General features: G+C 72.1%; 51 protein-coding genes and 1 riboswitch (2 of these 52 running past the window's edge). Of the genes, 28 read left to right on the top strand and 23 right to left on the bottom strand.

Annotation, left to right across the window (positions count from 1 at the left end; all coding sequences use genetic code 11):
* Positions 1-697, bottom strand: partial view of a CynX/NimT family MFS transporter gene (locus ACSMXX_RS26660; RefSeq protein ID WP_473181223.1) — the 5' portion only. 653 nt of this gene lie to the left of the window's left edge; the window shows 697 of its 1,350 coding nt (coding positions 1-697); the start codon lies at positions 695-697; its stop codon lies off the left edge, out of view.
* 114 nt (positions 698-811) lie between these two features.
* Here ACSMXX_RS26660 and ACSMXX_RS26655 point away from each other — a divergent pair, with 114 nt between their 5' ends.
* Positions 812-1,537 carry a FadR/GntR family transcriptional regulator gene (locus tag ACSMXX_RS26655; RefSeq protein WP_473181222.1) on the top strand — a complete coding sequence of 242 codons (726 nt, stop codon included), beginning with the start codon at positions 812-814 and terminating at the stop codon, positions 1,535-1,537.
* Between the two features lie 69 nt (positions 1,538-1,606).
* On the opposite strand, the gene fabI is transcribed toward ACSMXX_RS26655, so the two are convergent.
* Positions 1,607-2,377 (bottom strand): enoyl-ACP reductase FabI, encoded by a 771-nt coding sequence (gene fabI, locus ACSMXX_RS26650; RefSeq protein WP_473181221.1) that lies wholly within the window; start codon positions 2,375-2,377, stop codon positions 1,607-1,609.
* A gap of 1 nt (position 2,378) precedes the next feature.
* Positions 2,379-3,098, bottom strand: coding sequence for a 3-oxoacyl-[acyl-carrier-protein] reductase (fabG, locus tag ACSMXX_RS26645; RefSeq protein ID WP_473181220.1), 720 nt, complete (start codon positions 3,096-3,098; stop codon positions 2,379-2,381).
* A 284-nt stretch (positions 3,099-3,382) separates the two neighbouring features.
* Between fabG and tyrS the strand changes: the two genes are divergently transcribed.
* Entirely contained in the window at positions 3,383-4,798 is a 1,416-nt protein-coding gene (gene tyrS, locus ACSMXX_RS26640; protein WP_473181219.1) for a tyrosine--tRNA ligase, read from the top strand.
* Positions 4,799-4,971: 173 nt separating this feature from the next.
* On the opposite strand, the gene ACSMXX_RS26635 is transcribed toward tyrS, so the two are convergent.
* Positions 4,972-5,262, bottom strand: coding sequence for a GlsB/YeaQ/YmgE family stress response membrane protein (locus ACSMXX_RS26635; RefSeq protein WP_473181218.1), 291 nt, complete (start codon positions 5,260-5,262; stop codon positions 4,972-4,974).
* A 272-nt stretch (positions 5,263-5,534) separates the two neighbouring features.
* On the opposite strand from ACSMXX_RS26635, the gene ACSMXX_RS26630 reads away from it, so the two are divergent.
* Together ACSMXX_RS26630 and ACSMXX_RS26625 are read left to right on the top strand one after the other, a co-directional pair.
* Positions 5,535-5,891, top strand: coding sequence for a DUF3099 domain-containing protein (locus ACSMXX_RS26630; RefSeq protein ID WP_473181217.1), 357 nt, complete (start codon positions 5,535-5,537; stop codon positions 5,889-5,891).
* Between the two features lie 227 nt (positions 5,892-6,118).
* Positions 6,119-6,415, top strand: coding sequence for a hypothetical protein (locus tag ACSMXX_RS26625; protein WP_473181216.1), 297 nt, complete (start codon positions 6,119-6,121; stop codon positions 6,413-6,415).
* On the opposite strand, the gene moaA is transcribed toward ACSMXX_RS26625, so the two are convergent.
* The 3 genes from moaA to ACSMXX_RS26610 form a co-directional block, all read right to left on the bottom strand.
* Positions 6,398-7,387: a GTP 3',8-cyclase MoaA gene (gene moaA / locus ACSMXX_RS26620; protein ID WP_473181215.1), complete on the bottom strand. Its 990-nt coding sequence runs from the start codon at positions 7,385-7,387 to the stop codon at positions 6,398-6,400. The genes ACSMXX_RS26625 and moaA overlap by 18 nt on opposite strands.
* A 103-nt stretch (positions 7,388-7,490) precedes the next feature.
* Positions 7,491-9,140, bottom strand: a complete 1,650-nt coding sequence (locus ACSMXX_RS26615) for a solute symporter family protein (RefSeq protein WP_473181214.1) — start codon at positions 9,138-9,140, stop codon at positions 7,491-7,493.
* Positions 9,137-9,484 carry a DUF485 domain-containing protein gene (locus ACSMXX_RS26610; protein WP_473181213.1) on the bottom strand — a complete coding sequence of 116 codons (348 nt, stop codon included), beginning with the start codon at positions 9,482-9,484 and terminating at the stop codon, positions 9,137-9,139. The genes ACSMXX_RS26615 and ACSMXX_RS26610 overlap by 4 nt, the downstream gene beginning before the upstream one ends.
* A 240-nt stretch (positions 9,485-9,724) precedes the next feature.
* Between ACSMXX_RS26610 and ACSMXX_RS26605 the strand changes: the two genes are divergently transcribed.
* Complete coding sequence (locus ACSMXX_RS26605) at positions 9,725-11,263, top strand: S8 family peptidase (RefSeq protein WP_473181212.1); 1,539 nt, start codon at positions 9,725-9,727, stop codon at positions 11,261-11,263.
* Between the two features lie 55 nt (positions 11,264-11,318).
* Here ACSMXX_RS26605 and ACSMXX_RS26600 read toward each other — a convergent pair whose 3' ends face one another.
* Positions 11,319-12,290: a sterol desaturase family protein gene (locus ACSMXX_RS26600; RefSeq protein ID WP_473181211.1), complete on the bottom strand. Its 972-nt coding sequence runs from the start codon at positions 12,288-12,290 to the stop codon at positions 11,319-11,321.
* A gap of 352 nt (positions 12,291-12,642) precedes the next feature.
* Here ACSMXX_RS26600 and ACSMXX_RS26595 point away from each other — a divergent pair, with 352 nt between their 5' ends.
* The 3 genes from ACSMXX_RS26595 to ACSMXX_RS26585 are packed head-to-tail and all read left to right on the top strand — an operon-like array spanning position 12,643 to position 15,495.
* Positions 12,643-13,731 (top strand): DEDDh family exonuclease, encoded by a 1,089-nt coding sequence (locus tag ACSMXX_RS26595; protein ID WP_473181210.1) that lies wholly within the window; start codon positions 12,643-12,645, stop codon positions 13,729-13,731.
* Positions 13,732-13,756: 25 nt separating this feature from the next.
* Positions 13,757-14,689 (top strand): SURF1 family cytochrome oxidase biogenesis protein, encoded by a 933-nt coding sequence (locus ACSMXX_RS26590; RefSeq protein WP_473181209.1) that lies wholly within the window; start codon positions 13,757-13,759, stop codon positions 14,687-14,689.
* A gap of 44 nt (positions 14,690-14,733) precedes the next feature.
* Positions 14,734-15,495, top strand: a complete 762-nt coding sequence (locus tag ACSMXX_RS26585) for an SDR family oxidoreductase (RefSeq protein WP_473181208.1) — start codon at positions 14,734-14,736, stop codon at positions 15,493-15,495.
* Between the two features lie 86 nt (positions 15,496-15,581).
* On the opposite strand, the gene amaP is transcribed toward ACSMXX_RS26585, so the two are convergent.
* The 5 genes from amaP to ACSMXX_RS26560 are packed head-to-tail and all read right to left on the bottom strand — an operon-like array spanning position 15,582 to position 18,053.
* Positions 15,582-16,187 (bottom strand): alkaline shock response membrane anchor protein AmaP, encoded by a 606-nt coding sequence (amaP, locus tag ACSMXX_RS26580; RefSeq protein ID WP_473184986.1) that lies wholly within the window; start codon positions 16,185-16,187, stop codon positions 15,582-15,584.
* 5 nt (positions 16,188-16,192) lie between these two features.
* Positions 16,193-16,870, bottom strand: a complete 678-nt coding sequence (locus tag ACSMXX_RS26575) for a DUF6286 domain-containing protein (protein ID WP_473181207.1) — start codon at positions 16,868-16,870, stop codon at positions 16,193-16,195.
* Positions 16,867-17,283 (bottom strand): Asp23/Gls24 family envelope stress response protein, encoded by a 417-nt coding sequence (locus ACSMXX_RS26570; protein WP_473181206.1) that lies wholly within the window; start codon positions 17,281-17,283, stop codon positions 16,867-16,869. Before ACSMXX_RS26570 ends, ACSMXX_RS26575 begins: the two co-directional genes overlap by 4 nt.
* A 13-nt stretch (positions 17,284-17,296) precedes the next feature.
* Positions 17,297-17,485, bottom strand: coding sequence for a hypothetical protein (locus ACSMXX_RS26565; RefSeq protein ID WP_473181205.1), 189 nt, complete (start codon positions 17,483-17,485; stop codon positions 17,297-17,299).
* 55 nt (positions 17,486-17,540) lie between these two features.
* The gene (locus tag ACSMXX_RS26560) at positions 17,541-18,053 is read right to left on the bottom strand and encodes an Asp23/Gls24 family envelope stress response protein (RefSeq protein ID WP_473181204.1); all 513 of its coding nucleotides are present in this window, start codon (positions 18,051-18,053) and stop codon (positions 17,541-17,543) included.
* 191 nt (positions 18,054-18,244) lie between these two features.
* On the opposite strand from ACSMXX_RS26560, the gene ACSMXX_RS26555 reads away from it, so the two are divergent.
* Complete coding sequence (locus tag ACSMXX_RS26555; RefSeq protein WP_473184985.1) at positions 18,245-19,102, top strand: hypothetical protein; 858 nt, start codon at positions 18,245-18,247, stop codon at positions 19,100-19,102.
* Positions 19,103-19,254: 152 nt separating this feature from the next.
* Here ACSMXX_RS26555 and ACSMXX_RS26550 read toward each other — a convergent pair whose 3' ends face one another.
* The 3 genes from ACSMXX_RS26550 to ACSMXX_RS26540 all read right to left on the bottom strand — a co-directional run bounded on the left by ACSMXX_RS26550 (position 19,255) and on the right by ACSMXX_RS26540 (position 22,282).
* Positions 19,255-20,034 carry an enoyl-CoA hydratase/isomerase family protein gene (locus ACSMXX_RS26550; RefSeq protein ID WP_473184984.1) on the bottom strand — a complete coding sequence of 260 codons (780 nt, stop codon included), beginning with the start codon at positions 20,032-20,034 and terminating at the stop codon, positions 19,255-19,257.
* Between the two features lie 74 nt (positions 20,035-20,108).
* Positions 20,109-20,330, bottom strand: coding sequence for a helix-turn-helix domain-containing protein (locus tag ACSMXX_RS26545; protein WP_028435537.1), 222 nt, complete (start codon positions 20,328-20,330; stop codon positions 20,109-20,111).
* A 353-nt stretch (positions 20,331-20,683) separates the two neighbouring features.
* The gene (locus tag ACSMXX_RS26540) at positions 20,684-22,282 is read right to left on the bottom strand and encodes an ABC-F family ATP-binding cassette domain-containing protein (protein ID WP_473181203.1); all 1,599 of its coding nucleotides are present in this window, start codon (positions 22,280-22,282) and stop codon (positions 20,684-20,686) included.
* A 215-nt stretch (positions 22,283-22,497) separates the two neighbouring features.
* On the opposite strand from ACSMXX_RS26540, the gene ACSMXX_RS26535 reads away from it, so the two are divergent.
* Complete coding sequence (locus ACSMXX_RS26535; protein WP_473181202.1) at positions 22,498-22,893, top strand: VOC family protein; 396 nt, start codon at positions 22,498-22,500, stop codon at positions 22,891-22,893.
* A 429-nt stretch (positions 22,894-23,322) separates the two neighbouring features.
* Here the strand turns inward: ACSMXX_RS26535 and ACSMXX_RS26530 are convergent, their stop codons facing one another.
* The 3 genes from ACSMXX_RS26530 to ACSMXX_RS26520 form a co-directional block, all read right to left on the bottom strand.
* On the bottom strand, positions 23,323-24,855 hold the full coding sequence (locus ACSMXX_RS26530) for a hypothetical protein (RefSeq protein ID WP_473181201.1): 1,533 nt from the start codon (positions 24,853-24,855) through the stop codon (positions 23,323-23,325).
* Between the two features lie 259 nt (positions 24,856-25,114).
* Entirely contained in the window at positions 25,115-26,389 is a 1,275-nt protein-coding gene (locus tag ACSMXX_RS26525; protein ID WP_473181200.1) for an alpha/beta hydrolase, read from the bottom strand.
* A gap of 138 nt (positions 26,390-26,527) precedes the next feature.
* Positions 26,528-27,172: a class II aldolase/adducin family protein gene (locus ACSMXX_RS26520; protein WP_473184983.1), complete on the bottom strand. Its 645-nt coding sequence runs from the start codon at positions 27,170-27,172 to the stop codon at positions 26,528-26,530.
* 234 nt (positions 27,173-27,406) lie between these two features.
* Here ACSMXX_RS26520 and ACSMXX_RS26515 point away from each other — a divergent pair, with 234 nt between their 5' ends.
* The 17 genes from ACSMXX_RS26515 to cobC all read left to right on the top strand — a co-directional run bounded on the left by ACSMXX_RS26515 (position 27,407) and on the right by cobC (position 49,863).
* Positions 27,407-28,726: an anion permease gene (locus ACSMXX_RS26515; protein ID WP_473181199.1), complete on the top strand. Its 1,320-nt coding sequence runs from the start codon at positions 27,407-27,409 to the stop codon at positions 28,724-28,726.
* 60 nt (positions 28,727-28,786) lie between these two features.
* Positions 28,787-29,014 (top strand): hypothetical protein, encoded by a 228-nt coding sequence (locus ACSMXX_RS26510; RefSeq protein ID WP_473181198.1) that lies wholly within the window; start codon positions 28,787-28,789, stop codon positions 29,012-29,014.
* 352 nt (positions 29,015-29,366) lie between these two features.
* Positions 29,367-29,565, top strand: a riboswitch (cobalamin riboswitch).
* Positions 29,566-29,752: 187 nt separating this feature from the next.
* A complete protein-coding gene (locus ACSMXX_RS26505) occupies positions 29,753-30,715 on the top strand; it encodes a cobalamin biosynthesis protein (RefSeq protein WP_473181197.1) in 963 nt (320 codons plus the stop codon).
* A 71-nt stretch (positions 30,716-30,786) separates the two neighbouring features.
* Entirely contained in the window at positions 30,787-32,331 is a 1,545-nt protein-coding gene (locus ACSMXX_RS26500; RefSeq protein ID WP_473184982.1) for a cobyric acid synthase, read from the top strand.
* Positions 32,331-36,005 (top strand): cobaltochelatase subunit CobN, encoded by a 3,675-nt coding sequence (cobN, locus tag ACSMXX_RS26495; protein ID WP_473181196.1) that lies wholly within the window; start codon positions 32,331-32,333, stop codon positions 36,003-36,005. The genes ACSMXX_RS26500 and cobN overlap by 1 nt, the downstream gene beginning before the upstream one ends.
* Positions 36,006-36,093: 88 nt before the next feature.
* Positions 36,094-38,424, top strand: coding sequence for a putative cobaltochelatase (locus ACSMXX_RS26490; protein ID WP_473181195.1), 2,331 nt, complete (start codon positions 36,094-36,096; stop codon positions 38,422-38,424).
* Entirely contained in the window at positions 38,424-39,023 is a 600-nt protein-coding gene (gene cobO, locus ACSMXX_RS26485) for a cob(I)yrinic acid a,c-diamide adenosyltransferase (RefSeq protein ID WP_473181194.1), read from the top strand. Before ACSMXX_RS26490 ends, cobO begins: the two co-directional genes overlap by 1 nt.
* 4 nt (positions 39,024-39,027) lie before the next feature.
* Complete coding sequence (locus ACSMXX_RS26480) at positions 39,028-40,464, top strand: cobyrinate a,c-diamide synthase (protein ID WP_473181193.1); 1,437 nt, start codon at positions 39,028-39,030, stop codon at positions 40,462-40,464.
* A complete protein-coding gene (gene cobI / locus ACSMXX_RS26475) occupies positions 40,452-41,201 on the top strand; it encodes a precorrin-2 C(20)-methyltransferase (RefSeq protein WP_473181192.1) in 750 nt (249 codons plus the stop codon). The genes ACSMXX_RS26480 and cobI overlap by 13 nt, the downstream gene beginning before the upstream one ends.
* Positions 41,198-42,106 (top strand): precorrin-4 C(11)-methyltransferase, encoded by a 909-nt coding sequence (gene cobM / locus ACSMXX_RS26470; RefSeq protein WP_473181191.1) that lies wholly within the window; start codon positions 41,198-41,200, stop codon positions 42,104-42,106. Before cobI ends, cobM begins: the two co-directional genes overlap by 4 nt.
* Positions 42,107-42,109: 3 nt before the next feature.
* Positions 42,110-43,471, top strand: a complete 1,362-nt coding sequence (locus ACSMXX_RS26465; RefSeq protein ID WP_473181190.1) for a cobalt-precorrin-5B (C(1))-methyltransferase — start codon at positions 42,110-42,112, stop codon at positions 43,469-43,471.
* A complete protein-coding gene (gene cbiE / locus ACSMXX_RS26460; protein WP_473181189.1) occupies positions 43,468-44,838 on the top strand; it encodes a precorrin-6y C5,15-methyltransferase (decarboxylating) subunit CbiE in 1,371 nt (456 codons plus the stop codon). The genes ACSMXX_RS26465 and cbiE overlap by 4 nt, the downstream gene beginning before the upstream one ends.
* On the top strand, positions 44,835-46,580 hold the full coding sequence (cobJ, locus tag ACSMXX_RS26455) for a precorrin-3B C(17)-methyltransferase (RefSeq protein ID WP_473181188.1): 1,746 nt from the start codon (positions 44,835-44,837) through the stop codon (positions 46,578-46,580). Before cbiE ends, cobJ begins: the two co-directional genes overlap by 4 nt.
* Positions 46,581-46,705: 125 nt before the next feature.
* Positions 46,706-46,969, top strand: coding sequence for an ATP-binding protein (locus ACSMXX_RS26450; RefSeq protein WP_473181187.1), 264 nt, complete (start codon positions 46,706-46,708; stop codon positions 46,967-46,969).
* A complete protein-coding gene (locus tag ACSMXX_RS26445; RefSeq protein WP_473181186.1) occupies positions 46,966-47,697 on the top strand; it encodes a precorrin-8X methylmutase in 732 nt (243 codons plus the stop codon). The genes ACSMXX_RS26450 and ACSMXX_RS26445 overlap by 4 nt, the downstream gene beginning before the upstream one ends.
* Positions 47,694-48,740, top strand: coding sequence for a sirohydrochlorin chelatase (locus ACSMXX_RS26440; RefSeq protein WP_473181185.1), 1,047 nt, complete (start codon positions 47,694-47,696; stop codon positions 48,738-48,740). The genes ACSMXX_RS26445 and ACSMXX_RS26440 overlap by 4 nt, the downstream gene beginning before the upstream one ends.
* Positions 48,724-49,863: an Rv2231c family pyridoxal phosphate-dependent protein CobC gene (gene cobC / locus ACSMXX_RS26435; RefSeq protein ID WP_473181184.1), complete on the top strand. Its 1,140-nt coding sequence runs from the start codon at positions 48,724-48,726 to the stop codon at positions 49,861-49,863. Before ACSMXX_RS26440 ends, cobC begins: the two co-directional genes overlap by 17 nt.
* A 46-nt stretch (positions 49,864-49,909) precedes the next feature.
* Here the strand turns inward: cobC and ACSMXX_RS26430 are convergent, their stop codons facing one another.
* Both ACSMXX_RS26430 and ACSMXX_RS26425 read right to left on the bottom strand, forming a co-directional pair.
* Positions 49,910-51,526 carry a carboxyl transferase domain-containing protein gene (locus ACSMXX_RS26430; protein ID WP_473181183.1) on the bottom strand — a complete coding sequence of 539 codons (1,617 nt, stop codon included), beginning with the start codon at positions 51,524-51,526 and terminating at the stop codon, positions 49,910-49,912.
* Positions 51,519-52,958, bottom strand: a complete 1,440-nt coding sequence (locus ACSMXX_RS26425) for an acyl-CoA synthetase (protein WP_473181182.1) — start codon at positions 52,956-52,958, stop codon at positions 51,519-51,521. The genes ACSMXX_RS26430 and ACSMXX_RS26425 overlap by 8 nt, the downstream gene beginning before the upstream one ends.
* 524 nt (positions 52,959-53,482) lie before the next feature.
* Here ACSMXX_RS26425 and ACSMXX_RS26420 point away from each other — a divergent pair.
* The gene (locus ACSMXX_RS26420; protein WP_473181181.1) at positions 53,483-54,250 is read left to right on the top strand and encodes a FadR/GntR family transcriptional regulator; all 768 of its coding nucleotides are present in this window, start codon (positions 53,483-53,485) and stop codon (positions 54,248-54,250) included.
* Positions 54,251-54,268: 18 nt separating this feature from the next.
* Here ACSMXX_RS26420 and ACSMXX_RS26415 read toward each other — a convergent pair whose 3' ends face one another.
* Together ACSMXX_RS26415 and ACSMXX_RS26410 are read right to left on the bottom strand one after the other, a co-directional pair.
* Positions 54,269-55,717, bottom strand: coding sequence for an amidase (locus tag ACSMXX_RS26415; protein ID WP_473181180.1), 1,449 nt, complete (start codon positions 55,715-55,717; stop codon positions 54,269-54,271).
* A gap of 101 nt (positions 55,718-55,818) precedes the next feature.
* Positions 55,819-56,866, bottom strand: the 3' portion of a protein-coding gene (locus ACSMXX_RS26410; protein ID WP_473181179.1) for an amidohydrolase family protein. Its footprint extends 44 nt past the window's final position; 1,048 of the gene's 1,092 nt are visible here — the last part of the coding sequence; the start codon falls outside the window, past its right edge; the stop codon is at positions 55,819-55,821.

The following is a 56,866-nucleotide window of genomic DNA, read 5'->3' as shown; positions in this document are numbered from 1 at the left end:
CCGGGTCCTTGAGCACCACCGCCCACGGCAGGATCGCGAGCACCCCGAGCAGCGCCCACGCCCCGAGCCCGGCGCGCCAACTGCCGCCCAGCGCACCGGTCATGGGGACGGTGACGGCCGCGGCGCAGGCCGTGCCGAGCGCCAGCCCCATCGAGTACAGGCCCGTCATCGAACCGATCCGGGAGGGGAACCAGCGCTTGACGACCACCGGCATCAGTACGTTGCTGACCGCGATGCCGGCGAGGGCGAGTGCGCTCGCGGCGAGAAACGCGGCCGTACCGCCGGCCAGGGGCCGCAGCACCAGACCGACGGTGATCGCGACCATGCCCGCGAACACCACCGGGGCGGGCCCGCGGCGGCGCGCGAGCCGCGGAGCGAGGCTGCCGAAGGCGGCGAAGCACAGGGCGGGCACGGAGGTCAGCAGTCCCGCCACGGCGCCGCTCATGCCCAGGTCGCCGCGTACTTCCTTCAGCAGCGGGCCGAGCGCGGAGATCGCGGGACGGAGATTGAGCGCGGCCAGTACGAGACCCACCGCGACCACACGCACCGCCCAGCGAGGGGCGGGGCCGGCTGCCCCGTGGCGTACGGGCGGGCGGCCGGAGCCGCGGGAGCGGGCCGAACCGCGTGAAGAGGCCGCGGAGGCCCGGGGCTTCCCGTTGCCGTCGGTACGCTTCAGGCCGTCTTCCGTCATCACCATGCGCCCATCATAGAATCATGGGATGAATAGACACTAACGCGTTCCCCCGTACCGGAGAACCCGCCGTGACGAACCGGCTCGACCGGGAGCCGGCTCCGCCCCTGGGAGTTTCAGATGACCCTGTCCTCGCCGCAGCGTTCCGCCCTGGCCGACCAGGTGATCGCCGCGCTGCGCACACAGATCACCTCGGGAGAGTGGCCGGTGGGCAGCCGGATCCCCACGGAGCCGGAGTTGGTGGAGGAGCTGGGGGTGGCTCGCAACACCGTCCGTGAGGCGGTGCGTGCGCTCGCTCACAACGGTCTGCTGGACATCCGTCAGGGCTCGGGGACGTACGTCGTCGCGACGAGCGAGCTGGCAGGGGTCATGCAGCGCCGCTTCGCAGACGCCGATCCGCATCATGTCGCCGAGATGCGCGCCGCATTGGAGACCTCGGGGGCGCGGCTGGCGGCGCTGCGGCGCACCGAGCAGGACCTGGTGCAGCTGGACGCGCTGCTGGCCAGGCGCGAGGCGGCATGGGAATCGGGCGACGCGGAGCGCTTCGTCGAGGCGGACGCCTCACTCCACCTGGGTGTCCTCGCCGCGTCGCACAACGACGTACTGACGGCGGTCTACGCCGACCTCGGCGAGGTGATGCGCGACTTCCTGCGGCTGGACATCGGCGAGGAGCTGCGCCCCGAGGCGCACATGGACCATGCACGTCTGATCGCGGCGGTCCAGGCGGGCGACGAGGAGGCGGCGGCGCGGGAGGCCGCCTCCCACACGCAGGAGTGGCGCTGCGGTTCGGGGCGCAAGGGCACCAAGAGCCCCCGGGCTGCCGGGAGTTCGGCCGAGCGCCACTGAACCGAGCGCCCCTGAACCGAGCGCCCCTGAACCGCAGCGGCGCGTGTACGTACGGAGTACGGAGCCGGGTCAGGCGCCCATCATGTGCACACCGCCGTCGACGTGCACGATCTCCCCCGTCGTCTTCGGGAAGAAGTCCGAGAGCAGGCCCACGACGCCGCGCCCGGCCGGGTCCGGGTCGGTCAACTCCCAGCCGATCGGCGCCCGGTGGTTCCACACGTCCGCCAACTCCTCGAAGCCCGGGATGGACTTGGCCGCCATCGACTTGATGGGGCCTGCCGAGACGAGGTTGCAGCGCACGTTCCGCGCGCCCAGATCACGTGCGAGGTAGCGGCTGGTCGACTCCAGCGCCGCCTTGGCCACGCCCATCCAGTCGTACTTCGGCCAGGCGATCTTCGCGTCGAAGGTGAGGCCGACGACCGAACCGCCGCGCGGCATCAGCGGAAGACAGGCCATGGTGAGGGACTTGAGCGAGTACGCCGAGACCTGCACGGCCGTGCCGACGTCCTCCCAGCTCGCCTCCAGGAAGTTGAACGCGCCCTGCGGACCGAAGGCGATGGAGTGCACGATCCCGTCGAGCCCGGCACCCTCGCCGAGGTGTTCGCTCACCTTCTCCGCGAGGGAATCCAGATGCTCCTGGTTCGTCACGTCCAGTTCGATGACGGGGGCCTCCTTCGGGAGGCGCTTGGCGATCCGCTGCACCAGGGACAGCCGGCCGTAGCCCGTGAGCACGACTTCGGCACCCTCCTCCTGCGCGATCTTCGCCGCGTGGAAGGCGATCGACCCGTCGGTCAGGACACCCGTGACGAGGATGCGCTTGCCTGCGAGGATTCCGCTCATCTCAGTGCCCCATGCCCAATCCGCCGTCGACAGGAATGACGGCTCCGGTGATGTACGCGGCCTCCTCGGAGGCGAGGAAACGGACGGAGGCGGCGACCTCCGCCGGCTGGGCGTAGCGCCCCAGCGGAACCTGCTCGACGATGTTCGCGCGCTGCTCGTCGCTGAGCGCCTTCGTCATGTCGGTGTCGACGAAGCCCGGCGCGATCACGTTGCAGGTGATGTTACGGGAGCCCAGCTCACGGGCGAGCGACCGGGCGAAGCCGACGAGACCGGCCTTGGAGGCGGCGTAGTTGGACTGCCCCGCCGAACCGAGCAGCCCGACCACCGAGGAGATCAGGACGATACGGCCGGTGCGCGCGCGGAGCATCCGCTTGGCCGCTCGCTTCGCGACCCGGAAGGTGCCGGTGAGGTTGGTCTCCAGCACCGTGCTGAAGTCCTCTTCGGACATGCGCAGCAGCAACTGGTCGCGGGTCACACCGGCGTTGGCGACGAGCACCTCGACCGGTCCGTGCTTCTCCTCGATCTCCTTGTAGGCCCCCTCCACCTGTTCGGGATCGGTGATGTCGCACCTGACCGCGAGGCAGCCCAGGTCCGTGAGTTCCTTGGGGGGCTCGCCCGTACGGTAGGTGACGGCGACGTCGTCCCCCGCGTCGGCGAAGGCCCGCGCGATGGCGAGGCCGATGCCGCGGTTTCCTCCCGTGACGAGTACCGAGCGGCTCAAGGTGGGACCACCCTTTCTGCGATGTGGGGCGCTGAACTCTGGCGCTGAACTCCCCGCTGCCGCGTGCGTGACGAGGAGGTGGCGGGTTTCTGTCACTGCGAAAGCTATATGCGCACAGCTCGATTCAGGGAATCGGGCGGAGACAGGGGGACGTACGGTCTCCTGTGGAGTCCCCACAGATACCCGCGGAAGTCGGCGCAGCAGCGGACGGCGGCGGCCGGGAGGCGCACGGGCACGAATAGACTCTGCGGCGACCCGATCCGTACCTAGCTCCAGGACAGAACGTGACACGCCTCGGCGACTCCGTACAGCGCGCCAGCGGCCTGCTGGCCCAGGACCTCTCCTCCGACACCACCGTCGAGCAGCTGCTCGCCGAGACGGGGTCGCGGCGCTATCTGGATCTGAGCGATCTCCCGGCGAAGGAGCAGGCCGCACTGATCGGTGCGCGCGCGGTGGAGGTCCTGCCGTCGGTGGAGAAGCTCGCCGAGGCGATCGAGGGGAAGCAGGCGCAGGGCAAGGGCCTGCATGTGAAGCTCGGCATCGACCCGACCGCCGCGGACGTTCATCTGGGCCACGCGGTGCAGATGATCATCCTCAGCCGCTTCCAGCGGATGGGCCACGATGTCACGCTGATCATCGGCGACTTCACGGCGAAGATCGGCGACCCGTCGGGGCGTACAGCCGAGCGGCCCGCCCTGACCGACGAGGACATCGCGAAGAACCTCTCCGGCTACCAGGACCAGGTCAGCCCGTTCTTCGACTTCGAGAACGTCAGCTTCCGCAACAACAGCGACTGGCTCGGTGAGATCGGCTTCGCCCAGCTGATCACCCTGCTCGCGCAGGTGCCCGCCTCGGCGCTGCTCCAGCGGGAGGACTTCCGCAACCGGCTCGCGCAGGGCTCCGGCCTGACGATGTCGGAGCTGATCTACCCCGTGGCGATGGCGCTGGACTCCGTCGAACTGGACTGCGACATCGAACTGGGCGGCGTCGACCAGCTGTTGAACATGCAGATGGGACGGCGGCTCATGGAACTGCACGCGCAGCGGCCGCAGATGATCGCCGCCATGCCGCTCATCGAGGGCACGGACGGCTCGGGTGCCAAGATGTCGAAGTCCAAGGACAACTACATCGGCCTGACCGCCGGCGCGGACGACGTGTACGGCAAGATCATGTCGATTCCGGACCGGCTGATGGTGCCGTACCTGCGCGCCTGGACCGAGTGGACGGACGCGGAGATCGACCAGGCGGTCGCCCGTATCGAGGCGAAGACGCTGCACCCGATGGACCTGAAGAAGGTACTGGCGGGCGATGTCGTCACGGCGCTGCACGGGGCGGAGGCGGCGAAGGCGGCGCGGGCGCACTTCACGGCGCAGTTCTCGAAGAAGTCCTTCGCGGACGTGGAGACGCTGCCGAGTGTGGACGCGGGCGAGCACGGCGGCGAAGGAATCGCCGCGATCCTCACGCGCGTCCTTGAGTTCACGCCCAGCGCTTCGGCCGCACGGCGCATCGCCAAGCAGAACGGGCTGCGGCTGGTGGTCGAGGCGGAGGGTGACGGCGAACAGCACACGATCGTGCTGCCGGAGGCGGACGCGCTGCGTCCGCTCGCCGAGGTGGTGCCCGAGAAGCTGGCCGAGGCCGGCGTCGGCGGGACGGTGTATCTCAAGGCCGGCCGGCGGATCGCGCAGATCGAAGGTCTCTGAGAGCGTCCGCGGGTGCGCCGTCGGGAGCGAGATCGCGTCCGAGAGCATGTCGCCTTCGGGGCGGGCGCGCCTTCCTGAACGAGCGCGCCGTCGTCGGCGAGGCGCTGCCGGCCCGGTGGCCCTCGCCCTCCGGAAGGGCGGAAGGGCGGAAGAGCGGGAGCGGCCTGCGCGCCTCACATGCGCTGCCGCTGCCCCCTCCTGTTCTTTCCCCTGATGCTCGCCCACAGCGGCGAGCCGAGCGCCACCAGCAGTACGGCGCCGCCCAGTTGGAGCCCGTGACGGATCCAGTCGAAGCCTCGGGTCACGCCCACGCCGGCCCATGTGGCGACCGCGTTTCCGAGGACGGCTCCCAGGAGGCCGAAGACCGCCGTCAGCCAGAGCGGGATGGCCTGCCTGCCCGGGATGATCGCCCGGGCGATGACGCCCAGCACCAGTCCCACGATGATCGCCCACAACCAGTTCATCGCACCTCCATAGGGGCACCGGCGCCTCCGTGGTGGGCCCTTGCGCCCTTGCCGGGGCCCGCTTGCGCCACGCGCCGTGCGCCGCCAGCTTGGCGCCGTACGGGATACGGCGCATTGCGGAGTAGCCCGTACGGACCCGGCCGCAGACCACCCGGTCCGCACTGCCGGTCCGCCCGGTCTCGAACCCGTCCGACCCGAGGCGTACGGTGAGAGGGGTTGCGGCACCCTGGCGGTGGGCCAGGCCGCCGGGCCCGGGTGAGGTGGTGAGAGTGATGCGGAAGCAGCGCGGAGCCGAGGTCTTCCAGATCACCGGAGCCCGCCAGTCGCTCGCCGACGACGTACGGGGCAGGCAGCGGCGCTATGTGATCTCGATGCTGATCCGGACGCTCTCGGTACTGCTGACCGTCATCCTGTGGAACGTGCAACGGCCGTTGGCCGTTGTGACTCTTGTGGTGGGCGCACTGCTGCCGTACGTGGCGGTGGTGATCGCCAACGCGGGCCGGGAGAACCCGACTTCGATGCCGTCGTCATTCGTGCCGACGCACACGCGGCCGGCGCTCACCGCGTCCGACGCCGTACCGGAAGGAAGCCGGGAGACGGCCGACGGGCCTGCCGGCGACCGCAGTTGAGTCTGCACGCGGCCTGCACGAGGTCTTCACGCGGCGCTCGCTCCGCATAAAAGCTCAAGAAAAGCTCAGATCAATCATGTTGTTCCGCTGCACCTCGCAGGGGTCCCCGTGCCATACTTCATAGGCGCTCCGCATCCCCCGTCGGAGCGACAGACCGACGCCGGGCGGCTCCCCCCGTGGCTGCCCGGCGTCGCTTGTCTCCGGACCCCGGGTGTTGGATAGGGGCCGTGTTTTCTTCGTCTTCGTCCTCACCGTTCCCCCCTTCCGGCACCGGTGAAGGCCCCGAGAGCCCGATCTGCTCCGCCAAGGGCTGCCGCGCGCCCGCCGTGTGGGTGCTGGCCTGGAACAACCCCAAGCTGCACACTCCCGAGCGCCGCAAGACATGGCTCGCGTGCGACGAGCACCGCGAGCACCTGTCGTCGTTCCTGGGTATGCGCGGTTTCCTCAAGGACGTGGTCCGCCTGGCGGACTGGGAGGAAGGCGGGGGCCGCCCAGGCCCCGGAGCGTCACCCGCCGATGGCTGACATCGGACGGTCGGGCTGCACGAAGGACGGGTCGTCGATGCCGGCGCCCGCCTTCTTGCCCCACATCGCCAGCCTCCAGCGCGAGGCGACCTCCCCGTCCTCCGCGCCGGAGCGCAGCGCGCCGCGCAGATCGGACTCCTCCGTGGCGAACAGGCAGGTGCGGACCTGGCCGTCGGCGGTCAGGCGCGTACGGTCGCACGCGCGGCAGAACGGCCGGGTGACCGAGGCGATGACGCCGACGCGGTGCGGACCGCCGTCGACGACCCAGCGCTCGGCGGGGGCTGCGCCGCGCTTCTCCTCGCCCTCGGGAGTGAGCGTGAAGTGCTCGTTCAGCGACTCCAGGATGTCCCCTGCTGTGATCATGCCGTCGCGCTGCCAGCCGTGCTGGGCGTCGAGCGGCATCTGCTCGATGAAGCGCAGCTCATAGCCCTGTTCCATGGCCCAGGCGAGCAGTGCGGGCGCCTCCGCCTCGTTGAGCCCCGGCATGAGGACGGAGTTGACCTTGACCGGGGTGAGGCCCGCTTCTTGCGCCGCGGCCAGACCGCGCAGCACGTCCGCGTGCCGCTTGCGGCGGGTCATGCGCTGGAAGACCTCCGGATCGAGCGTGTCCAGCGAGACGTTGACCCTGTCGAGGCCGGCGTCGCGAAGCGCGGCCGCCGTGCGTTCCAGCCCGATCCCGTTCGTCGTCAGGGAGAGCTTCGGGCGCCGCGGCAGTGCGGCGCAGCGCTCGACGATGCCAGTCAGCCCCGGCCGCAGCAGGGGCTCGCCGCCGGTGAACCGGACTTCCTCGACACCCAGTTCGGTCACGGCGATGCGGACCAGCCGGACGATCTCGTCGTCGGTGAGCAACTCCGGCTTCGCCAGCCACTGCAGGCCTTCCTCGGGCATGCAGTACGTGCAGCGCAGATTGCAGCGGTCGGTCAGCGAGACACGCAAGTCGGTGGCGACCCGGCCGAAAGTGTCGAGCAGCATTGCTGGCGGCCTTCCCACGGTTGTGCCGATGCTTCGCAGCGTACGGGACGCCACCGACATTCAACAGATCGTTGAAGCCGGTGGCGTCCCGCAACTGTGGCGCTCAGAGCGCTCCGTGGCCCGTCAGCGAGCGCACCTCCAGTTCCGCGTGCTTCTTGACCGCCTCGTCCTCCTTGCCGAGGACGGATCCGAGCCAGCCCATCAGGAAGCCGAACGGAATCGAGATGAGGCCGGGGTTGGCCAGCGGGAAGTAGGCGATGTCGGCGTCGGGGAACATCGCGGTCGGTGCGCCGGTGACGACCGGCGAGAACAGCACCAGCACCACGGACGAGGTGAGTCCGCCGTAGATCGACCACAGCGCGCCCTGCGTGGTGAACCGCTTCCAGAAGAGGCTGTAGAGGATCGTCGGCAGGTTCGCCGACGCGGCGACCGCGAAGGCGAGTGCCACGAGCCCGGCCACGTTCAGGCCGCCGGCGAAGATGCCGAGGCCGATCGCGACGCCGCCGATGATCACCGAGGAGACACGCGCGGCGCTGACCTCCTCCTTCTCGGTCGCCTTCCCCTTCCGGATCACGTTCGCGTACAGGTCGTGCGCGAACGACGAGGACGAGGCGAGCGTGAGCCCCGCGACCACCGCCAGGATCGTGGCGAAGGCGACGGCCGAGATCATCGCGAGAAGGATCGCCCCTCCGGTCGAGTCGGCACCGCCGCCGATCTCCTGTGCGAGCAGTGGAGCCGCGGTGTTGCCCGCCGGGTCCGACTCGGTGATCGTCTTCTGGGAGAGCAGCGCCGCGGCGCCGAAGCCCAGCGCGATGGTCATCAGGTAGAAGCCGCCGATGATGCCGATCGCCCAGTTCACCGACCTACGGGCGGCATTCGCCGTCGGGACGGTGTAGAAGCGGATCAGGATGTGCGGCAGGCCCGCGGTGCCCAGGACGAGCGCGAGGCCCAGCGAGATGAAGTCGATCTTCGAGGTGGTGCTCACCCCGTACTTCAGGCCCGGCTCCAGGAAGGCGGCCCCCTTGCCGCTGTTCTCGGCGGCGGCGCCCAGCAGGCTGGAGAGGTTGTAGTTGAACTTGTGGAAGACCAGCACCGTGACGACGAGCGTGCCGCCGATGAGTAGGACGGCCTTGATCATCTGCACCCAGGTGGTGCCCTTCATGCCGCCGATGGTCACGTAAAGGATCATGACGACACCGACGAGCACCACGATCAGGTTCTTGCCCGTCTCACCGGAGATGCCCAGCAGCAGTGCGACGAGGGCGCCCGCGCCGACCATCTGGGCCAGCAGGTAGAAGATCGAGACGATGATCGTCGAGATGCCGGCCGCCGTACGGACGGGGCGCTGCCGCATCCGGAAGGCCAGGACGTCGCCCATCGTGTAGCGGCCGGAGTTGCGCAGCGGCTCGGCGACGAGCACGAGGGCGACCAGCCAGGCCACGAGGAACCCGATGGAGTAGAGGAAGCCGTCGTATCCGGACAGCGCGATCGCACCGGCGATGCCGAGGAACGAGGCGGCCGACATGTAGTCGCCGGAGATCGCCAGACCGTTCTGGAAACCGCTGAACTCGCGGCCGCCGGCGTAGAAGTCCGTGGCGTCCTTCGTCCTGCGGCCGGCCCACACCGTGATGCCCAGGGTGAGCAGGACAAAGATCGTGAAGAGTGTGACGATCAGAGTGCGGTGCTGGCTCGCACCCTCGGCCGCGAGCTGCAGCTGCCCCGATGACGAGGCCAGCGAGTGCGTGAGGCTCATGCTTCACCGTCCAGACGGTCCTTGATGGCCTTGCCCTTGGGGTCGAACTTGGCCGCAGCGTGACGGGAGTACCACCAGGCGATGAGGAAGGTGGTCAGGAACTGGGCGAGCCCAAGGACGAAGGCGATGTTGATGGTGCCGACGACCTTGGTCGCCATGAACCCGCCGGCGTAGTTCGACAGCAGCACGTACAGCAGGTACCAGGCGATGAAGCCCACGGTGAGGGGAAACGCGAATGACCGGAAAGCGCTTCGCAGCTCTCCGAACTCGGCGCTCTGCTGCACCTGCGCGTAGTCCGTGCCACCCGGTGGCGCGGACCTCTCGTTCTCTGGTGCTGAGTCCACGGCAACTCCAGTCGATGTGAGTCTTCAGTGAGGAAAAGAGCAGGTCGGGGTGTAGATGCCAGCAGTGCAGTGCGGCGCATCGTAGATCTTCACAAGGGTTCGGCAACAGGGGGAGGTCTTTGAATCACGGAAGAGTTATCGAAGACAAACCTGCCCATCTTCGGGATTCCGTTGCTGAGCGGCACCGACCGGCGCTAAGTTCCCATCTCTGTGGTCAACTTCGGACAACATGGAGATCCCATGGATTCTCAACCTTCCAGGCGGTGGCGAAGACTCGCGATGCCGCTGGGACTGGTTCTCACTGCTTCGCTCGGACTGGCGGGAGCCGCCGTGGCCAGCGGACAGGACGCGCCCGCATCCTCGAAGAAGGACGGCGAGAAACTGAGCTACGTCGTCAACACCGAGGCAGACGCCGGCACGGTCAAGCGCGTGAAGAAGGAGATAGCGAAAGCGGACGGCAAGGTCGTCACCGCGTACGAGATGATCGGCGTCATCGTCGCGCACTCGTCGAATGCGAAGTTCGGCGCCACCATGCGCTCGGTGAAGGGTGTGGAGACGGCAGGCGCGACCCGCACCGCTCCCCTCAAGGCCGCCGCCACCACGGATGTGGGGAAGCCGAAGTATCTGGAGGTGCCGAAGTCGGCGACCGGCGCCGAGGCCAAGGCCAGGGCCGAGGCGGAGGGCAAGGAGCCCCTTGAGTCCCTGCAGTGGGACAAGCGGGCCATCAGGGCCGACAAGGCGAGCAAGATCAGCGAGGGCAGCAAGGACGTCACCGTCGGTGTGATCGACACCGGTGTCGACGACACCCACCCGGATCTTCAGCCCAACTTCGCGGCCGACCAGTCCGCGAGCTGCGTGGGCGGCAAGGCCGACACCAAGGACGGCGCCTGGCGCCCCTTCGACCCGGCCAACGACTACCACGGCACGCACGTGGCGGGCATCGTCGCCTCCCCGCGCAACGGGGTCGGCATCGCAGGTGCCGCACCGGGCGTGAAGGTCGCCTCACTGAAGGTGTCCGAGCCGGAGACCTCGCTCTTCTACAGCGAAGCGGTGGTCTGCGCGATGGTCTTCGCCGCCGATCACGGCGTCGAGGTCACCAACAACAGCTACTACACGGACCCCTGGCTCTACGCCTGCCCCGACGACCCGGACCAGAAGGCGATCGCCGACGCCGTCGGCAGGGCCGTGAAGTACGCGACCGACAAGGGCGTCGCGCACGTCTCGTCCGCGGGCAACTCCTCGCACGACCTCGCCGCGAGCGAGATCAAGGACGACAGCAGCCCCAACGACACCAAGCCCGTCGAGCGCACCATCGACCCGGCGGAGTGCCCGGACCTCCCGAGCATGCTGCCCGGAGTGACCTCGGTCTCCTCCACCGGCGGTGAGGACGGCAAGTCCTACTTCTCCAACTACGGGCTGGACGAGGTCGACATCTCGGCTCCGGGCGGCGACCGCCGATACCAGACGCCGAAGGATCCGGCCAAGGACGGCGGCGTGCTCTCGACCATGCCGGAGGGCGACTACGCCTACCTGCAGGGCACTTCGATGGCCGGACCGCAGGTCGCCGGCGTAGCGGCGCTCATCAAGAGCAAGCACCCGGAGGCCTCCCCGAAGGAGATCGCCTGGATGCTGAAGGCGCAGGCGAAGAGCGTTGCCTGCCCGGACGAGTACGACCCGGACGGCAAGGGCACGTACAAGGCCGACTGCACCGGCCTGAAGGGCAACAACAGCTTCTACGGCCACGGCATCGTCGATGCCCTCGCGGCGGTCAAGAAGTGAGAACACCTGCGGCACGGTGAACGGCGGTGCCCGCGCCGCCTCTTGACCTCTCCGGTCAGGAAGTGACGCGCGGCGCCGGCGCATCGGCCGGTGAGGGGCCGGGCTGCTCAGGCGGCCCGGCCTCTTGCGTGCCACGGGCGCCCTCCGTGTGCGTGCCGCCGGCGCTCTCCGTGCCCGTACCGCCTGCGGGCTGCTCGGCGGGAGCCCAGCCGGGCCCGCGGAAGAGCCTTCCGGCACGCTCGTTCCAGCTGCGCGCCGCGCGCAGGTCGCGTCCGATCGCTGCGTACTCGTGCGTGGCCACACGCAGCGGGTTGAACGTCGAGATGTTCTTCGTGAGCCCGAAGACACAGGGCTCGGTCTCCGGTGTGAAGGAGCCGAAGAGCCGGTCCCAGACGATCAGGATCCCGCCGAAGTTCCGGTCCAGATAACCGCCTTGGGAAGCGTGATGGACGCGGTGGTGCGAGGGCGTGTTGAAGACGAACTCGAAGGGACGCGGCAGCTTGTCGATCCGCTCCGTGTGGATCCAGAACTGGTAGACGAGGTTCACCGACGAGCAGAAGGCGAGCGCCGCCGGATGCACGCCGAGCGCGATCATCGGCACGTAGAAGGGCCAGACAGTCCAGGTGGTCCAGGGCTGGCGCAGTGCGGTGCTGAGGTTGAACTTCCGGCTCGAGTGGTGCACCACATGGCAGGCCCACAGGATGCGGATGACGTGGTGCCCGCGGTGCGACCAGTAGTAGAAGAAGTCCTGCGCGAGCAGCATCAGCGGCAGCGTCCACCACTCGATCGGCACGCGCAGCGGCGTCAGCTCGTAGATGCCCACGTAGATCGCCACGATCGGGATCTTCCACAGGGCGTCGAAGACGAGGCTGCCGAGCCCCATGCTGATGCTCGTAGTGGCGTCCTTGGCCTCGTATCCGGCGGAGTCCTCGTCCGGATGGAGGCGGTAGCTCACGATTTCGACCACCGTGAGCAGAATGAAGGCCGGTATCGACCAGAGAACGACGTCAGGCAACTGAGACGGCATGTCAGCAAGGTAAGCGCGGACGGCGTCCCCCGCCAGGGGTTGTTACCGACTAGTACAAACTGAGTGGCCGTCAGCTCTGCCGCAAGAACCCACCGCTCCCCCGGCGCGCGACGCGCTCCGGCGCGCTGCACACGGCTCCGATGTTCGCGTCCGCGCGTGCTTCCACGAGCGCCTCCGCGTGCTTCCGCCTTCGCTGCCGCGTTTGCTCACGCGTTTGATCCCGGCCCGAACGCCCCGTGTGTGCACGAACGTTGACGCACGGTCGGAACTTCTCCCTGATGATCCGCTTGCGGGACACCCGCTCGGCAGGCCCCGCGGGAAGTGTCAGTGCCGCCCCGTATTCTCTGTGACCATGCTCGAAGACCAGACGGCATTCCCGGGCGAGCCCGAGGACGAGCCGGCGGCAGCCGGCCGTATCCCCGCTCAGTGGCCGGCCGTCGGCGCCGGAGCCGGGCCCGTCTGGCCCGACGGCTACCCGCACGGCTACGCGGTGGTGGATGTGGAGACCACGGGCCTGGCCCGCGACGACCGCATCGTCTCCGCCGCCGTCTACCGTCTGGACGCCCGGGGCGAGGTCGAGGACCACTGGTATTCGACGGTCAATCCGCAGCGCGATCCGGGCCCCACCTGGATCCACGGCCTCACCTCCGAAGTCCTCGCCGACGCACCGCTGTTCACGGAGATCGCCGACGATCTGGCCACCCGTCTCGACGGCCGCGTCCTCGTCGCGCACAACGCCGTCTTCGACTGGTCGATGATCGCGCGGGAGTACGCACGTGCGCGGCGCACCCCGCCCGTCCGCCAGCGGCTGTGCACCATCGCCCTCGCCAAGCAGCTCTCGCTCCCGCTTCCCAACCACAAGCTGGAGTCGCTCGCCGCGCACTACGGCGTATCCCAGCACCGCGCGCACCACGCCCTCGACGATGCACGCGTGCTGGCCGAGGCGTTCCGGCCGAGCCTCCATCTCGCCGTCCAGCAGGAGGTGCGGCTGCCGCTGCACGCCTGCCGGCCGCTGTCGGAGTGGCCGGAGCGGCCGGGGCCACGTCCGGAGGGCACCGGCGGCTTCTTCGGGGGCCGGCGCAGCTGGGGCGTGACGGGTCCGCATCCGTACGGGTACGGCTGGCGCCGCTCACGGAAGCGGCCCGCGTGCCCGTATCCGAACCCGGGGCGGTTCGAGCAGGGCGGCCGGCTCGTGCAGGGGATGCGGGTGGCCGTCTCGGGTGACACCTCGGTCGACCGCGAGCTGCTGGAGGACCGGGCGACGGAGGCTGGGCTGCACATCTCCTCCCATGTGTCGCGCCTGACCAGCCTGCTGGTCACCAACGACCCGGAGGCCCTCACCTCGAAGGTCGTCAAGGCGCAGGCGTACGGCACGCCCGTGCTGGACGAGGCGGAGTTCCACCGGCTCCTGCAGGACGTGGCCCCAGCATCGGAGCTGTGAGCACCGGGGAGTACCGTCGTCAGACGTGTACCGCTTCCTGTTGTCCAGGCAGTGGGTGACTCTCACCCTTCTCGGCCTCGCACTCATCCCCGCGATGATCAAGCTGGGCTTCTGGCAGCTGCACAGGCACGAGTCGCGGGTGGCGCACAACGAGCTGATCTCCTCAAGCCTCGCGGCCGGGCCCGTGCCGTTCGACCGGCTCAGTGGCCTCCGGCACGGCCCCGCGGAGGACGACCAGTTCCGTACGGCGAAGGCCACGGGGCGCTACGACACCGGCCACGAGGTCGTGGTGCGGCAGCGTACGGGAGCCGACGAGAAGTCGATCGGATACTTCGTCGTGACTCCGCTGATCCGTGACGACGGCAGTGCGGTCCTGGTCAACCGCGGCTGGATCGAGGCGGGCGGCGACCTCACCCGCTTCCCTGAGGTGCCCGCTCCGCCCCGCGGCGAGGTCACCGTCACCGGCCGCGTCATGACGGACGAGACGAGCGAGGCCAGCGGCATCAAGGACAAGCCCGGGCTGCCGCCCCGCCAGGTGATGCTGATCAACAGCCGGCAGCAGGCGAAGACGCTCGACCGTCCCGTGCTGCACGGATACCTCCAACTCACGTCCACTTCGCCGAAGCCGGAAGCAGGGCAGCCGCAGCGGATCCCCGAGCCGGACCACAGCAGCATCGGCGCGCACATGGCATACGCCGTCCAGTGGTGGCTCTTCGCCGCGGGGGTGCCGGTCGGCTGGGTGGTCCTGGTACGCCGCGAACGCCGGGACCGTCAGGCCGCGAACGCGGCTGGACCCTCGCCGGAGGCGGGCACCGCGGGCACCGCGGGCGTGGGGAACGCCGCGGACGTGGGCAGCGCCGCGGACATGGCGGACGGTACCGCCCCGGCGCGGCCCGGCGGCGAGCCGGAGACCGCCCCCTCCGCGGCCCCGGCAGGAGGCCGTACGGGCGCGGACTGACCCCCCGTGCGCGCACCGGGGTGCGGTGCAGCACACTGTGAGCCATGGATCTCGGGCTGAAGGACCGCGTCTACGTCATCACCGGAGCCACCCGCGGACTCGGTTACGCGACGGCGGAAGCGCTCGTCGCCGACGGAGCCAAGGTGGTCGTCTCCGGCCGTACCGATGAGGCCGCCACCGAGGCCGCCGCGCAGCTCGGCGCGGGATCGGCCGTCGGGATCGGCGCCGACAACGCCTCACCGGACACCGCCGAGCGCCTCATCGAGACGGCCAAGAGCCGCTTCGGGCGCTTCGACGGCGTGCTGATCAGCGTCGGGGGCCCGCCCGCCGGCGTACCGGCCGACTCGCTCTCCGACGAGCAGTGGCAGTCCGCGTTCGAGACGGTCTTCCTCGGGGCGGTGCGGCTGGCCCGTACGGCCGCCGGCGAGCTGGGCGAGGGCGGCGTCATCGCCTTCGTCCTCTCCGGTTCGGTGCACGAGCCGATTCCGGGGCTCACCCTCTCCAACGGCCTGCGCCCGGGGCTGGCCGGCTTCGCCAAGACCCTCGCCAACGAGGCGGGGCCGCTGGGCATCCGCGTGCTCGGCCTGCTGCCGGGCCGCATCGACACCGAGCGGCTGCAGTACCTGGACTCGCTCTCCGGCGACGGCAACGCCGCGCGCGAGCGCAACGAGGCCACGATTCCGCTGCGCCGCTACGGAACTCCGGCGGAGTTCGGGCGTACGACGGCGTTCGTGCTGTCACCGGCGGCGTCCTATCTCACGGGCGTCATGCTGCCCGTCGACGGGGGCGCCCGGCGCGGGTTCTGAGCCGCGCAACGACGACCGCACGCACTCCGCAGCACAACGAAGGGCCGGAGAGGGCCGGGGCAGCCGCCGTCGAAGACGGCGAGCCGTCAGACCACCCGCTCCGGGCGGTGCTTGGCGGCGCTCAACCGGACCTCTGCCGGCAGTCCGTCCAGCGACGCCGAGGTCCGTGCGTGTTCGAGCGCCTCGCCGGTGACGCGGCCCAGTACCGGCCCCGGCTCGGCGTGTGCCGAGAGCAGCAGTTCCACCGACGCGCGCGGAGAGGTGCGCCCACCGGTCAGGCGCACCGCCGCCTTGTCGACTCCGGGCAGGGAGGCGGCCTCGGCCTCCAGCACGTTGGAGAGCGCCCTTCCGCGCAGCAACGCGCCCTCGCCGTCGCCGCTTTCGACGAGGACCTCGCCGAGCCTGCGCCGGCGCAGCGCGGCGAGCAGCCACCACAGGAGCAGGATCACCAGCAGGGCCAGACCGCCGATCACGGCGGACCACCACCAGCTCTCCGAGCGCCATTGCCTGCGGTCGGCGCCGGACAGCAGGACGTCGTCCGGTTCCGTCCACGGCCAGCCCGAGGGCATGGCGAGGTTCCATTGCCGCGGCAGGTCGAACCCACCGGCGAGCAGCGCGAGTCCGAGAGCGAGCAGCAGCAGACCCGCCAGCGCCAGCAGCACCCGGTTGAAGCTCCGCAGGGCCCGGTCCATTCCGCTCACCGCTTCTTCGGACGCTGTACGTGCACGGACAGCCCCGGCTGGCGGGCCAGTCCGAGTTGCCGGATGCCCTCCCCCAGCGCGGAGTCGAGGTCTCCGCGTACCTCGTGCAGATCCCTGAAGTGCGCCTGGGCGTTCGCCCGTACCTTGCGCCGCCCCACTGCGACCCGCACGGACTGCACGCCGGACACCCGCAGGGCGCGGTCCCGCAGCACCAGCGAGGCGGCGCCGCGCTCCAACCCGGCCCGTACGCCGGCGACTTCGCGGCGCATGGGAAGCAGCCCGCGGCGCCCGGGCGTGACGGCGAGGGCGATCAGCCATACGCCGAGCAGCGCCACGACGGCGGCGGCCGCACGGACCTTGACATCGTCCACGGGCGTCGCCGCCATCTCGTCGGCGAGCGTACGTCGCCAGGCCATGGCGGAGTTGCCGATCCGTACGGACACCACGTCGTAGAGCAGCAGCCCCGCGACGGCGAGCGCCAGCAGCGCGACGATGCCGGCGGGCAGACGCCGCACCGACCAGAACCGCCTTGCGCGGCCCGCCTGTCCGGGCCGGCTGCCCGGGTCGTAGCCCGCGGCGGAGGTGGACTGCTCCAGGTCTCCCCCGCCCGCTCCCGGAGCCGCAGGCGGCTCCTTCTCCAGCGTCGGCAGCCGCTGGGTGCGCTCGTCGCTCACCGGACCCTCCCGGACCTCTCGCCGTCCAGCTGCTCGGAGTGCAGCCGTCCCACGCCCACGGCCACGTCCGGCACATCCATGCCGACCAATTCCTTTACCCGTGAAACGACTTGTCGACGCACCGCAGCACACTGCGCGCCGATGTCGGAAGGGTAGCCCAGCTCTACGAGGACCCGGACCCGGGCGGTCCGGTCCCGCACCCGGGCCGAGGCGCGGGGCCAATAACGGGGCCCGGGCGGCACTTTGGAGGCCGCCGGTGCGGTGCGGAGTGCCTCCCTCGCGGCCTGCACCGCGACCTTCACGACCACCCTCTCGACGACGGTGGTCGCGCCGCGTTCCGCTCCGTCCGTCTCCTCGCGTTCTGCGGGCTCGGTCCCGGGGGGTTCCGGCTCTTCCGCTTCCGCTCCGGTCACCGTCCTGGTCCCGTCATCTGCGCCGGCTCTCGTCACGCATGCGGAAGAAGTCGTCCGCTCGCAGATCACCGTCGAGGAAGCGGCCCACGACGAAGCCGAAACCGCCCAGCGCCGCCACGAGCAGGAAGGCACCGAACCCGCCGAAGTATCCGGCGAAGCCCAGCGCCATCCCTGCGATCAAGCCGATCACGGCCATGCTCATCGTGCGCCCCTTCGTTCAGTTCACCTGTGTGCGCGGCAGGTCGTCCGCCGCGCTGCTATTGCAGCCTCGTACGGCCGCCCGAGCCGCCCGACTCCTCTGATTCCTCGTCCTGTTCGTCGGGCAGCTTGACGTCGCTGACGGCGATGTTGACCTCGACGACCTCCAGGCCCGCCATCCGCTCGACCGCCGAGATGACGTTCTCCCGCACGGAACGGGCGAGATCGGCGATGGCGACCCCGTACTCGACCACGATCTCCAGGTCGAGAGCCGTCTGGAGTTCACCGACCTCGGCGCTCACGCCGCGCGCGGCGGACCTGCCGCCGCCGGGGACGCGGTCGCGCATGGCCCCGAACGTCCGGGCCATGCCGCTGCCCAGCGCGTGGACACCGGGCACGTCACGCGCCGCGAGGCCCGCGATCTTCTCGACGACTCCGTCGGAGATGGTGGTACGCCCGCGGCTCCCCGGCTCGGCCTTGGGGCGGCGGGTCTCCCCCGCGCCGTCGCGTGAAGCCGTACGCGATCCCTGACCCGGAGACTCGAACCGGTTTCCGGCCTTGGTGTCGGCCATTGCCTTCACCCCTTTCCGAGAAGGAAGCGGCCCTGAATCAGGGCTCTCGTGCCACATTAGGTCTGATTCATCCCGTTCGCCGTGTATGTACGCCCTTGCAGGACGCCCCGGGTTCCACCGGGTGGTGTACGGGAAGCCGTTGCCGGCACGCCGGCCGCACAGGATTCACAAGAGGACGGAGCGTGACCCGCATGGACGCCGAAGGGCTGTCACGGGCGGTACGGCAGCAGACCGGAATCGGACGGCTGCTGCCCCTCGGGGACGCGGCCGACGGATCGTGGCTGGCGGAGACCGCAGCGGTGACCACTCTGCGTACGGCCGCCTCGCGGGATCTGCCGGACGTACGGGTGGGCGCGCTGCGGCTCTCCGCGACGGACCCGGCGCGGGCGGTTTCTCCGGTCGTCACACCGCCTCCCTCGGCGCTGCCGCCGGGTCCGCTGCGCGTATACGCCGAGTTCGAATCGACGCCGCACGCACCGCTGACGACGATGGCGGAGCTGCTGCGCGCCACTCTGCTGACGGCGGCCGACCGGGAGTTGGGGCTGCGCGTGACCACCGTGGATCTGCGGATCACGGACCTGCTGGAGAACGGGGACGGACACAACGGCCACGGCTCCCCTGACACCTCCGCGCAGACCGCGGCCGGGAAGGGCGCGGGAAGGCGGCAGTACGGGCGGAGGGGGCACAGTCCCGGCGACGGAGAGCATCCGCCCGCCCCGGCGGACGACCCGCGCGGCACGGCGACGGCACAGGCCGTCATCGCCGTGCCGGGCGTCGCGCGTCTCGCGCCGGTGCTGGGATCGCCGCTCGGCGGCCTCCCCGCCGACGCCGTCGGCGTCACGGACGCAGTGGACCCGGACGGCCGTGCGGCAGGGAGGCATCTGCGCATTCAGCTGGCGATCACCGAGGGCTCACGGGCTCTCGACGTGGCCCGGACCGTACGGCGGGCCGCGGAGAAGGCGGCCGCCTGGGACGCGGAAGAGCCGGGGGTGCCGGTGACCGTGGCCGTACTGGTCAGCGCGATCGACCCGGCAGTCGGGAACCGGTGATCCGCGGGGCCGCCGGACGGCACGGAAGGCGTGCCGGGAGCGCACCCCGCTGATCACCGGGAGGGCTCAGCGGCGGGGCACGCCCGGCCCGGACCGCAGACCCGGCGCCGACCGGTCCGTTGATTCACCCGTCCCGGCTCACCCGGCCCGGCTCACTCGCCGATGCCTGCCAGGTCGCGGAGCCGGCGCGTCTGAGCAGCCCGCTCGGCGGCACACTGTTCGTCGTAGGTGCGCCCGGCGGCGCCCTGAAGCAGGGCCTTGGTCTCGACGACCGCGTTGCGCGGAGCGCCCAGCAGAGCGGCCGACAGATCGGCGACCGCGTCGTCCAGGTCCGCCGCGGGGACGACGAGATTCGCCAGCCCCGTACGCTCCGCCTCCGAGGCGTGCACGTAGCGGCCGGTGACGCAGATCTCCAGCGCACGCGAGTACCCGAGGATGGTCACGAGCGGATGCGTGCCCGTCAGGTCCGGTACGAGACCGAGGCTGGTCTCCCGCATCGCGAACTGCACGTCGTCGGCGCAGACCCGCACGTCGGCTGCCAGCGCCAGCTGGAAGCCCGCACCGATGGCGTGCCCCTGCACGGCGGCGATGCTTATGAGGTCGGCCCGTCGCCACCAGGCGAACGCCTCCTGGAAGCGGGCGATGGTCTCGTCGAGCGTCTCGTCGGATGCGTGCGCGAGATCGGCGAACGACAGCTCGCCGTCGATCCCCCCTGGGCTGAAGGCCTGTCTGTCCAGACCCGCTGAGAAGGACTTGCCCTCGGCGCGCAGCACCACGACCCGCACGTCACCCGGCAGGATGCGTCCGGCTTCGGTGAGGGCCCTCCACAGGCCAGGGGACTGGACGTTGCGCTTGGCCGGATTGGAGAGCGTGACCGTGGCCACGGCGCCGTCCACGGCGAGACGCACGCCGTCCTTGTCCAGCAGGGTCATCGACATCCTCCGGTGGTTACTCAGCGGTCAAGTAACCGAAGAGTAACCACCGGAAGCGATGCCTGGAAGCCCTGTCAGGCCGAGGCGGACTTCTTGCCTCGTGTCGCTCCGCCGCGACCCCGCAGGGCCACACCGGACTCGCTGAGCATTCGGTGCACGAAACCGTAGGAACGGCCCGTCTCTTCGGCCAGCGCCCGGATGCTCGCGCCGCCGTCGTACTTCTTCTTGAGGTCTGCCGCGAGCTTCTCGCGCGCGGTGCCGGTCACCCGGCTGCCCTTCTTCAGAGTCTCGGCCACCCGTGCCTCCTCATGGGAAGTGCGCTTTGTGACTCTCATGATCACCCCTCCCCCTGCTTCTGGCCACCCATTCGGCAAGGTCCGTGGAAGTGCCGTGACCGGCGGACTACGGGCCGTTCCCGGTGGAACGAGGGATTCCGGTGGCTGGATCTGCCCGGTCCGCGGCCGGGCTCCCGTGAACGTCCTGGTCAGCGAGGGAGATCTTCGTCACGCGGTCGCCACCGGGGCTTCTGTCACAGGTGCGTCGGCACGGCGGGCGGCCACGCCGGGATACGAGCCGCACTCACTCATATGAAGGATCAAGCGTCGGCCGAATGATCCAGCAGAGATTGATCAAGGAGGGGGCCGGACCGTCAGGCCAGGGCGACAAGATCGGCGTACTCGTCGTTCCACAGGTCTTCGACGCCGTCCGGGAGCATGATGATGCGCTCGGGCTCCAGCGCCGCGACAGCGCCCTCGTCGTGGGTGACCAGTACGACGGCGCCGGTGAAGGTGTGCAGGGCGCCCAGGATCTCCTCGCGGCTGGCCGGGTCGAGGTTGTTGGTCGGCTCGTCCAGAAGCAGCACGTTGGCCGACGAGACGACGAGCGTGGCCAGCGCGAGACGCGTCTTCTCACCGCCGGAGAGCACCGCGGCGGGCTTGTCGACGTCGTCGCCGGAGAAGAGGAACGAGCCCAGCGTCTTGCGGATCTCGACGAAATCCATGTCGGGTGCGGCGGAGCGCATGTTCTCCAGCACCGTGCGGTCCGGATCGAGGGTCTCGTGTTCCTGCGCGTAGTAGCCGAGCTTGAGGCCGTGCCCCGGTACGACCTTTCCGGTGTCCGGGTCCTCGATGCCGGCGAGCAAGCGCAGCAGAGTGGTCTTGCCGGCGCCGTTCAGGCCCAGGATGACGACGCGTGAACCCTTGTCGATGGCGAGGTCGACGCCCGCGAAGATCTCCAGGGAGCCGTAGGACTTGGAGAGGTCCTCCGCCATCAGCGGCGTCCTGCCGCAGGGGGACGGGTCGGGGAAGCGCAGCTTGGCGACCTTGTCGGACTGGCGCTCCTCCTCCAGGCCCGACAGCAGCTTCTCGGCACGGCGGGCCATGTTCTTGGCGGCGACCGCCTTGGTGGCCTTGGCCCGCATCTTGTCGGCCTGGGAGTTGAGAGCGGCGGCCTTCTTCTCGGCGTTGGCGCGCTCGCGCTTGCGGCGCTTCTCGTCGTCCTCGCGCTGGATGACGTACTGCTTCCAGCCCATGTTGTAGATGTCGATCGCCGAGCGGTTGGCATCGAGGTAGAAGACCTTGTTCACGACGGTCTCGATCAGGGCCTCGTCGTGAGAGATCACGATCAGGCCGCCGCGGTAGGTCTTGAGGAAGTCGCGCAGCCAGACGACGGAATCGGCGTCGAGGTGGTTGGTCGGCTCGTCCAGGAGGAGCGTGTCCGCGTCCGAGAAGAGGATGCGGGCGAGCTCGACACGGCGGCGCTGACCGCCCGAGAGGGTGTGCAGGGGCTGGCCCATCACCCGGTCGGGCAGGCCGAGGCTGGCGGCGATGGTGGCGGCCTCCGCCTCGGCGGCGTAACCGCCCTTGGTGAGGAACTCCGTCTCCAGCCGCTCGTACTTCTTCAGCGCCCGCTCGCGGGTGGCCCCCTGGCCGTGTGCGATGCGGTCCTCGTTCTCCCGCATCCGGCGCATGACGACGTCGAGGCCGCGTGCGGAGAGGATGCGGTCGCGGGCGAGGACGTCGAGGTCGCCCGTGCGCGGATCCTGCGGAAGGTAGCCCACCTCGCCGCCGCCGCTGATGGTGCCCGCGGCGGGGGCGGCCTCGCCTGCGAGGCACTTGGTGAGCGTCGTCTTGCCGGCGCCGTTGCGGCCCACGAGACCGATGCGGTCGCCCTTGGCGATACGGAAGGTCGCGGACTCGATCAGGATGCGGGCGCCGGCGCGCAGCTCGAGGCCGGTTGCGGTGATCACGGACTACTCCAGGCAGGGTGAGGTCGTACGGACGGGGACGGGCGCGTACGTACGTCGCTAATGCGTCAGGTGAGTAGCCATGCGGCAAGTCTAGCGGCGCACCGCAACTGCTTTCCCTGGCTGTGTCAGTGGCCGCTGCCACACTGCGGAGCGAGTGGGAGGCGTTCGCTGCCTCTGTGTGGAGAGGTCCGTGACCGTGGAGAGAGGCGAGTGGCATGACCGACGCACCGACGCTTTATCCGACGCTGCTCTACAAGGACGCCAAGGCCGCCATCGCGCAGCTGGAGGAGGCGTTCGGCTTCCGCCGTACCGCGCTGTACGAGACGGACGACGGCGCGGTCGCGCACGCCGAGGTCTCCTACGGCAACGGCGCCGTGATGGTGGGCACCAAGGGCACAGGCGGCGCCTTCGACGAGGCGATGCGCGGAGCCGGCCCGGTGGGGGTCTACGTGGTCGTCGCCGACGTGGACGCGCACTGTGCGCGGGCACGCAAGGCGGGCGCGGAGATCCTCGTGGAGCCCACCGACCAGGACTACGGCTCGCGGGATTACATGGCGCGGGACCTGGAGGGCAACGTGTGGAGCTTCGGCACGTACACGCCTGGCGGCTGAGCCGGTCCGCCTTCCGCGGGAGCGCCCTGTCCCGGCGGGGAGCGCCAGGTCCCGGCGGTCCCGGACCTGGCCCCGTCATCTGGGCGGGCAGACCTCAACGGCGTTGCACGAAGGGGCGGTTCCGGTCGGGGCCGCGGGCCCGGTGCCGTCGCTGTTGATGCCGCGTTGACGCTGCCGTGCCGACGAACGTTCTCCGCCGATGCGCCGACGGCCGGCGCACGAGCCGGGTGGCTCAGGCGGGGACATCCGCCGTCCCCTCAGCTCCACGGCGGGGCCTTGCCACGACACCCGAGCAACGGGGACGACGCCGAACGCGGCCCTGGTCCACCGGAGCAAGCACCGGGCCTTCACCTGGCATCGGCCTGCGGAAGGGGAGGCGCACCGCATGCCGACCGCGGCGAAGCCGTGCGCGAGCCGTGCGCGGGTGCGTCAGACGCCGCCCGTGTGCACCTGGAAGGCCGCGCGGCGCACCGCCTTCGCGAGGGCGGGGTCGGGGTGTGCGGCCGCGAGGGCGACCAGCACCTGCACGGTGCGCGGGTGTCCGACCGCGCGCACCTCCTCCAGCAGCTTCGGGACGGTGCCCTGCACCGCGGTCTCCAAGTGGTCGACGAGCAGCCGTTGTTCACCGTGGTCGGTGACGGCTGCCGCGGTGTCGACCCACAGCCACGTGGCCTCCTGACGGCTGAGCACCCCCGGTGCGCCGCCCGCGAGATCCTCCGGGTCGGCCCCGTCCAGTTCGGCGAGCCAGAGCAGCGCGTAAGGGCGGAGGGCCGGTTCCGCGGCTGCCTCCCGTACGGCCGGCTCGGCGGGAGCGCCCACGACGCGCAGGGCCTCGAAGGCCAGTCCGCGGATGAGGGCGTCCTCGCCGCGGGCCGCCGCCAGGAGTTCGGTGACGGCGGAGCCGCCTGAGCGGGCGGCGATCCAGGCGCGGTACTCGTCCCGTGCCGGGCCGGGCGTCAGCCGGGCGCAGCCGCGGAGCATGTCCTGGGCGGCCTGCTCGATGTTCCCGGCGGGGCTCTGGGCCGCGACACAGATCTGTTCGAGCTTGGTCCACACCGCCCAGTTGCCGAGTGGGGTGAGCACCGCCGAACCCTGCCGTACGGCGGTCTCCGCCGCTGCGTCCGGCGCTTCCTGCGTAACGGCGGTGGGCGCCCCCTGGGGGCGCTCCCCCTCGCTGCTCTGGGGGGACTCCCACCCGGCGAAGCCAGGGGAAGCGGTCCGGCGGAGTGCCCCCACGTCGGCGCAGCGGGTCAGGGCTCCCACGGCGGCGAAACCGTCGAGCGCCCAGTCGAGCAGGCCGGGCAGGAGCACCTGCTCGGAGTGGTCGGCGGTTTCGGAGGCGCCCTCCTGGGCGGAGGCCTCCTCGGCGGCGTCGCGCTCCGCGCGCAGCTCGGCCACGCGCTGGGCGAGCAGGTCGTGCAGCGCGGGGAAGGTGACGGGCCCGGCGGTCAGATGCATCACCGACAGCAACTGGGGTGCGGCTTCGACCACTTCGGCGACAAGCGCGGGGTCGGCGGGGGTCGGTGCCGGGTAGGCCAGGGACCAGGCGTCGAAGAGCGCCATCCAGCCGCGCAGCACCGCGCTGTCGTCGCGCTCCCATGCACGCAGCCGCCAGCCGGGGCGCGCGGTGCCGCCGTGCAGCTCGATGAGCCCGGCGAGACGGGCCCGGTCCCAGTGGGTGCGTACGTGTTCGACGGGCATCCGCAGGGCGGCGGCGGCCCGTTCACGTTCCGGTCCGCTGCCCGGGAGCGCCTCGTTCCGCTCGGCCCAGCGCGCGAGTACGACGGCGTCGGCGAGCGCGGCCCTGGCCTGCCGGGCGAGCTGCTCACGCGGCGGCAGCCCCTCGGGAGGCGGCGGAGCCGGACGCGCGCGGCGGGCGGTCACGGTGCGCCGGGCCGCGGCGATCGGCCGCGTGGGGACGAGGCGGAGCGGGTTGTCTCGCGGGGTACGGGACGGCGTCACAGGAGCAGTCTTCACGGTCGGCGGGGCAAACCCCAAACGGGGGCCCGGAATTGCCGGATCCGCTTCCTGCGGCGGGGCTGATTTCCACGCAGCGATGGGCATTTGAGGTGCCAAACCGGGCGGCGCCCGGTTGCCGCTCGCCTCCTCCGTACGGCACCGCCGAAGGTCCGGACGGCAGCCGCCGGCCGGGCTTCGGTCATGCCGCTGCCACTGTCCCGGGCCGTCTCCCGCAGGCAGTCCGTACGTCCCTCACGGTGAGCTACATCAGAGGCGTCAGGAACTGGCGCAGCCGCTCCTCGTACGCCTCGGGGTCCGCGTTCCACATCGCCGCGTGCGGAGCGCTGGGAACCGTGTGCAGAGTTACGAACTCCTCACGGGCAGCGGCCAGTTCCTTCGAACGCTGCCAAGAGGCGACGGTGTCGTCCGGTCCGTGCAGCAGCAGCGCCGGAACGTCCAGCGCGGCAGGGTCCGCGACCTGCCGGAGACGTTCCTGCTCCACGTGTGCACGCCCCTGCGCCGCCCGTACGGCCAGCGGCAGCAGCGCACGCGGAGTGCGGCGTGAGGCCGCCAGCGCACGCACGGTGGCCCACCAGTCCAGTACGGGCGAGTCGAGCACGAGGCCGGCGATCCTTCCGGCGCCACCGGCGCCCGAGCCGGAGCGGCGGCCGCCCAGCTCCTCCGCCGCGCGCAGCGCCATCGACGCGCCGCTGGACCAGCCGTGCAGGACGACTCGCGTGGCGCCGTTGCGCACCGCGTACTCGACCGCCGCCTCCGCATCGCGCCACTCCGTCCCGCCGAGGTGGCGTACGCCGTCGGGCGGGGGCGGTGCCCCGGCGTCGCCGCGGTAGGCGAGCCCGAGCACCGGGAGCTTCAGGTCCGCGTAGAAGGGGAGCAGGGGCAGGGCCTGTGCGGTGGTGGCGCCGAGGCCGTGCAGCGTGATGATCCAGGTGTCGCGCTCGCCGGGCATGAACCAGGCGGGCAGCGGGCCGTGTTCACCAGGCACCTCGACCGCGGCACGGGCGGCGGCGCTGCCGGCGAAGACCCCTTTGCGGTCCGTGCCGTGCACGCCGTGCATGCCGTCCGTTCCTTCCGTACCGGGCCCGCCGTCCGCACCGTCCTTGTCCTGGCCGGGGTCGTCCGCGCACACCTGCGGCGTGAACCACACCTTCGTGCCGGGCCTCAGTTCACCGTGCCCGACCCACTCCAGGCGGCGTACGACGGTGTCGGCGGGCGCCTTCGCGGGCTCGCCGTCCAGGACGGGGCCGACGACGGCGTGGCAGTCTCGCCCGACGAGCCCGTAGACGCCGGGGAGCTGCGCGGTCAGGGAGCGGGTGAGGGAGATCTGCCCGTCTTCGACGGTGTGCACGGTCAGCGGAGGCCCACCGAACCCCGCGGGCAGCTGCCCGCGCCCCGGCGACGACCCCGGACGAGCGGGCCGCAGGGCCGCGTCGGCGGCGTACCGTCCGGCGGCGACAGCCGCGGCACCGGCGGCCGTCACGGAGGTGGCGGCGAGGGCCGCGGTTCGCAGACGCATCCCGCCAGTGTCGGGGACGGAGCGACCGCCGGGCCAGTAGGAGGTGCCGCCCGGGTGTGCGAGACCCCGGCCGAGGCGCGGCCGAGGCGGCGGGCAGGGTGCCGGCGGGGTGGCCGGCGAATCGGGCGCGCCCCGGGCTCACTCCGGAGCGCGCCGCTGGCCGTACCCCTTCAACTTCTCCTTCACGCGGTCGAGTTCACCGTCCGGAATGAGCGAAGGCGTACGCCCGGGCAGCGACGAGGCCGCCAGCCAGACGCGGCACATCCACTCCAGCTGCGCGGTGCGGTCGTACGCCTGGGCCAGGTCGTCGCCGAAGGCGATCGTGCCGTGGTTCTGCAGCAGACAGGCGCTGCGCCCGGCGAGGGCGGCGAGCATGTGCCCGGCGAGTTCGTCGCTGCCGTAGGTGGCGTACGGCGCGACACGTACGGGGCCGCCGAGCTCGGCCGTCATGTAGTGCACGGCGGGAAGTTCACTGACGAGGGTGGACACGGCGGTGGCGTGCACGGCGTGTGTGTGCACGACCGCACCGGCGGAGGTGTGCCGGTAGACGGCCAGATGCATGGGGAGTTCGCTGGTCGGCGACAGGCTCCCGGCGGTGCGCCGCCCTTCGAGGTCCACCGCGCACAGGTCGTCGTCGTGAAGACGCTCGTACGGGACGCCGCTCGGGGTGACGAGCACCGTGTCCCTCACCCGCACGGAGACGTTGCCGGAGGTGCCCACGACGAGCCCCCCGTCGTTCGTACGGCGCGCGGTGTCCACCAACTCCCGCCAGGCGCTGAGCATTTCAGCCGATCCCACAGTCTTCTGCCTCCATCTCCCACGAACTTTCTGTGCCCCGTGCGGAGCCGCACGGGGGCGGCTGGAGAGGGCGAAGACGCGCACGGGACAGGGGGTGACGCCGCTCACAGTTGTCGTCGCGGGGTGACATCCGTATGCCCGCCGCAGTTCACCTTCCGTTCACTCACCATCCTTACGTTCACGTGGACATCAACCTTCGAGCTGATTGCGTCTGGGTGAATGGAACACATCACGCTTCTCATCGGGATCGTGATCGTCACGGCCTTGGTGTTCGACTTTACGAACGGCTTTCACGACACGGCCAACGCCATGGCCACCACCATCTCCACCGGGGCGCTCAAGCCCAAGACCGCGGTGGCGATGTCGGCGGTCCTCAACCTCGCCGGAGCCTTTCTCTCCATCGAGGTCGCCAAGACCATCTCATCGGGAATCATCGACGAAGGCTCCGGAATCCAGCCTGAAGTGATCTTCGCCGGGCTGGTCGGAGCGATCATCTGGAACCTGCTGACCTGGCTCGCCGGGCTCCCCTCCAGCTCCTCGCACGCGCTGATGGGAGGCCTTCTCGGGGCCACCGTCGCCTCGGTCGGCCTCGGCGCCGTCAACGGCGGCACCGTTGTGATGAAGGTGCTCATCCCGGCCATCGCGGCCCCGCTCGTCGCGGGCCTCGCCGCGCTGTTCGCGACGCGGCTGACCTACCGTGCCGCCCGCAACGCCGACGAGCAGCAGACCGCCAAGGGCTACCGGGCGGGGCAGATCACCTCCGCCGCCCTGGTCTCCCTGGCGCACGGAACCAACGACGCGCAGAAGACCATGGGCGTCATCACCCTGGCCCTGATCACGGGCGGCGTGATCGCCCCCGAGGCGGACCCGCCGATGTGGGTCATCGTCTCGGCCGGCCTGGCCATAGCGCTGGGTACGTATCTCGGCGGCTGGCGGATCATCCGCACCATGGGCAACGGCATCACCGACATCAAGCCCCCGCAGGGATTCGCCGCGCAGACCTCCGCCGCGGTCACGATCCTCGCCTCCTCCCACATCGGCTTCTCGCTCTCGACCACTCACGTGTGCTCCGGTGCCGTCATGGGCTCCGGCGTGGGCCGCAAGGGCGGCGTCGTGCGCTGGTCGACGGCGGCCCGCATGGTGGCGGGCTGGGGTCTGACCCTTCCGGCGGCCGGGCTCGTCGCCGCGGGTGCGGCGCTGCTGGCGCGGCAGGGCGACTGGGGCGTCACCACGGTCGCGGTGCTCGCACTGGCGATGAGCGGCGGCATCTGGGTGCTCTCGCGCCGCCAGCCCGTCGACCACACCAACGTCAACGACGTCTCGCTGCCCGGGACTTCCGGGCCGGAGCCCGCCGGCGTCGTCACGGCCGCGCTGCGCAGCGTCGCGCCGCCGCCCGTAGCGGCGGCGGCAGCGGCGCACAACCGTGCGGACGGCAACGGCGGTCCGCACGCCACACCGGAGGACGCCGCCGTGCCGGTCCAGCCCGCGGAGGCGGACGCGGAGGCCGAGCGCCGACGAACCGCCTCCACACTCGGCTAGCCCGGCCGGCCCCGCTCGCTCCGCAGACCTCCGCAACCACACAGCAGACAGGGAAACGCTATGGACATCGACTGGGCAGCGCTCGGCCAGGTATTCGGCGTCAGCCTCGTGGCCACGGTCGCCCTGGTGGGCGTGTTCACACTCGGCATCGTGGGTGCCTCCGCCGGCAAGACCCAGAGCGCACAGGGCGGCGGCTCCTCCGTGCTGGCCCGCACCGGCGCGTACGCCTGCTTCGCACTGTGCGCCGCGGCCGTCGCGTACGGCATCTACATCATCACCGCGCCCTGAACAGCGCTGTAACGGCGGGCTCCTGAGGGCGGCCGCCGGGGCGAGGGGGTGCCTGACAAATAGCGTCGTCCTCCCCCTGGGCCTTCGGCCCGGGAGGTACCCCCAGCAGGGCGGGGTCCGCGGTGGCTGGTGCGTGCGATCGCAAGGCGGAGGGAGGAGAGCGCAGCGGGCTGCGCCGACGACTGACAACGCAGCGAGCGTGCGTGCAAGCCGCCGCGGAGCAGACGGGATTTGGCAGACACCCCCTCGGGGGTACGGAGCGCGCTGCTCCGTACCCCCTTCGTCATGTCCCGGTGCACCTGCCCGTGTGTCTGCTCACACTCTCCCGTCGCAGGTCAGCGGCGAGTTGACGCCCTTCCCGGTACGTGGTGGACTGCCGAATGCCCAACGGCGGCAGGAGAGGAAGCCGGTGCGAGTCCGGCGCGGTCCCGCCACTGTCACCGGGGAGCGCACCCCCAACCGACGGCCACGGCCCATATGTTCGACGGGCTGGAAGGCCGGGGGACGCAGCGATCCGGGAGCCAGGAGACTTTCACCGCCGGCACGTCGAACCAGGGCGCGGACCCTGAGTGAGGACTCCGTCATGCGTGGCTTGCCAGCCTCTCCCACACCTGTGTCCGCTCCCGTTCACGTCACGGCCCGTGCATTCGCCCGCGCCCGCGGCATCCCCCGGCACCGCGGCCGGCTGCCCGGCGCCGCCGCGCTGCTTCTCCGAGGCACGACGACGGCACGCTGACGGTGCGGGCCCATCGCACCCACCTGTTCGGCGCGGCCCTCGGTCATCTGGGCGATCTGCTGCTGGGCGACCCGCGCCGCGGGCACCCGGTGGCCGCCTTCGGCCGGGCCGCCGCCGCTGCCGAGCGCGTCCTGTGGCGGGATCACCGCGGTGCGGGCGCGCTGCACACCGCACTGTGCGTCGCGGGCGCCGTCACGGCCGTCACAGCGCTCTCGCGCACCGCACGCGCCCTCGCCGGGGCGGGCGGCGCCGCGCTCGCCGACGCGGCGGTGACCTGGACGGTGCTGGGCGGCACCGGGCTGCGGCAGGAGGCGCTGGCCGTGGCCGCGGCCCTGCACGCGGACGATGTGGAGGGCGCACGGCGGCTGTTGCCGAATCTGTGCGGACGCGATCCCCAGGCTCTCGACGCGGACGCCATCGCGCGTGCCGTCGTGGAGTCGGTCGCGGAGAACACCTCGGACGCCGTCGTCGGCGCCCTGGTGTGGGGGGCGGCCGCCGGGGCGCCGGGGATGGCAGCCTTCCGCGCCGTCAACACCCTCGACGCCATGGTCGGTCACCGCTCGCCCCGCCATCTGCACTTCGGCTGGGCGGCGGCCCGACTGGACGATGCCGCCGGCTGGCCCGGTGCGCGGCTCACTGCCGCACTCGCCGCGCTCGCCGGGCCTTCGCCGCGCGGGGCTCTGCGTGCGTGGTGCGCCGACGCAGGCCGCCATCCCAGCCCCAACGCGGGCCCGGTGGAAGCCGCGTTCGCCGGGGCGCTGGGCGTACGGCTGGGCGGCACCCTCAGCTACGGGGGACGCACCGAGCACCGCCCGGTGCTCAACTCCCAAGGGCGCACCGTACGTACGGGAGACATCGCCGAAGCGGTGCGGCTCTCGCGGCGCGTCGGCGCGCTGGCACTGCTGGTCACGTCGGCCGGCGGCGCGCTGCGGGCCGGCCGCCGGGCGGAAAGGGGTAGCCGGTGACGCCCACGGGAACGCACGGCGAGCGACGCGGCCGCCCCCCGGGCAGGTTCGCGGACGGAACGGGCGGCGGGCTGCTCGTCGCCGGCACCACCTCCGACGCGGGCAAGAGCGTGGTGACCGCGGGGATCTGCCGGTGGCTGACGCGCAAGGGCCTGAAGGTCGCGCCGTTCAAGGCGCAGAACATGTCGCTCAACTCGTACGTGACGCTGGACGGCGCCGAGATCGGCAGGGCACAGGCCATGCAGGCGGCCGCCGCGCGCACCGAACCGACCGCCCTGATGAACCCGGTGCTCCTCAAGCCGGGCAGCGACAGCAGCAGCCAAGTGGTGCTGCTGGGCAGGGCGGTCGGTGAGATGAGCGCCGGCGGCTACCACTCCGGCAAGCAGGAACGTCTGCTGGGCACGGTCGCCGACTGTCTCGCCGAGCTCCGGCGCACACACGACGCGGTGATCTGCGAGGGCGCAGGCAGTCCCGCGGAGATCAATCTGCGCCGCAGCGACATCGTCAACATGGGCCTGGCGAGGGCCGCCGGGCTGCCCGTGGTCGTCGTCGGCGACATCGACCGCGGAGGTGTCTTCGCCTCCTTCTTCGGTACGACGGCGCTGCTGGCGGCACAGGATCAGGCGCTGCTCGCGGGCTATGTGGTCAACAAGTTCCGCGGCGATGTGACGCTGCTGGAGCCCGGGTTGGAGATGCTGCACGGCCTGACCGGGCGTCCGGTGCTGGGTGTGCTGCCCTTCCGGCACGGCCTGGGCATCGACGAGGAGGACGGTCTGAGGGTCTCCCTGCGCAGCACCGTCCGCGAGTCGGCGCCGTCGGCCCCGTACGGAACCGACGTGCTGCGCATAGCGGTTGTGCCGGTGCCCCTGATGTCGAACTTCACCGATGTCGACGCGCTCGCCGCCGAGCCCGGCGTCGTCGTCCGCTTCACGGACCGGCCCGAGGAGCTCGCCGACGCCGACCTGGTGGTGCTGCCCGGCACCCGCGGCACGGTGCGGGCCCTCGCGTGGCTGCGCGAGCGCGGACTCGCGGACGCGGTGCGGCGCCGGGCGGCCGAGGGGCGGCCCGTGCTGGGCGTCTGCGGCGGCTTCCAGATGCTGGGAGAGCGCGTCGAGGACGACGTCGAGTCGCGGGCCGGCACCGTCGAGGGGCTCGGTCTGCTGCCGGTACGGGTGCGTTTCGCGCACGAAAAGACCCTCGCCCGGCCGTCGGGCCGGGCCCTGGACGAGCACGCAGAGGGTTACGAGATCCACCACGGGGTCGCCGAAGTGCTGGGCGGCGAGGCCGTGTTCAGGGACGCGGACGGCACGGCACTCGACGGCTGCCGGGACGGCGCCGTATGGGGGACGCACTGGCACGGGTCGCTGGAGAGCGACGGCTTCCGGCGGGCCTTCCTGCGCCGGGTCGCCGCCGACGCGGGCCGTGGCGGATTTCAGCCTGCGCCGCAGACCAGCTTCGCGGCGCTGCGCGAGGAGCAACTGGATCGCCTGGGCGATCTCATCGAAGAACACGCCGACACGGACGCGCTGCTGCGGCTGATCGAGTCGGGCCCGCCCACGGGCCTGCCGTTCGTCGCCCCGGGCGCGCCGGAGGCACAACACGCGGGAGCCTCTTGATGAGCACTGTTCTGCTGCTGTCCACCTCCGACACCGATCTGCTGGCGGCCCGCGCGTCCGCCGCCCCGTACCGGATCGCCAACCCCACGCGGGTCGACGCGGCCGGGGATCTGCCGGGGCTGCTGGACGGCGTGGACCTCGCGGTCGTACGGCTGCTCGGCGGCAAGCGCGCATGGGAGGACGGGCTTGCCGCGCTCAAGGCGTCCGGGGTGCCCACGGTGCTGCTGGGCGGGGAGGCGGTGCCGGACGCGGAGCTGATGGCCGAGTCGAGCGTGCCGTCGGGCGTGGTCGCCGAGGCGCTGAAGTATCTCGTGGAGGGAGGCCCGGAGAACCTGCGGCAGCTCGCGTGCTTCCTCTCCGACACGGTGCTGATGAGCGGGGAGGGCTTCGAACCGCCCGCCGCCATGCCGGAGTTCGGGGTGCACGGCGCCTACGAGCGACGGCCGGAGGCGCCCACGGTGGGTGTGCTCTTCTACCGGGCGCACGAACTCGCGGGCAACACCGCGTTCGTGGACACGCTGTGCGAGGCGATCGAGGCGGCGGGCGCCAACGCACTGCCCGTCTACTGCGGTTCGCTGCGAAGCGCGGACCCGGCGCTCTACGAGATCCTGGGGCAGGCCGACGCGCTGGTGACCACCGTGCTGGCGGCCGGCGGCACCCGGGCCGGTGACGCCTCCGCCGGCGGCGACGACGAGACGTGGGACATCGGGGCCCTGGCGGAACTGGACGTGCCGCTGCTGCAGGGGATGTGCCTGACGAGCACGCGGGAGGCGTGGCTGGCCTCCGACGCGGCCCTCTCGCCGATGGACGCGGCGATGCAGGTGGCGATCCCGGAGTTCGACGGGCGGCTGATCACGGTTCCGTTCTCCTTCAAGGAGGAGGGCCCGGACGGCGTCCCCGTCTACGCCGCCGACCCGGAGCGTGCCCGCCGCGTCGCGGGAATCGCCGTGCGGCACGCGGTGCTGAGGCACAAGCCGAACGCGGAGAAGAAGCTCGCGGTGGTCTTCACCGCCTACCCGACCAAGCACTCGCGGGTCGGCAACGCCGTCGGCCTCGACACTCCGGCGTCCGCGGTGAAGCTGCTGGACGCACTGCGCGACGCGGGGTACGGCGTCTCACCCCGCGACGGAGGAGCTGATGTCACCTTCCCCGACGAGGGCGACGAGTTGATCCACCGGCTGATCGCCGCGGGCGGCCACGACGTGGAGTGGCTGACGGAGGAGCAGCTTGCCGCCGCGCCCGCGCGCGTGCCGCTCAAGGACTACCAGGAGTGGTTCGGGCGCCTCGACCCCGGTCTGCGCGAGGAGATGACTCGGACGTGGGGTGAGCCACCGGGTGAGCTGTATGTCGACGGGGACGAAATCGTGCTGGCGTCACTCCAGTTCGGCAACGTCGTCGTGCTCATCCAGCCGCCCCGCGGCTTCGGAGAGAACCCGATCGCCATCTACCACGACCCGGACATGCCGCCCTCGCACCACTACCTGGCGGCCTACCGCTGGATCGAGCACACTTTCGGGGCCGACGCCGTCGTGCACATGGGCAAGCACGGGACGCTGGAGTGGCTGCCGGGCAAGGGCCTCGGCCTCTCCGCGGCGTGCGCCCCGGACCCGGTGCTCGGCGATCTGCCGCTGGTGTACCCGTTCATCGTCAACGACCCCGGTGAGGGCACACAGGCCAAGCGCCGCGGCCACGCCACGGTCGTGGACCACCTGGTGCCGCCGATGGCACGCGCCGACTCCTACGGGGATCTGGCCAAGCTGGAACAGCTGCTGGACGAGTACGCGCTGGTCTGCGATCTGGACCCGGCGAAGGCGCCCGCCGTACGGAGCCAGATCTGGACGCTCGTGCGGGCCGCCGAGCTCCACCACGACCTCCATGTCGAAGAGCAGCCGGGCGAGGACGAGTTCGACGACTTCGTCATGCACATCGACGGCTGGCTCTGCGAGATCAAGGACGTCCAGATCCGCGACGGCCTGCACATTCTCGGCGGCGGCCCGGTGGGCGAACCCCGCGTCAACCTGGCGCTGGCGGTGCTGCGTTCAGCGCAGGTGTGGGGCGGCGTCTCGGGTGCGCTGCCAGGACTGCGGGCGGCGCTGGCGGCCCATTTCGGCCTCTCCGAGTCCGACTTGCTCGCCGAGCCGGGTGCGCGCGCCGATGTGCCGGAGGCGCTGACGAAACTGGCGGAGGGGCCCGCCCGTACGGCCTCGGACGCCGTCGATCTGCTGGAGCGGCTGGCCCGCGCGCTCGTGGAGGAGATGGAGGCGCGCGACTGGGCGGCCGCGCAGGCCGCGCCCGTCGTCTCCGGCGTGCTCGGGGTTCAGCTGGACGACGCCGTGGATGTGCTGGAGTTCGCCGCGAAGGAGTTCGTGCCGCGGCTCGCGCGCACCACGGACGAGATCGGCAACGTACTCCACGCACTCGACGGCGGCTACATCCCGGCGGGGCCCTCGGGCTCCCCCACGCGCGGTCTCGTCAACGTGCTGCCGACGGGGCGGAACTTCTACTCCGTGGACCCCAAGGCCATTCCGTCCAGGCTGAGTTGGGACGTGGGCAGCGCTCTCGCGGACTCGCTGATCCAGCGGCACCTCGACGACACGGGCGAGTACCCGAAGTCGGTCGGGCTGACGGTATGGGGCACGTCCTGCATGCGCACACAGGGCGACGACATCGCGGAGATCCTGGCGCTGCTGGGCTGCCGTCCCTGCTGGGACGACGCCTCACGCCGCGTCACCGGCTTCGAGGTGGTGCCACCGGACGAACTGGGGCGGCCGCGCATCGATGTGACGGTGCGGATCTCCGGCTTCTTCCGCGACGCGTTCCCGCACGTGGTGGGCATGGTCGACGACGCCGTACGAGCGGTCGCGGAACTGGACGAGCCGCCCGGAAGCAACTTCGTACGGGCGCACGCGGACGAGGACACCGAAGCGCACGGCGATCGCCGCCGGGCCACCTCCCGCATCTTCGGCTCCAAGCCCGGCGCGTACGGCGCGGGCCTGCTGCCGCTGATCGACGCCCGCAACTGGCGCTCCGACGCCGACCTCGCCGAGGTCTACGCGGTGTGGGGCGGCTACGCCTACGGGCGCGGCCTGGACGGGCGTCCGGCGCGCGGCGACATGGAGGCGGCGTTCCGGCGCATCCAGGTGGCGGCGAAGAACGTCGACACCCGCGAGCACGACATCGCCGACGCCGACGACTACTTCCAGTACCACGGCGGCATGGTCGCCACGGTGCGGCACCTGACGGGCGAGTCCCCCGAGGCGTACGTCGGCGACTCGGCCGTACCCGACCGCGTGAAGACGCGCACGCTGGGCGAGGAGACGCACCGCGTCTTCCGGGCGCGCGTGGTCAACCCCCGCTGGATGGCGGCCATGCGCAGGCACGGCTACAAGGGCGCCTTCGAGATGGCGGCGACGGTGGACTACCTGTTCGGCTACGACGCCACGGCCGGAGTGGTCGACGACTGGATGTACGAGAAGCTCGCCGCCGAGTACGTATTCGACCCGGAGAACCAGGAGTTCATGAAGCGCTCCAACCCGTGGGCGCTGCGCGGCATCGCCGAGCGGATGCTGGAGGCCGCCGAGCGCGGGCTGTGGGCGGAGCCCGACCCGCGGACGCTGGAGCAGCTGCGGGCCATGTATCTGGAGCTGGAGGGCGACTTGGAGGACGACGGATGACCGCCGCGACCGCCCGTACCGCACACGTCGACTCCGGCCGCGCGCAAGGCGGTTCGCGCCGGCGGCCGTCCCAGGGAGGGAAGAGGGCATGAGCATCCCGTACCCGTTCACCGCACTCGTCGGAATGCGGGACATGCAGCTCGGGCTGCTGCTGAACTCGGTGAATCCCGCCATCGGCGGCGTCCTCATCCGCGGCGAGAAGGGCACCGCGAAGAGCACCGCCGTACGGGCGCTCTCGGCGCTGCTGCCCCGGCTGCAGGTCGTGCCCGGGTGCCGCTTCTCGTGCGACCCGGCGGCGCCGGACCCCGGCTGCCCCGACGGTCCGCACGAGAGCGGAGCCGAGGTGGGGGTACGCCCCCTGGCTTCGCCGGGGGGACCCCCACCCGCGCCGCTGGGGGCACCTCCCGCGGGAGCAGGGGGAGCAGGGGGAGAGTCCCGCGCTGCTCACATGGTGGAGCTGCCGGTCGGGGCGTCCGAGGACCGTCTCGTGGGAGCGCTCGACATCGAACGGGCCCTGTCGGAGGGCGTGAAGGCCTTCGAGCCGGGTCTGCTGGCGGACGCGCACCGCGGGGTGCTCTACGTGGACGAGGTCAATCTGCTCCACGACCACCTCGTCGATCTGCTGCTGGACGCCGCGGCCATGGGCTCCTCGTACGTGGAACGCGAGGGTGTCTCCGTGCGGCACGCGGCGCGCTTCCTGCTCGTCGGCACGATGAACCCCGAAGAGGGGGAGCTGCGGCCGCAGTTGCTGGACCGGTTCGGTCTGACGGTGGAGGTGTCGGCCTCCCGGGAGACCGGTGAACGCGTGGACGTGGTGCGCCGGCGCCTCGCCTACGACGCCGATCCGGCCGGTTTCGCCGCGGGCTGGGCGGCCGAGGAGGAAACGCTGCGCCGACGGATCGCCGGAGCAAGGGAGTTGCTGCCGCAGGTGCGGCTCGGTGACGCGGCGCTGCGGCAGATCGCGGCGACGTGCGCGGCGTTCGAGGTGGACGGCATGCGCGCGGACCTGGTGATGGCGCGCACCGCGACGGCGCTGGCCGCCTGGTCGGGCCGCACGGACGTGACGGCGGAGGACGTACGTCAGGCGGCGCTGCTGGCCCTGCCGCACCGGCGCAGGCGCAACCCGTTCGACGCGCCGGGGCTGGACGAGGACAAGCTCGACGAGACGCTTCAGCAGCACGCAGGCCCCGACGAGGGCGAGGGCGGCGACGGCGGTGACAGCGACGACGACGACCCGGACCCGGACGGCCCCGACGACGGCGGAGGACGGCCCCCGCAGGACGATCCACCCGAAGGGGACCCGCAGCGCGAGACGTCCCTGCCCGGGCAGCAGTCGCAGGCACAGGACGAGCGGCAGGACCAGCAGGCACCGGTGCCTCCCCCTGCGCCCAACGGCGCGGGAGGTACCCCCACCGCGTCGGCCGGGGACGACGAGAAGAGTGAGAACAGCGGGAACGGCGAGCCGGGCGACGGTACGTCCGCGGGCGCAGCGCCGGAGAAGCCCGCGGCGCCTGCCTCCGAGCCCTTCCGTGCCCGCACTCTCTCCGTACCCGGCCTCGGCGAGGGCGCGACGGGCAACCGCTCCCGCGCCCGTACCGCGCACGGCCGGACGACCGGCGCCCGCAAGCCGCGCGGCACGCTGGGCCGGCTGCATGTGGCGGCCACCGTGCAGGCCGCGGCGCCGCATCAGCGGGCCCGCGGACGTGCCGGCCGCGGACTGGTGCTGCGCCGCGACGATCTGCGCGAGGTCGTACGGGAGGGACGCGAGGGCAATCTCGTCCTCTTCGTCGTGGACGCGTCCGGTTCGATGGCCGCGCGGCAGCGGATGAGCGCCGTCAAGGGAGCCGTCCTCTCGCTCCTCCTGGACGCCTACCAGCGGCGCGACAAGGTCGGCATGGTCACCTTCCGCCGCGCGGAGGCGGAGGTCGCCCTGCCGCCCACGTCGTCCGTCGACGCGGCCGCCGCGCGGCTGGAGTCGCTGCCCACCGGGGGGCGTACGCCGCTGGCGGCGGGGCTGCTCAAGGCGCGGGAGGTGCTGCGCTTGGAGCAGCTGCGCGACCCGGCGCGCCGTCCGCTGGTGGTCACCGTCACGGACGGCCGGGCCACCGGCGGCGCCGACCCGGTGGAGCGGGCACGGCGGGCGGCCCGGCTGCTGGAGGCCGACGGTACGGCGTCCGTGGTGCTCGACTGCGAGGCCGGGCCCGTGCGGCTGGGACTCGCGGGCGCACTCGCCGCCGAACTGGGCGGCAGCGCCGTGACGTTGGAGGAGCTGCGTGCCGAGGCGGTCACGGACCTCGTACGGCACGCCACCGGCACGCGCAGCCAGCCGGCTGCCACGGCCCCCGCGCCGCTCTCCCCGGACGCCTCCGGGACCGCGAACACCGGGCACATCCAGCCGCCGAACCGGAGGGCCGCGTAATGCCGAAGGGACAGCCGAGCGCCGTACCCGACGACGGACTCACCACACGCCAGCGCCGCAACCGGCCGCTCCTCGCGGTGCACACCGGCACCGGCAAGGGCAAGTCGACCGCGGCCTTCGGGCTCGCGCTGCGCGCGTGGAACCAGGGCTGGCCGATCGGGGTGTTCCAGTTCGTGAAGTCGGCCAAATGGAAGGTCGGCGAGGAGCGTGCGCTGCGGGTCCTGGGCGCGAGCGGCGAGGGCGGCACCGTCGACTGGCACAAGATGGGCGAGGGCTGGTCCTGGATCCAGCGGGACGGCGAGATGAGCAGCGAGGAGGCGGCCCGCGAGGGCTGGGAACAGGTCAAGCGCGACCTGGCCGCCGAGACGTACCGCCTGTACGTGCTCGACGAGTTCGCCTACCCGATGCACTGGGGCTGGGTCGGCACGGAGGAGGTGGTGGCGGCGCTGCTGGAGCGGCCGGGCACCCAGCACGTGGTCATCACCGGCCGCAACGCGCCGCAGAAGCTGATCGACGCCGCCGATCTGGTCACCGAGATGTCCAAGGTGAAGCACCCCATGGACACGGGCCAGAAGGGCCAGCGGGGCATCGAGTGGTGAGTACATGAGCGGACACATGAACGAGCCCGGGCACGAGCACAGGAACGAGCGCTGCGTGAACCCGCCGCGGCTCGTCGTCGCCGCGCCCTCCTCCGGCAGCGGCAAGACGACGGTGGCGACGGGGCTGATGGCGGCGTTCACCGAGGCCGGCCTGACCGTCTCACCCCACAAGGCCGGCCCGGACTACATCGACCCCGGCTATCACGCCCTGGCCACCGGCCGCCCCGGGCGCAATCTCGACGCGTATCTGTGCGGTACCGAGCGGATCGCGCCGCTCTTCGCGCATGCCGCCGCCGGTACCCAACTCGCCGTCGTCGAAGGCGTGATGGGCCTGTACGACGGTGCCGCCGGAGCGGGCGAACTGGCCTCGACCGCGCAGGTGGCGAAGCTGCTGAAGGCGCCTGTCGTGCTGGTGGTGGACGCCTCGTCCCAGTCGCGTTCCGTCGCGGCGCTCGTGCACGGCTTCGCGTCGTGGGACCCGGAGGTGCGGGTGGCGGGCGTCGTGCTCAACAAGGTCGCCTCCACACGCCACGAGGCCCTGCTTCGGGAGGCACTCGACGGCGCCGGCGTGCCCGTGCTGGGTGCCCTGCGGCGGGACTCCGCCGCGGACACGCCGTCCCGTCATCTGGGCCTGGTGCCGGCCGCCGAACGGCACGCCGAGGCGGTGGAGTCCGTGGCCGCGCTGGCCGCCCGTGTCCGTGCCGGCTGCGACATGGACGCGCTGCTCGCGCTGGCGCGCAGCGCTCCCCCGCTGCCGGTGACGCCGTGGGAGGCGGCCGCCGAAGTGCGCGGGCAGAGCGCTCCCGTACTCACCCGCCGGCGGCGGCCCCGCATAGCCGTCGCGGGAGGCGCCGCCTTCACCTTCTCCTACGCGGAGCACACCGAACTGCTGCAGGCCGCGGGCGCGGAGACCGTCACCTTCGACCCGCTGCGCGACGAGAGCCTGCCCGAGGGCACGCACGGCCTCGTCATCGGCGGCGGCTTCCCCGAGGTGTACGGGCAGCAGTTGTCGGCGAACAAGCCGCTGCGCGTCGCCGTACGCGAACTCGTCGCCGCCGGCGGCCCCGTGGCGGCCGAGTGCGCCGGGCTGCTGTATCTCTCCCGCGAGCTGGACGGCGAGGCGATGTGCGGGGTGCTGGACGGCTCGGCCCATATGACAGAGCACCTCACGCTCGGCTACCGCGAGGCCGTCGCGGTCGACGACAGCGTGCTGGCACCCGCCGGACTGCGGGTGCGGGGGCACGAGTTCCACCGCACCGCCCTCACACCGGAGGCGGGCGGCGAACCCGCGTGGGGGATCGTGCGCCCCGAGCGGCGCAGGGAGGGCTTCGTGGGCGGCCCCTCGGGCAACGTCCACGCCTCGTACCTGCATGTGCACTGGGCCGCCGCCCCCGTGATGGCCCGCCGGTTCGTGGAGAGGTGCGTCCCATGCCCAGACTGACCGGAGTGGGCGTGGGCCCCGGCGATCCGGAACTGGTGACGGTCAAGGGCGTGAGTGCGCTGCGCGAAGCCGGAGTCGTCGTCGTACCGGTGATGGAGGACGGAGGCACGGGCCGCGCCGAGGCGACCGTGCTGCACTACGTAGAGGCCGCGAAGGTCGTCCGCGTCGTCTTCGCGCTCAACGAACGCAGCGACCGCGCGCGGCGGGAGGCCGCATGGGACGCGGCGGGCACGCGCGTCGCCGGGCTGCTGGGCACACACGGAACGGTGGCCTTCGCGACGATCGGCGACCCCAACGTCTACTCCACCTTCGGATATCTCGCGCAGACCGTCTGCGAGTCGGTGCCGGGGGTGGTCGTCGACACGGTCCCGGGCGTCACCGCGATGCAGGATCTGGCCGCGCGCAGCGGCGCGGTCCTCACGGAGGGGACGGAACCGCTGACGCTGGTGCCGGTGACGGCCGGAATCGCCGTGCTGAGGCGGGCACTTGAGGGCCCCGGGACCGTCGTGGCGTACAAGTTCGGACGGCAGGCCACCGAGGTCGAGGCCGTGCTGCGCGAGACGGGGCGCACGGAGGGTGCGGTGTGGGGCTCCTCGCTCGGTCTGCCGGGCGAATCGATCCGTACCGCCGCCGGACCGGGCCCGTCCGGCGGCGAGCAGGGGGAGAGCGAGCGGCTGCCGTATCTGTCGACACTGATCGCGCCCGCCCGGCGTGCGGGACGAGGAGGCAAGCTATGAGCGTGAACACCGGTGGTACGGCGGCCGGTCCGGCGGGCGGAGGAGATGCGGCTCTCACGGATAGCGGGACGGACGTGGCGGGCGGTGCGGACCGGGCGAAGGTGACGATCGTCGGCGCCGGTCCCGGGGCCGCTGATCTGCTCACGTTCCGCGCTGCGCGCGCCATCTCCGAGGCGGACGTCGTCATCTGGGCGGCGAGCCTCGTGCAGGAGGAGGTGCTGGAACACGCGCGCCCCGGTGCGGAGATCCTCGACTCGGCGTCGATGTCGCTGGAGGACGTCGTGGCCGTCTACGGACGTGCGCGCCGGGAGGGGCTGCGCGTGGCCCGTATCCACTCCGGCGACCCGGCGCTGTGGGGCGGCACGCAGGAACAGGCCGACCGGTGCGCCGAGTTGGGCATCCCGCTGGAGATCGTGCCGGGCGTAGCGTCGTTCTCGGCGGTCGCGGCGCTCGCCGGACGGGAGCTGACCGTCCCCGAGGTGGCCCAGTCGGTGATCCTCACGCGGCTGGGCGGCGGCAAGACGCCGATGCCGCCCGGCGAGGAGGTGCGGGAGTTCGCACGGCACGGAACGACGATGGCGCTCTTCCTCTCCGCGGCGCGGTCGGGGCAGCTCCGTGACGAACTGCTGGACGGGGGTTACCCGGAGGACACACCCGTCGTCGTCGCCTATCAGGCCACCTGGCCGGAGGAGCTGCTGCTGCGCTGCACGGTCGGCACCCTGGAGGAGACCGTCAAGGAGCACAAGCTCTGGAAGCACACGCTCTTCCTGGTGGGCCCGGCGCTCTCCGCGGCGGGCACGCGCTCGCATCTGTACCACCCGGGCCACTTCCACGGCTTCCGGCGGGCGGACCCCGAGGCGCGGCGCGCGCTGCGCGCGGCGCGCACGGCTGCGGCGGACGGCTGAGAGATGACGACCGGTCACGGTGCCGCCGAGGACGGCGAGACGTACGGGGCTCTCCCGCCCGAGGAGGCGGGCGGGAGCCCCGGTTCGCCGGCAGTACGCGGCTCGGGCCCGGGTTCGCGCGGTGTGGCGGGCTCCGGCTCGGCCGGTGTGGCGGGCTCCGGCTCCGGTTGGGGTTCCGGCGGCCTGACGGGCTCCGCCTCCGGCGGCGTGCCGGATCTGCGCGAGCCCGATCTGCCCCGTACCGCGAAGACGCGCCCCAAGGCGCTGCGCACCGGCTGGACGACGGGCACTTGCGCCTCGGCGGCCGCACGTGCCGCCGCGCTGTACCTGGCGACGGGCCGTGCACAGCCCTGGGTCGAGGTCGCGCTGCCGTCGGGGCGGCGGGTGACGTTCGCGGTCGAGCGGTCCGCGGAGCTGAGGCGGGGGCGCACGGAGGCCGTCGTGGTCAAGGACGCCGGCGACGACCCGGACGTCACCCACGGATCGCATCTGACGGCGACGGTGAGCTGGCGTGAGAGCGGCCCGCCGGGCCTCGCGCTGCACGGCGGCGTCGGCGTCGGCGTCGTCACAAGACCCGGGCTGGGCCTGGAAGTCGGCGGCCCGGCGATCAATCCCGTGCCCCGGAGCATGATCGGACAGGCGGTCGGCGAGGTCATCGACGTCGAGGCGCGCGGCGTGGACGTGACGATCAGCGTGCCGGACGGCGAGGTGCGCGCCCGTAGGACGACCAACGCCAAGCTCGGCATTCTGGGCGGCATTTCGATCCTCGGGACCACGGGGATCGTACGGCCCTTCTCCACCGCGTCGTGGCGTGCCAGCGTCGAGCAGGCCGTCTCGGTGGCGGCGGCGCAGCGGGTGCCGGCAGTGGTGCTGTGCACTGGCGGCCGTACGGAGAAGGGCGCGATGGAGCTGCTGCCGCGGCTGCCCGGGGTGAGCTTCGTCGAGGTCGGCGACTTCACGGGTGCGGCGCTGCGGCGCGCGGTGCACGGCGGTGTGCCGCACGTCGTGTTCGTCGGCATGGCGGGGAAGTTGACGAAGCTGGCGTCGGGTGTGCTGATGACGCACTACACACGCTCGAAGGTCGATCCGGACACCCTCGCGGACATCACACGGGCGGCGGGCGGCGCGGCGGACGTCGTGGAGCAGGTCTCACACGCGAACACCGCCCGGCACGCCTACGAACTCTGGGAGGCGGCCGGGCTGTTGGAGGCCGCGGGCACCGAACTGTGCAGCCGCGTCGCCCGGGTGATGGCCCGCTTCACCGACCACGCCGTGACGACGGAGGCCGCGATGGTCGACTTCACCGGACGCACGCTCGTCGCCTCGGCGGCGCAACCGGGCTGCGGCGGGGGGCTGCTGTCGTGATCACGGTCATCGGCACCGGCACCGGCACCGGCACGGCCGCCGACGAAGAACGGACGCACACCGAGGCGCTGGCGCGGGCGACCCTCGTCGTGGGAGCCCGGCGTCATCTGCAGGAGGCCCGGCTCCCGGACGGCGCCGAGCGCGTCGTGCTGGGCGCGCTCGCACCGGCGCTGGACGCCGTGGAGGCCCACTTGTCCGCGTACGTGGTGGAGGACGGCGGGCGGTCGGCGCCCCGCGTGGTGGTGCTCGCCTCCGGCGACCCCGGGTTCTTCGGGGTCGTACGCGCCCTCGCCGAACGCTTCGGCCCCTCGGCGCTGCGGGTGCGGCCGTCGGTGCCCTCCGTCGCGCTGGCCTTCGCACGCGCGGGGCTGTCCTGGGACGACGCGGTGGTCGTCAGCGCGCACGGCCGTGATCCCCGTACGGCCGTCAACCTCTGCCGTGCGCACCCGAAGACGGCGGTCCTGACGGGGCCGGGCTGCGGACCCGCCGAGCTGGGAGCCGCGCTCGCCCACACGGGCATCCCCCGCACCCTCGTCGTGGCCACCGCCCTCGGCGGCGCCGGCGAACAGGTCGAACGCGTCTCCCCCGCCGAGGCCGCGGAACGCACCTGGCCCGACCCGGTCAGCGTCGTCCTCTGCTTCGACCCCGCGCGTGCGGTTCCGCCCGCGCAGCGCGCGGTCGCGGGCGGGCACCCGCGGCCCGCGGGATGGGCGCTGCCGGAGGAGGAGTTCGCACACCGCGACTCGATGGTCACCAAGTACGAGGTGCGTGCGCTCGCGCTCTCCCGCATGGGCCCGGGCCCCGGCGACCTCGTCTGGGACGTCGGCGCGGGAAGCGGCTCCGTGGCGGTCGAGTGCGCGCGGCTCGGGGCCGCTGCGGTCGCCGTCGAGCAGGCCGCCGACGGCGTCGGACGGATCCGCGGGAACGCCGCCGCCCACGGCGTCGATGTGCAGACGGTGCACGGTGCCGCGCCGGATGCGCTGGCTCAACTGCCCGACCCCGACGCCGTGTTCATCGGCGGCGGCGGACGGCTGCTGCCCACGGTCGTCGCGGCATGTGCCCGGCGCGCACGCCGCTGCGTCGTCGTCACGCTAGCCGCGCTCGACCGGGTGCCGGAGGTGCGGGAGGCACTGTCCGGCGCGGGGCTGTGCACCGAGGGCGTACTGCTGAACTCCTCCCGGCTCGCGCCGCTTCCGGGCGATGTGACGCGGCTCGCCGCGACCAACCCGGTCTTCGTCCTGTGGGGCACCGCGCCCTCCGGCACGGCCGGCCCGACAGACACGTCCGGCGTCACGGACACCACCGACACCACCGACACCACCGACACCCCACAGAATCCCGACACTTCCGAAGGAGCCGCACCGTGATCGGCCTCATATCCGCCACCGCGGCAGGCGCGTCCGCCCGCGACCGGCTGGCCGCGGCGTGGCCGGGCCGTACGCGCGTCTACGAAGGCACCCCGGTGCGCGAAGCCGTCGAGCGGGCGTTCGGCGAGTGCGACACGCTGGTCTGCTTCCTCGCCACGGGCGCCGCCGTCCGCCTCCTCGCACCGCTCCTGGGCGACAAGCGCACCGATCCGGGCGTGGTGTGCGTGGACGAGGCGCAGCGTTACGCGGTGGCGCTGCTGGGCGGCCACGAGGGCGGTGCCAACGAGCTGGCGGCGTCCGTGGCCGAGGCCCTGCCGGGCTGCGAGCCCGTCGTCACCACGGCCACGGACGCCACGGGCGTGCCCGGTCTGGACGCACTCGGCTGGCCCGTCGAGGGCGCGGTGCCGTCCGTCACGCGGGCGATCCTGGACGGTACGCCCGTAACCCTCCGGGCCACCGCGCAGTGGCCGCTGCCCGCGTTCCCGGAGAACGTGTCGCCGCCGTCCCCGGCGACGACGGCGTCGACAGCCGCCGCGGACGAGGCGGCCCGTACGACGCTGTGGGTGACGGACGAAGTCCTCCCGCTCGGCCCGGACGAGGCCGTGCTGCGCCCGCCGTCCCTGGCCGTCGGCATCGGTGCCAGCCGCGGTGTCAGCAGCGACGAGGTGATCGGCCTCATCGAGCAGGCACTCGACGACACGGGGCTCTCCATGCGTTCCGTCGCCGAACTGGCGACCGTCGACGCCAAGGCCGGCGAGCCCGGGCTGCTCTCCGCTGCGGACCGGCTGGATCTGCCGCTGCGCACCTACGCCGCCGGGGTCCTCGCGGACGTCGAGGTACCCAACCCCTCTCGCGCGCCGCAGGCGGCCGTCGGAACGCCCTCCGTCGCGGAGGCGGCTGCCCTCACGGCAGCAGGCGAGGACGCCCGGCTGATCGTGCCCAAGACCAAGTCGGTGCGCCTCGACGGCGCTCCCGCCATGGCGACCGCCGCCGTGGCCCGCCGCCGTCCGCGCGGCAGGCTGGCGCTCGTGGGCCTGGGACCGGGCGCCCGCGACCTGATGACGCCGCGCGCACGCGAGGAGCTGCGGCGGGCATCGGTGCTGGTGGGGCTGGACCAGTACGTCGGGCAGATCCGGGATCTGCTGCGTCCCGGCACCCGCGTGCTGGAATCGGGCCTCGGCAGTGAGGAGGAGCGGGCGCGCACGGCGGTGGCCGAGGCACGCGCCGGACGGTCCGTCGCCCTCATCGGCAGCGGCGACGCCGGCGTCTACGCGATGGCCTCGCCCGCGCTCGCCGAAGCGGGCGACGACATCGACGTGGTCGGGGTGCCCGGGGTCACCGCGGCGCTGGCCGCGGCGGCCGTCCTGGGCGCGCCCCTCGGACACGATCACGTCTCGGTCAGCCTCTCCGATCTGCACACGCCGTGGGAGGTGATCGAGCGGCGGGTGCGGGCCGCAGCTGAGTCGGACACGGTGGTGACCTTCTACAACCCGCGTTCGCGCGGCCGCGACTGGCAGCTGCCGAAGGCCCTGGCAGTCCTCGCGGAGCACCGCTCCCCCGGCACACCCGTCGGTGTCGTACGGAGCGCGAGCCGCCACGACGAGCAGGTCACGCTCACGACGCTGGGCGAACTCGACGCCGCGGCCGTCGACATGATGACGGTGGTGACAGTGGGCAACACCGCGACCAGGACGGTCGCCGGGCGGATGGTGACGCCGCGGGGCTACAGGTGGCAGACATGACGCGCGACGGCCGTACGTGCACGGCAGACACGGCAGACGCGGCAGGCACCCGGGGCCCGGCGCGCCTTCCGGGTCCCGCAGACGTGGCAGGCCCGGCAGGCAGGCCAGGCACGGTGGAGGCGCCTGTGAGCCCGGCGGGCACCGCCCCCGTCCGTGTCACCGACCGCTGCGCGGGCTGCGGCGCCTGCCTGCTGACATGCCCCCAGCGCGCGATACGCCCGGCGGGCGGCACGTTGCTGGTGCGGCCCGAGCTGTGCGACGGCTGCGGCGAGTGCGTCGAGGTCTGCCCCGTCGACGCGATAGCCGAAGTCCCGGGCGCGGGCCCCTTCCCGGCCGATATGTTCGCCGCCGGGCTTCGCGCCGACTGCTCGTCCGGAGGCCACAGTTGACCAGTCCGACCGACGCGCACAGCTTGCACGGACAGGCCGTCCCGGCCGGGCGGACCGTCCATCCCATCGAGCAGGAGTCGTACCGCATCCTGCGCTCTCGCCTCGACACCTCGGCACTGCCTCCGCTCACCCGCGCCGTGGTGGAGCGCGTCGTCCACTCCAGCGCCGACCTGGACTACGCCGCCGACCTCGTCACCGACGAGGAGCAACTGCGTGCCGCGCACGCCGCGTTGCACGGTCCCGAGCCGGTGCCCGTGGTCACGGACGTGGAGATGGTGGCCTCGGGGATCACACGGCGCCGGACGGTGTGCCGTCTGGCGGACGCGAAGTCCTCGCCCCGGCTGACGCGTTCGGCTCACGCCGTCCACCTCGCTTTCGAGCAGGTGGGCCCGGGCGCCGTGTGGGTGGTCGGCTGCGCGCCGACGGCACTCTTCGAACTCATCGGACTCGGCGTCTCGCCCGCTCTCGTCATCGGAATGCCGGTCGGCTTCGTCGGGGCCGCCGAGAGCAAGGCCGCTCTCCGCGAGAGCGGGCTCCCGGCCGTCAGCAACATCTCGGAGAAGGGGGGTTCGGCGGTGGCCGCCGCCGCCCTCAACGCCCTGCTCTACGCCGGGAGTTCTCACGGCGAAGACCCGCGCCCCGGCCCGGGCGACGACGCCCCGGAGAACGGCCACGCCCCGGAAGACACCACCCCGGAAACTCAGCACAGCAGCAAGGAGAACCAGTGACGACCCCTCCCGCCCTCCTCCTGGTCGGCCACGGCACACGTGACGAAGACGGCGCCGAGGCCTTCCGTTCGTTCGTCGGCGACCTCGCGAAACGCAACCCTGAGATGCCCGTGGCCGGAGGCTTCATCGAGCTGTCACCGCCGCCACTGGCCGACTCCGTCGCCGAGCTGGCCGAGAGCGGCGTGACCAGCTTCGCCGCCGTGCCGCTGATGCTGGTCTCCGCCGGGCACGCGAAGGGCGACATCCCCGCCGCGCTGGCCCGCGAGAAGCTGCGGCACCCCGGCATCTCCTACACCTACGGCCGCCCGCTGGGGCCGCACCCCGCGCTGCTGTCCGTACTGGAGCGCCGGATCGAAGAGGCGCTGGAGGGGAACGCCCGTACCGACGACACCGGTTCCGGCACCCACACCGACACCGGCACCGGCACCGGCTCGGGTAGCGCCCACCGCTCGCCCGGTGACCGGGCCGGCACCACCGTGCTGCTCGTCGGACGAGGCTCCACCGACCCCGACGCCAACGCCGAGGTGCACAAGGCCGCGCGGCTGCTGTGGGAAGGGCGCGGATACGCCGGCGTGGAGGTCGCGTTCGTCTCGCTGGCCGCGCCGGACGTGGCCTCCGGCCTGGACCGCTGCCGCAAGCTGGGCGCCAGGAAGGTCGTGGTCCTGCCCTACTTCCTCTTCACGGGTGTGCTGCCGGAGCGCGTACGCATGCAGGCGGAAGGCTGGTCCCTCGCCAACCCGGAGGTCGAGGTCCTCAGCGCCGATGTCATAGGCGCCACCGACGAGTTGGCGGACCTCGTCGTGGAGCGCTACCGGGAGGCCGCCGAGGGCGAGGTACGCATGAACTGCGACGCCTGCGTCTACCGCATCACGCTGCCAGGCTTCGAGGACAAGGTCGGGCAGCCGCAGCAGCCGCACTTCCACCCGGGCGACGACGGCCACACGCACGGCCACGGACACAGCCACGGAGACGGAGACGGCCACGGGCACAGTCACGGCGGCGGTCATTCGCACAGCGACAACGGCGATGTGCACGCCCACTGAGTCCGTGCCCGCACAGGACGGCGGCCTGCGGCATCACGGCGACGCCGAAGTGCGCGACGCGGGGCGGGAGTTGACCGACCTCGCGGTGAACGTCCGTACCGGCACTCCCCCGCCCTGGCTCAAGTCCCGCATAGCCGCCTCGCTGGACGGACTCGCCGCCTATCCGGACGGCCGTCCCGCCCGCCGTGCCGTCGCCGCCCGGCACGGTCTCGTCGAGGATCAGGTGCTGCTCACGGCCGGCGCGGCCGAGGCCTTCGTGCTGCTGGCCCGCGCGCTGCCCGCGCGCCGTCCGGTGGTGGTCCACCCGCAGTTCACCGAGCCCGAAGCGGCACTCCTGGACGTCGGTCACGAGGCGGGCCGTGTGCTGCTCCGCGCCGACGAGGGATTCCGGCTCGACCCCGAGGCCGTTCCGGCGGGCGCGGATCTCGTCGTCGTCGGCAACCCGACCAATCCCACATCCGTGCTGCACCCCGCAGGGACACTCGCATCCCTCGCTCGCGAGGGACGCACCCTAGTCGTCGACGAGGCGTTCATCGACGCCGTGCCCGGCGAACGGGAGTCCCTGGCACCGCTGTTGGCCCCCGGCGCGGCACGGTCTCCGCAACGGCGGCCATCGCTGCGATCTCCACAATGTCCTCTTCCCGGACGCGTCGTGGTGGTGCGCAGCCTCACCAAGACCTGGGGGCTGGCCGGGCTGCGTATCGGCTACGTGCTCTCCGATCCCGCCACGGTGGCCGATCTCGCCCGGCACCAGCCGCTGTGGCCCGTGTCCGCTCCGGCCCTGGCCGCTGCGGAGGCGTGCTGCGAACCGCACGCGCTCGCCGAGGCCGAGGACGCGGCGCGGAGTATCGCCCGCGACCGGAGCCATCTGCTGGCGCGACTCGGCGAGTTGGCACCGGGGGGCCTGTCCGTGGAGGGGCATCCGCGCGCGCCGTTCGTACTGGTACGGCATCCGCGTGCCGCCGCCCTCCGTGAGGGCCTGCGGTCGCTGGGATTCGCGGTGCGGCGCGGTGACACCTTCCCAGGGCTGGGACCGCCGTGGCTGCGCATCGCCGTACGGGACGAGGAGTGCACGGACCGGCTGACGAACGCGATCGGCAGCCTCCTGGCCGGGGACCGCTGAACGTACGCACCACACCGGCCGACCCGGGGTGTGAACGGGCCCCGCTTCAGGCCGCGTTGCTCCGGGACCCACCGGCCCGTACGCCGACGACCCCCCGCGCGACGCCCAGCCGCACCACGTCCTGGGGACGCAGCATGAGTTGGTCCGCGGTCGCCGCGGCTTCCCGCTCCGGACGCTTCAGGATCGCGGCGGCGAGCTCGGGCGCGATCACGGAGAAGTAGCTGTCGGGCGTGACCCACAACCGCCCGGGGGCGGCGAGAGCCAGCGCGCCGCCCGAGCCGCCCTCCCCGATCAGGAGCGACGTCACGGGGACTTCGGACTCTGCCACGGCGGCGAAGACCTCGGCGATGGCGGGCCCGGCGCCCGCGCTCTCGGCGTCGGCGCCGTTCGCCGCGCCCGGGGTGTCGATGAGCGTGAGCACGGGGATGCCGAGCCGGTCTGCGGTGCGGATGAGGCGGGCCGCGGTTCGGAAACCGGCGGGCCGTGTAGCGGTGCCGGTCTGCGCCGCGTAGGCGACCGTACGGCCGTCGCGCAGCCCGAATCCGCAGAGCATCCCCTCGTCGGCTCCTCCGCAGCGGTCGCCCCGTACGTCCTCGCGCCAGTCGAAGTAGTCGTCCAAGTAGGCGGTGGCGCGCGGCCGCTGAGCGCTACGGGCGCGCACCACCGCCTCCTGCCCGCTCAGGGGGACGGAGTCCGCGGGATGGATTCCAGCGGGCAGGGTCTGTGGGGACGGGGCCGTAGCGGAAGGAGACGGACCCGACGAGGACGGACCGGACGAGGACGGACCGGACGGGGACGGAGCCGACGGGGTCGGAGCCCGTGCCGGCAGTGCTTCCGGAGTGGGCGCCGGGCCGCCGGAGCAGGACGTCAGCAGGGTGAGCCAGCGCTCCAGCACCCCGGACAGCTCCTCCTGCTCCACGATCTGGTCGATGTGCCCTGCCGCGTACTGGCCCTCGGCCGTGTACGCGGCCGGATCGGCATCCTCGGGCCGTACGCGGGAACCGGCGAAGGCGACCTGCGCGCCCGGCAGCGCCAGCACGACGTCCGCGCCCGCGCCGAGCGTGGCCCAGCCGCCGCCCGTCGCGGGGTCGCGCAGCACGGCGAGCTGCGGCACCCCGGCCCGGCGGGCGAGCACCGACTCCCTTGCCACACGCTGCAGTTGGCTGAGCGCGACCATGCCCTCCTGCATGCGGCTGCCGCCCGTTGCGATGAGCGACACCAACGGCAGCCGGTGCGTGCGGGCGTGCTCGTAGGCAGCGACGATCCGGTCGCCAGTACGTGCGCCGAGCGAACCGCCGAGGTATCCGAACTCGAAGGAGACCAGCACCGCTTCGACGCCCCCGGCGCCCTCGGCGCCCTCGCCGGCACCGGCACCGTCACCCGCACCGATCCGCGCCGTGCCGCACACCACGGACTCGCTCTCGCCGGTGCGTTCGCGGGCCCGTTCGCGAACCGCGCCGTAGCCGTGCCAGCCGAGCGGACCGTCCGGCTCTCCGTCGCTCGCGGCGGCCGGGGCCTGACGAGCCGGCTCGAACTCCGTGAAGCCGCTTGCGACCGCCCGGACGGCGGCACGCGCCGAACCGCCGGGCCGGCGGACGTCGAGGGAGTCGCCGGACCCGCTGGACTCGCTGAACTCACGGGACTCGCGCGCGGGTTCACTCATGGAGCGCCCGCTTCATCAGCTTGCCCATGTCGTTGCGCGGCAGTGCCGCACGGAAGCGCACGACGCGCGGCCGCTTGTGCGGTGAGAGCTGCCGCGCCACGTGGTCGGCCAGCTCCTGCTCACCGGGGCGGCGCGCTCCTGGCACGGGAACGATCCAGGCGACGATGCGTTCACCGAGGTCGTCGTCGCTCTCGCCGGTCACGGCCGCCTCCGCGACCTGGGGGTGTTCGAGGAGCGCGTTCTCGATCTCGCCCGCGCCGATCTTGTAGCCGCCGCTCTTGATGATGTCGGTGGCCTTGCGGCCGACGATCCGTACGTATCCGTCGGGATCGCGGGTGGCCATGTCACCCGTACGGAACCAGCCTCCGTCGAAGGCCTCGGCCGTGGCGTCGGGCCGGTTGAGGTATTCGGTGAAGAGGTTGCGCCCGCGGACCTGGATCTCGCCGACCGTCTCGCCGTCCCATGCGTCCAAGGTCCGGCCGTCCTCGTCGACGATCCGCAGCTCCACACCGCCGAGGGGCAGACCCACGGTGCCGGGCCTCCGCTCTCCGTCGGCCCGGACGCTGGTGTTCATCAGCGTCTCTGTCATGCCGTACCGCTCGACGATGCGCGCTCCGGCGGCGGCGATCCGCTCGTGATCGTGGACGGGCAGTGCCGCGGAACCCGACACGAGCAGCCGTGCGCCCGCCAGCGCCATGGCCAACTGCCCGTTCTCGCCCACCTCTTCGGCGATGCGGTGGTACATCGTCGGTACGCCGAAGAGCATCGTGCCGTCCCCGTCGAGCGCCTCGCGCACGCCCTCGGTGGAGAAGCGGCCGAGGTGGTGGACCGTGCCCGCGCGGCGCAGCGGCCCGAGTACGCCGAGAATGAGCCCGTGCACGTGGAAGAGGGGCAGCCCGTGCACGAGCACGTCCTCCTCCGTCCACTGCCAGGCGTCCTGGAGCGCGTCCAGGGTCGCGGTCAGGGCGCGGCGCGGCAGAACGGCGCCCTTGGGCGGGCCTGTGGTGCCGGAGGTGTAGACGATCACCGCCGGAGCTTCCTCGTCGATTTCGGCGGGAAGCGGCACCGTGATGGGCGGGGGTGCCGTGTCGATGCCGGTGCGGGGCAGCTCGTCGAGTGCCGGGGGCAGCTCCGCCCGGTGCTCGGCCAGTACGAGGGCGGGCTCGCTGTCGCCGATGATGTGGGCCAGTTCGCGCTCGCCGGTCTTCGGGTTGAGCGGTACGACCGGAGCTCCCGCCAGCAGCGCCGCGACCACGGCGACGCTCGTCTCCATGGTGGGGGTCGCCCAGACGGCGACCCTGCGGCCCGGGGTGAGTTCCGCGGCGAGCGCTCCGGCGACGTCGGCGAGCTCGGCGTAGGTGAGGGACTGTTCGCCGAATCGCAGCGCGGTCTTGGCGGACGGGGTGCTCAGCGCCGGGAAGAGGGTGGACACGGATGGCTCTCCTCAAAGTGATGCTCGCCTGTGGTGCGGCGTATGTGCGGTCGGTGCGTCGGGGGCGTGGATGCGGGCCATGAGGGCCGGGCGGCGACGGACGGCCGGGCTGCCGGCTCCCTGCTCCGGGCCCCTTCACGGTCCCGGTGCCCGGGGACCGGCTACCCGAACCCGGGTACGACCATGGCCAGCCAGACCAGCGCAGGCACCGCCGCGGAAGATCACCGCCGGCACCAGGATCGATATGAGTTCGGCAGACATGGAGCTCCCGTTCTGGGCGCCGGAGGCGGACACCGCATCGAGGACAGGACCGGTGCGACCGCGCAACGGAACAACGACGCATTGGCGCATTTGCGCAATGGCGCAATGGCCAAGTGGCTGAACCAACTTCCTCGCGCTCCGTCCGGCTGTCAATGCCTTGGACAGAAATTGGTCCATCCACTTGTCCACCGGGCCATCAGGCCATTGATCCCCGGTGCTAGGCTCCTGACCTGTAACCCAGGGGGCTGAGGGGGCCGCACCGTATGACCGACGACGCACTGCGACCGATGACCCGCCCACGTCTGTACGAGCAGGTCCTGGACCGGCTGCGCGCCTACGCCGTCGATCACGAACTGAGCGCGGGCGACCGCCTCCCGCCGGAGCGCGAACTGGCTCAGCGCCTGGGCGTCAGCCGCTCCTCCGTAAAACAGGCCGTGGTCGTACTGGAGGTGCAGGGGCTCGTCGAGACGCGGCACGGCGGCGGCACATACCTCGTGCGCGACACCCTCGACGCGGAGCCGGTAGAGCGGCTCGTCGAACGCCAGCGGCGGCTGCCCGACGTGCTAGAGGCACGCGAGGCGCTGGAGACCAAGCTCGCCGAACTGGCAGCGGAGCGCCGCACCGACGAGGACCTCGAAGCGATGCGCTCCGCCCTGCGCGCCATGGAGTCGGACATCGTGACGGGCGGCCACGGCGTCGAAGGCGACCGCCGCTTCCACGCAGCCGTCACCGCCGCCGGGCACAGCACGCTGCTCGCGGAGTTCATGGGCTCGATCTCCGAGTCCGTAGCCGAGAGCCGCAACGAGTCGCTGCGCCAGCCCGGCCGGCCCACCCGCTCGCTGGACCAGCACGCGCGCATCCTCTCCGCCATCGAGCGGGGCGATCCGAAGGGCGCCGCGGCGGCGATGCGCCGTCACGTGCGTACGGTCGCCAAGGTCCGTCTGCTGGAGTGGAATCCGGACGAGTCAGGCAAGGGCGAGACGGAGGACGCCACGGACGGGACGAAGGAAGGGACGAAGCGCGGGAACTGACCCGCGCCCGCGCCCCACTCAGCCGAGCAGCGCCGGCTTCACCCGCTCCACCCAGCCCGTCTCCCGCTCGTACGCGTGCGCAAGGCGCAGCAGCCCGGTGTCGTCGCGGTGCCTGCCGACGAGCTGGACGCCCATGGGCAGCCCGCACTCGCTGAATCCGGCGGGCATCCCGATCACCGGTACGCCGGCGAGCGTCCAGGGCACGACGGTCTCCATCCACCGGTGGTAGGTGTCCATCCGACGTCCCCCGACCCGGTCGGGCCAGGGCGTCTCCTTGGCGAAGGGGAACACCTGCGCGGCCGGGGCGAGTACGTAGTCGTACTCGCCGAAGAAGTCCGTCAGCGCCGCGTACCAGCGCTCCCGCGCCGCCGCCGCGGCCGAGATGTCCAGAGCGCTGAGCGGAAGGCCGCACTCGATCTCCCAGACCGCCTCCGGCTTCATGCGTGCACGGGTCTCCGGGTCGGCGTACAGGCCGTGCCGCTCCAGATTGGCCCACCAGCGCCATGTCAGGAACGTCCGCCAGATCTCCTCCGGCGGGAAGTCCGGCCGCGCCTCGGTGACTTCGCACCCCAGCGACTCGAAGACCGCGAGGGACGACCGGCACAGCTCCAGCACGCCCGGCTCGGTCGCCAGGTAACCGCCCCAGTCCCCGACCCACGCGATGCGGACACCCCTGCCGCCGCGGATGTCTCGACGGCCGCCGGCATCTCCCCCGAGGCTCTCCTCGAAGCGCCCGCCCGGCTCCGTCGCGGCCAGCGGTGCGCTCCCGTGGGGCCCCGCCATGACCGACAGCAGTCCCGCCAGGTCCGCCGTCGTACGGGCCATGGGCCCCGCCGTGCTCAGCTGCGCGGTGAAGCCGGGCGACGGGACCAGGCCCCAACTCGGGCGCATGCCGAGCACGTTGTTGAAGGCCGCGGGGTTGCGCAGGGACCCCATGTAGTCGCTGCCGTCCGCCACCGGCAACATCCTCAGGGCGAGGGCCGACGCCGCGCCGCCGCTGCTGCCGCCCGCCGTCCGGGAGGGATCGTGAGCGTTCCCCGTCGTTCCCCACACCTCGTTGTACGTCTGTGAACCCAGCCCGAACTCAGGGGTGTTGGTCTTTCCGATCACCACCGCGCCGGCCGCCTTGATGCGTTCCACGATCAGCGCGTCCTGCCGCCCGACGCGGTCCCCGTACAGCGGCGAGCCTTCCGTCCAGGGCAGCCCCTCGACCTCGGTCAGGTCCTTCACGGCGTGCGGAAAGCCGTGCATCCAGCCCAGGTGTTCGCCGCGGCCGAGCTGCTCGTCGCGCTCGCGCGCCTGTCGCAGCGAGATCTCCGGGTCCTGCGCGCCGACGATCGCGCCGACCTGGGGATTGATCCGGCCGATGTGTTCCAGGTACGCCTCCATGACTTCGACGCACGAGACATGCCGCCCGGCGATGGCGCGCGACAGCTCGGCGGCGTCCCACGAAACGATCTCCTGCACGATGGCCTCCAGCCGTCCCTAGTGCTGTGACCGGAAAGGTCCACCGGCTCGCGACGCCCGGCAAGCTTTGCCCTGTCGCGCAGACATTGCCGGTCACGGCACTACCGCATCATCCGTCCCCGCAGCACCACATGCCGCGGATCCCCCAGCACCCGTACATCGGCCCGCGGGTCCTCCGCGAAGACCACGAGGTCCGCCGGGGCGCCCTCCTCCAGGCCGGGCCGCCCGAGCCAGCGGCGTGCGCCCCAGGTCGCGGCGGAGACCGCGTCGGTGGCCGGGAGGCCCGCCGTGACGAGTTCGGCGACCTCCGCGGGGACCAGCCCGTGCGCCAGCGAGCCCCCGGCGTCGGTGCCCGTGTAGACGGGGATGCCCGCGTCGTAGGCGGCCCGCACCGTCTCGTACCGGCGCTCATGGAGCCGGATCATGTGCTGTGACCAGCGCGGATACTTCATGCCGCCCGCCGCGAGCTGCGGGAACGTGGCCGTGTTGACGAGCGTGGGGACGATGGCGACGCCGCGTTCCGCGAAGAGCGGGATGGTCTCCTCGGTGAGCCCGGTCGCGTGCTCGATGCAGTCGATGCCGGCCTCGACCAGGTCCCGCAGCGAGTTCTCGGCGAAGCAGTGCGCCGTGACCCGGGCGCCTTCCTCATGTGCCGCCGCGATGGCCTCTTCCAGGGCCCAGCGGGGCCAGCAGGGGGCGAGGTCGCCCTCGCCGCGGTCGATCCAGTCCCCGACGAGCTTCACCCAGCCGTCACCGAGCCTCGCCTCGCGGCGCACGTACGCGGCCAGGTCGCCGGGCTCGATCTCGTGCGCGTAGTTACGGATGTAGCGCTTGGTACGGGCGATGTGCCGTCCGGCCCGGATGATCCGCGGGAGGTCCTCGCGGTCGTCGATCCACCGGGTGTCGGACGGCGAGCCCGCGTCGCGCAACAGCAGGGCGCCGGCCTCGCGTTCGGTCAGGGCCTGCTTCTCGCTGGTGGCGTCGTCCACGGGGCCCTGCTGGTCGAGCCCGACGTGGCAGTGCGCGTCGACGAAGCCGGGGAGCACCCAGCCCTCGACGGTGAGGGTGTCCTGGCCGGTGCGGGAGGGACGTTCGTAGGTGATGCGCCCGTCCACCACCCAAAGCTCGTTCCGTATGTCCTCGGGCCCG

The organism is Streptomyces sp. DSM 116795, from assembly GCF_055792905.1.
The sequence above is the reverse complement of the archived record's forward strand: the minus strand, read 5'-3'. Positions and strand labels throughout refer to the sequence as shown.

Excerpts from the sequence above, each read along its gene's own strand:
- cobI (WP_473181192.1), top strand. The coding sequence starts at position 40,452 with ATGCCCAGACTGACCGGAGTGGGCGTGGGCCCCGGCGATCCGGAACTG.
- ACSMXX_RS26420 (WP_473181181.1), top strand. The coding sequence starts at position 53,483 with ATGACCGACGACGCACTGCGACCGATGACCCGCCCACGTCTGTACGAG.
- ACSMXX_RS26555 (WP_473184985.1), top strand. The coding sequence starts at position 18,245 with ATGGACGCCGAAGGGCTGTCACGGGCGGTACGGCAGCAGACCGGAATC.
- cobO (WP_473181194.1), top strand. The coding sequence starts at position 38,424 with ATGCCGAAGGGACAGCCGAGCGCCGTACCCGACGACGGACTCACCACA.
- cobN (WP_473181196.1), top strand. The coding sequence starts at position 32,331 with ATGAGCACTGTTCTGCTGCTGTCCACCTCCGACACCGATCTGCTGGCG.
- ACSMXX_RS26535 (WP_473181202.1), top strand. The coding sequence starts at position 22,498 with ATGACCGACGCACCGACGCTTTATCCGACGCTGCTCTACAAGGACGCC.
- fabI (WP_473181221.1), bottom strand. The coding sequence starts at position 2,377 with ATGAGCGGAATCCTCGCAGGCAAGCGCATCCTCGTCACGGGTGTCCTG.
- ACSMXX_RS26465 (WP_473181190.1), top strand. The coding sequence starts at position 42,110 with ATGACGACCGGTCACGGTGCCGCCGAGGACGGCGAGACGTACGGGGCT.
- amaP (WP_473184986.1), bottom strand. The coding sequence starts at position 16,187 with ATGGACCGGGCCCTGCGGAGCTTCAACCGGGTGCTGCTGGCGCTGGCG.
- ACSMXX_RS26605 (WP_473181212.1), top strand. The coding sequence starts at position 9,725 with ATGGATTCTCAACCTTCCAGGCGGTGGCGAAGACTCGCGATGCCGCTG.
- ACSMXX_RS26560 (WP_473181204.1), bottom strand. The coding sequence starts at position 18,053 with ATGGCCGACACCAAGGCCGGAAACCGGTTCGAGTCTCCGGGTCAGGGA.
- ACSMXX_RS26595 (WP_473181210.1), top strand. The coding sequence starts at position 12,643 with ATGCTCGAAGACCAGACGGCATTCCCGGGCGAGCCCGAGGACGAGCCG.
- ACSMXX_RS26515 (WP_473181199.1), top strand. The coding sequence starts at position 27,407 with ATGGAACACATCACGCTTCTCATCGGGATCGTGATCGTCACGGCCTTG.
- ACSMXX_RS26655 (WP_473181222.1), top strand. The coding sequence starts at position 812 with ATGACCCTGTCCTCGCCGCAGCGTTCCGCCCTGGCCGACCAGGTGATC.
- ACSMXX_RS26525 (WP_473181200.1), bottom strand. The coding sequence starts at position 26,389 with ATGCGTCTGCGAACCGCGGCCCTCGCCGCCACCTCCGTGACGGCCGCC.
- ACSMXX_RS26480 (WP_473181193.1), top strand. The coding sequence starts at position 39,028 with ATGAGCGGACACATGAACGAGCCCGGGCACGAGCACAGGAACGAGCGC.
- ACSMXX_RS26430 (WP_473181183.1), bottom strand. The coding sequence starts at position 51,526 with ATGAGTGAACCCGCGCGCGAGTCCCGTGAGTTCAGCGAGTCCAGCGGG.
- ACSMXX_RS26630 (WP_473181217.1), top strand. The coding sequence starts at position 5,535 with ATGCGGAAGCAGCGCGGAGCCGAGGTCTTCCAGATCACCGGAGCCCGC.
- ACSMXX_RS26615 (WP_473181214.1), bottom strand. The coding sequence starts at position 9,140 with ATGAGCCTCACGCACTCGCTGGCCTCGTCATCGGGGCAGCTGCAGCTC.
- ACSMXX_RS26520 (WP_473184983.1), bottom strand. The coding sequence starts at position 27,172 with ATGCTCAGCGCCTGGCGGGAGTTGGTGGACACCGCGCGCCGTACGAAC.
- cobM (WP_473181191.1), top strand. The coding sequence starts at position 41,198 with ATGAGCGTGAACACCGGTGGTACGGCGGCCGGTCCGGCGGGCGGAGGA.
- cobC (WP_473181184.1), top strand. The coding sequence starts at position 48,724 with ATGTGCACGCCCACTGAGTCCGTGCCCGCACAGGACGGCGGCCTGCGG.
- ACSMXX_RS26600 (WP_473181211.1), bottom strand. The coding sequence starts at position 12,290 with ATGCCGTCTCAGTTGCCTGACGTCGTTCTCTGGTCGATACCGGCCTTC.
- ACSMXX_RS26635 (WP_473181218.1), bottom strand. The coding sequence starts at position 5,262 with ATGAACTGGTTGTGGGCGATCATCGTGGGACTGGTGCTGGGCGTCATC.
- ACSMXX_RS26510 (WP_473181198.1), top strand. The coding sequence starts at position 28,787 with ATGGACATCGACTGGGCAGCGCTCGGCCAGGTATTCGGCGTCAGCCTC.
- ACSMXX_RS26585 (WP_473181208.1), top strand. The coding sequence starts at position 14,734 with ATGGATCTCGGGCTGAAGGACCGCGTCTACGTCATCACCGGAGCCACC.
- ACSMXX_RS26565 (WP_473181205.1), bottom strand. The coding sequence starts at position 17,485 with ATGAGCATGGCCGTGATCGGCTTGATCGCAGGGATGGCGCTGGGCTTC.
- ACSMXX_RS26490 (WP_473181195.1), top strand. The coding sequence starts at position 36,094 with ATGAGCATCCCGTACCCGTTCACCGCACTCGTCGGAATGCGGGACATG.
- moaA (WP_473181215.1), bottom strand. The coding sequence starts at position 7,387 with ATGCTGCTCGACACTTTCGGCCGGGTCGCCACCGACTTGCGTGTCTCG.
- ACSMXX_RS26550 (WP_473184984.1), bottom strand. The coding sequence starts at position 20,034 with ATGACCCTGCTGGACAAGGACGGCGTGCGTCTCGCCGTGGACGGCGCC.